This window comes from Streptomyces sp. NPDC031554, assembly GCF_055580685.1.
In genome coordinates, this window is the sequence record NZ_JBVIKX010000003.1 from 155,023 (window position 1) to 212,075 (window position 57,053).

The window sequence follows — 57,053 nt, forward strand, 5'->3', positions numbered from 1 at the left end:
CTGATCCGCTTAGCGGGTTGGGCCCCTGAGTGGTTCCTGGGCATCTTTTGGGAGCCGTTTGGGAGCCAACCCCGGAATCCGGCTCCCAAGGGAGCGCTAGTGACGCTCCTCAGAGGCCCGACACCTCCGAGCGCAGTCGACTCAGGTTCAAGCGGCCGACTCCTGCCCCCGGCCGGCTTCCTCCGGTGGATCGAGAAGCCTGAAGTCGCAGTCGCCCGGACGACGCCCCAAGCGCTGGACCATCAGAGCTCCGAGAAGTGCGGCCCCAGGGCCGTCAACCGGCCCCGCGTCCGTACCGACGTAGAAGATGCCGTTCTCATCGGGTTCCCGACCGCCGCGATCGGCACCGACGGCCAGCGCGAGGGAGAAGCCGAGAAGGTCGACGCGCAGACCCGCGGGCAGATCGCCGCGGAGGAACACCAGCGGATGAGCCAGCCCCTCACCGTCGTACCCGGCGGCGACAACTGCGCCCAGCCCGTCGGGCAGGGGATACATGTCCTCGGGAATGTACTCCACGACGCCCTTGAGGTGGTCCGCGGTGAACTGCTTCAGGTTCTCCCACACCTCGTCGTCGCTCCGCCATCCGTCCTTCGGTGCCCAGTTCCCGGCCTCGTACAGAGGCAGAACGTCAGCCGGCACCTCTGGCGGGTCCCCCTGCCCCCAGTCCGAGGCGTCGTCTGGTTCCTTAACCACCACACCTTGCCCACCTGTCTCCGGCCAAAGAGTCAGGAGAGAGGCAGGTCGGTGAATGTAACGGCCGAGCAGCGACCTGATGGCGACCGCCGCCTCCTGCTCGCTCAGACCGGGCCGCAACAGCACGCAGAGCCGCCCCGAGACGACGGTCAGTGCAGCCTGCATGCCTTGTTGTCCCAGGTCGATCGCGACGGCCCGTGCGTTCATCGTGTCCATCAGAACGGACAGCTCTAGCGCCCAGGCGTCATGTGCGCGCATCCTCCCGGGCGCCCAGTCCTGGTCCCGACCCTCCTCGGGCACGAGCCCCAGCGCTCGGTTCTGCATGGTGCTCCTTTCCTCTACTCGACTTGGAGCACCCAGTTTTCGCCCGTTTCCAGACTGTGCGCACGTAAAATCATGAAATGCCATTACGTGTGCGTCCCATCTGCCAGGCTGGTCAGCGTCAGCTCGTCACAAACCGGGGATGAACTCTTCTCATACGGGTTGTGGTGAGGTGAGCACAGACGGTACGACGATCGCCATGCACCGATGGTCTCCGTTAAATGACCGGCAGCTCGCACTCCTCACCCGCATCGGGGACGGAGCCGACCCCGTCACGTCGGACAGCCCAGAGTTCGCCCTCACCGCCCGCGCGCTGAAGGAGCGGCGTCTGATCACCATGTCCAAGCAGGATGGGAAGTGGCAGGCGGAGATCACTGACGCGGGGCGCTTCTACCTGGAACACGGCCATCACCCGGACCGGCCGGAACCGGCGTCGCGCAAGCAGCGGTCGGCGGGTTCCGAGCAACGGACACGGCCCACCCCTGTTCCGCAGAAGCAAGACACAGCTCCGTCCACGACGAAGCCGGCGCCGCAACGCACCGCCAAGCCCCCACAGGCGTCGCCGGCGGAAATCGGAGCCGCCTTGATCGCGGAGGTACAACAGGCTGGGCGGTTCCTCCGGATCCCCAGCCCCAGCGACCAGGAGCGAGCCCGCTACCGCAGGGCTTTCGACGCAGCCCGGCAGTGTGCGCCCGAGGGGTACCACCTGAAGTACAGCGGCCGGGCGAAGGGGGACTTCTTCCTCGGACTGCTCAGGGTGTCGGGTGAGGACGACACCGAGTGGAACCGGATCCGGCTGGCGCGCAGCCGGGTGATCAGCGATGTCGAGGACGTGGTCGCCACTGTCACTGCGGACCACAGCGCCTTCGAGATCTCGGAGGAGGTCCTGCCCCGAGTCCTCTCGCTCCTCCGGCTCCTCGCCGAGCAGGCACTCGCCCGCCACGGCGAGATCACGGTGTCCAAGAAGCGCAAGCAGCCCAGGCCCCTGCTCACCGTCCACGGCAGGACGTACGAGGTCGGCTTCCGCGAACGGCAGAAGCAGGTCCGGTACGTGCCCAAGCAGCCGGGCCGTCGTACGTACGATTGGCAGCGGGTGACGCCGGCGCACAGGTTCGAGCCGTCCGGCGAGCTGGAACTGCTGATCAGCCAGCACTCGGGCTACGGCTACGGCCACAGCTACGGCTGGAAGAAGGAATGGGCCGACACCGCCAAGAAGCCGTTGGAGGAGCAGGTCGGTTCGGTGTTCCGGGCGCTGAAGGCGCGCGCGGAGGAGCAGGAGCGGGCTCGGCTGGAACGGGAGGCGGGGCAGCGGCGCCTGCGCGAGGAGCGGGAGCGGCAGGAGGCGGAGCGTCGGCGTCTGGAAGCGGAGCGGGAGGAGCGCGAGAGGCGGGAGTGGGAGTCGGCCGTCAGTGCCGCCTCGATCAAGGCGGTTCACGCTGCACGGGCGAAGCACTTCGGCACAGCCCTGGAGCAGTGGAAGGTGGCCGGAGAGATCCGGGTGTTCTGCGTCGCTCTGGACGAAGCCGCCGCAACATCGGACAACGCCGTCGAAGCCGAGAGGCTGCGAGAGTGGTCGGCTTGGGGGAAGGCGGAGGCCGACCGTCTGGATCCCACCATGAACAGCAAGGGCCTGGCCGCTCTCGACTTCCACACGGAGCCGACCGGAGATCAGCTGCGGCCCTTTCTCGGCGGCTGGAACCCGCACCGGCCGGAGAGGGAGCAGCCTGCGGCACGGCCCGAGCCGCCGAAACCGGACCCGGAGCCGTGGCATGGTTCTATCGACGCACGTCAGGATCAAGGCTGGCGATATGGACGCCAAGGTCGCGCTCAATGGTGGAGGCGATGACGCCGTGCCCACGGTCGCGTAGGGCCTTGACCGCCTTCTCCACCAGCTCGCCGAGCCTGATGACCTCGGCGCGCAGAGCGACCAACTCGTCGTAGCGGTCAGCCTTGTCCGCTCCGCACCAGGCCCGGACGGTTCGCAGGGCGGCCGCCTCCGCGTCCAACTTGCGGTCGTCCCGTCGGCTGTAGGGTCCCCAGGTGGGCCGTGTGCGTTCCTGCGCAATGTCCTGCTGCTTGCGGTCTACTTCCGGGAGGATCTCGTCGGCGAGGCGGCCCGCTACCTGACGGGCGACGCGCTCGGTGACCAGCCAGCCGGCCAGGCACATGCCGGCGCGGTTCTCGTGCACCATCGGGTCACTGCGGAGCGCGGTGGCGTCCATGCCGATGAGCGGCGCCGTCTCGTCGAGTCGGCTCAGTTCCAGAACTCCCGCGTCCGCCACCCCTCGGCGGAGGCGCAGCCTGTTCTTCGGCCGAACGAACCCGAGGATCAAGCGCGCGGCCTCGAACTCCGTACCGCCCCGTACCTGGCGTGACGCCTCAGCCAGTCTGAGCTCTGCCTCGTCATCTGCGCGGAACGCGTCGACATCTGACCACGGTGCTACGAGGCAGCCGGGACTGACCCATTCCTGCACGCCGGCGTCATCCCCTTCCAGGAACCGGACATGGACCCAGCCAGACCTGCCACGGCCGCCCACCCGAACGATCTCCACCCGCCTGACAGGGCTGCCCAGCTCCTTCGGCCTCGCGCGGTATGCCCAGTGCTCGCCAATCTCCATGTACCTATTGAGCCAGGTCCGTTGGCCCCGTTACTTGGCAATCACCGCAACTGCTGGCGTGAGACGACCGTGTGGAGTTGACGCGGCCTCGCGCAGGCATCGGGAATACGGCTGTGCCCTCCGGCAGTGGTCGCCGGAGGGCACAGCACTCTGTTGCTAAGACTTGGCGGGCACGCGTGACACTCCGCGTGCCCGCAGGAGATCACTTAGCACGCGCACTGGTGACGTGGCACTCATGGCCAAACGCGCGTCGAGCGCTGCCTCCCACTGCTCGGTCAGCCCCAGCATGAGGCGCTTGCGCATGCCTGGGGTGACGTGGGCGTAGCGTGCCGAGACCGAGCCGTCGATGTGGCCCATGCGTTCGTCCATGAGCACCTTCTCGGTTCCCAGGTCCTCCATCATCGTCCGGTGGGTGTGGCGAAGGCCGTGAGGCGTGAGTCCCTTGGCTATCGGGAGCCAGCAGGCGTCGGCCCGGTCGCTGGCACCCCGCCCCCGTGCCGGGACGCCGGGCCACGGCTCGCCGAGCAAGGGCACCGGTCGTGGCTCCTGGGGTGCCTTCTTCGGGTACCAGCCGGAGACCGCCGGCGTGAACAGCCAGGTTGCGAAACCGTTCCTGCGCCAGTGGGCGGCATGCTCCGGTACGACGCCGCCCCGGACGAACCGGAGGTCCGCGATGGCCTGCTCGACCTTCTCTCGCGTGGCCTCGGTGACGCGATCGGGGTGGTTGAGGACGTTGGACACCGTGCCGGTCGAAACGCCGGCACGACGGGCGACGTCGACGAGCTTCGCGCCCTGGTGGCCCCCGGTACGGGCCGCACCCTGTCCTCGGAAGACGTAGGTCTTGCCGTGGCAGGGGCACGGCACAGGCTTCGTGCGGGCGATGTGGTTGGCAACCAGCGCGGACAGCCAGTCCATCGAGTCGATGGTGCGGTAGCTGTCGTCCTTCGGCGGGCAACGCACCAGCTCCCCCGTGTCGAGCTCGTACAGCTGCCACTCGACGCGGACGGCTCCAGGGCGGACGAACGCGGTCTCCAGGCCGACGATCTCACCCCAGCGCATGCCGGTGTACCCCTTGAGGACCACGGCGACAAACTCGTCGTCACGGCCGGATAGCAGGGCGGCGCGCTCGGCGGTCAGCAGGATGCCGAGCGCGTCGGTGACCACCTTCTCCGGACCCCGGTCTCGGGAGCGGCCGGCGCGCTTACCTCTTCCCCGTCGCCGGGCGGCTGGGTTGGACGTGATCAGGCCCTCGTCGATCGCGTCCTCGAAGATCAGGTGGAGCGTCGAGCGCCAGGTCTTGACGCTGGAGGCGGCATAGAGGGCCTTCTCCGTCTTCTCCCACAGGTCGACGTCCGTGCGCAGAATGCCGGCGAGCGCCTTGTCCTCGAACTCGGGGAGGAGGTGCTCCTCGATGTGGCGCTTGTAGTTCTGCATGGTCGAGGCGGCCAGGTCCTGGGCCTCGTACCAGCGGTTCGCGTACTCGCCGAAGGTCTCCTGGCCGAGGGCCGGGTCGCGCCAATCGCCGCGACGGTACTTGTTCTCGGCCTCGGCCGCTGCCCGTTGGGCCTCGCCCTTGGTGGCGAACCTGATCGCCTTGCCGTTCTCGTCGACGACCGTGTTGTGCTTGCCGGACGCGACCTTGTACCGGCCGCGCCAGTAGTTTCCGCGCTTCTCCGCGAAACCCACGTTCCGCTGTCCCCCTCTTCGTTGTCCTCGGCTACGGCAGATTCGATCGGGTCACGCGACAGTGCTGTACTGCTGCTGTCGACGCGGCGGGCGGGCCCGTAGACGGGTAGTCGGAGCAACGACAGGGCGGCGAGGTTGCGCGGCGCCGGTCTGCATACCGGGCTCGGAGAGCGGCTCGGTCGCCTGTGCGACTGCCTGCGCGGGCTGGGCCGGCCGCTGCTCGTAGAGGCGGATGATCTCGGCGAGATGCTCGGCGGTGAAGCGGTAGGCACGGCCGACCCGGGTGTGCGGTATCAGGCGCCGTCGCGCGCGGTCCTTGACCCACCAGGCCGAGCAGCCGAGGGTGTCGGCGATCTCCTCGGGGCGGTAGAGGCGGGGTGGAGGGGCGTCGGACGACCTGTGGGGGACGGGCGCGGGCGTGGGTCGGTGCAAGGGGGCGGCTCCTGGTCGCGAGGGCGGTGGGGATACGTGGGCGGCTCAGGTGGCGCCCGGGCCCTGGAGGAGGGCGACGGGCGATACCTGCAGGGCTTCGGCGATGGCGACGAGGTCGTCGATATCGCATCGCCGCTTGGCGAGTTCGATGCGGGACAGCATCGTGTTGGACATAGGACGGCCCAAAGCGGTACACCGCGCGGCGAGTTGGCGCTGCCCAAGGCCGCGTTCCGTACGGAGGATTTCGATGGTGCGAGCCGCCAGCATTCCTGCGGGCCCTATTTCCAGAGATCGTGCTGCCATGGCTCCAGTTGTAGCGTGCATTCGCCGGTTTGGTTAACCGGCGATCGTCGGCTATGTTGCGCCGCGCTCAATCGGTGAGCGAGGCGGTCGGGGTGCTGCGCAAGGCCGGATCCCCGAACGGCCCCAACACCAGAGACCCTCTCTGACGTGGGGTGTTGTGTTGTAGCTTCGCCGCTCGCGGGGTGTCAACGGCTTCCGAATGTGATCCTTCTGGCTCGGGATGCGGGGCAGCTATTTGGTCAACCGCCGATCGTGCCCTACCGTTTTCGCACCGCCCTCGCCGATTCGATTTCCAGCGGCATTTCTGCCGTGAGAGATTGCGCCGGATAGGGCTGGACTTGCGCGCCGTGGGTGTGGCTATGTTGACGACACCCCGGAAAGCGCGAGCGGCCATCAACGCTCCCGCGTCAACGGCCGTACATTCCCGCCCTTCACACCCGTCTCCGCCCCCGACCGACGGTGAACCGTGGGCACCCAGCCCACCGGCCACCGAGTGAGGACCGCCCCTCTTGGCACGAATCCGCACCATCAAGCCCGAAGCCTTCGTCTCCGAGTCCCTGGCCGCCGTCTCCCTGACCGCCGAGCGCACCTTCTTCGGCCTGCTCACCCAGGCTGACGACCAGGGCCGCCACCGTGACCACGCCGCGATCATCGCCGGGCAACTGTGGGTCCTGCGCCCGGAACACACACCCTCCGCCGTCGAGCAGGACCTCGCCCAGCTCGCCGACGCCGGGCTGATATGCCGCTACAAGGGCCCGGATGACAAGCGCTACCTGCACATCGTCACTTGGCGGCAGCATCAGAAGATCAACCGCCCCAGCGCGAGCCGCCTGCCAGCCTGCCCGCGTCACGACACGCCAGCCCCCGCGTCCGGCGTCGGCACGCCGGCTGCGGGGGCTGGCGTCACGGAGCCCGCACCGCTGTCTCCCGGAGCCCTCCGTGAGGGCTCCGGGCAAGTACGCAACCCTGCGGTGAATCCCGCTCCGAATGGCGAACCTGCAGGTCAGGACGATTCCACAGAGTCCTCCGTGAGGAAGCAGGGAGGACTCAGCGCGGGAGCGGTGACGCCTCACGGTCCGGATCTAGGACCTAGGATCATGGACCTAGGAGATACCCCTTCGGGGGGCGCGAGCGCCCCCGCACCTCGCACCGTCTCGGCCAACCAGCTCATCGCCGAGTACGTCGCCGCTTGCACACACCGGCCACCCAAGGACGTCCTGGGCCATCTCGGCCAGCAGGTGCGCAAGCTGCTCGACGAGGGCATAGCCCCCGATCACATCCGGGCCGGACTCGGACTGCACCGCGCCAAGGGCCTGCACCCCAGCACGTTGCCGAGCCTCGTGCACGAAGCCATGAACGCGGCCCCCGCCGCGCCGGTTGTCCACAGGGCGTGGACAAACCCCGCCGATGTCGAAGCCGCCTACGGAGGTGACCTCTGACCGCCACCCTCACCCGCGAGCCCCACCGGGTCGGCCCGCTCGCCGACCGGCTCAACGGCATCCTTGCCAGTCGCGGCATCGACCTCGCCAGCGCGGCCGTCGAGGAAGGGCACGCCGAGCCCGTCACCGCGCTGGAACTCGCCGACGCCAGGATCCCCGCCCGATACCGCCGAGCCCTGGCCGACCACCCGAAGGTCACCGCCTGGGCCGACGAGATCGCCCGCGCCGGACGCCCCGGCCCCGGGGGGCCGGGCATCGCCGAAGGCCCGTCGCTGCTGATCGCCGGCCCCACGGGCACAGGCAAGACGTACCAGGCGTACGGCGCCATCCGCACCCTGCTCGCCCGTGGCGTCCGCCTGCGCTGGGAGGCGACCACCACCGCCGACTTCCACGCTCGCCTGCGTCCACGCGCCGGCCATGACGCCGAACGTGAACTGCAGACACTGGCACGCTGCCCGCTGCTGTGCCTGGACGACCTCGGTGCGGCCAAGACCAGCGAGTGGACCGAGGAGCTCACCTACCGGCTCATCAATCACCGGTACGAGCACATGCTCCCCACCCTCATCACCACCAACCTCCCGACGGAGCAGCTACGCGTCGCCCTCGGTGACCGCGTCGCCTCCCGCCTCGCCGAGATGACCGAGCGCGTCATCCTCAAAGGCCCCGACCGACGACGCCGCACCGCGCCCTCCGCCTGACCGGCCTCCCCACCTGCCTCGCCGCGCCGCGCGCGCTCACGCCTGGCCTGCGCCGGCCCGCGCGGCAGGGCCGCTCAACGCTCCGCCGTGATCGTCCGGCCCTCCCCGGTTCCTCTACACCTTGGAGACCCTCCTGCCTTCTCTGACCCTCGTTTCCGCCACCCGGAACAGCGGCACGCCGCTCCGCCCGGACTGGGTCACCTCCCCGGTGACAACCCTGGCGCTCCTCATCTCTCTCGTGCTGCTGGGCCTGCTCGCCGGATGGCTGATTCGCCAGCAGCGCCGCCGGCCGCCCGGCGGCAAACGCTGGCGCGGGACAGTCGCGGTGCCCGTCGCGGCTATGGCCGCGCTCGGCTGCACCGCCTACAGCGCGGACACCAGCTGGCGGTTCGCCGCCGACTACCTCGACATGGGCGGCACCGCCGAGCGCGTCGCGATGTTCGCCGCCGCCGAGCTGGCCCTGTTCGCCACCGCCCTGATGGCCCGGCAGAACCTCAACGGCCCGAAGCAAGCACCCGGCCTGCCCGGCACCCTCACCTGGGTCATCACCACCGTGCAGATCCTGCCCGCCTACGCCGAGTCCGGGCTGGTCGGCGGCACCGTGCGGGCCTTTGTCGGCCCGGTCATGGCCGCGATGCTGTGGCACCTGGCCATGGGCATCGAGCTGCGCCACCGAGCCCCCGACGCCGCCTCACGCGGTATGGCCGCCGTCCTCGTCCGCCAGGCACGCGAACGCCTCCTGGCCCGGCTCGGAATCGCCGACCAGGACGCCGATGCTGCCCGCCTCATCCGTGAGCGCGCGCTGAGTGAAGCCGTCGCCCTGATCCTGCGCGCCGAGTCGATGACCGACCGCAAGCGCGGCAGGCGGCGGCAGCGACGCCTGACGGAACGTCTGCACGAAGCGCTGGAGCGGGCCGACGTCGACGGGGACCCGCTCCAGGACGAGCTGCTGCTGCGCAAGCTCGCCACCCGCAAGCAGGCCCTTGACCTCGCGGCCATCACATTGCCGCCGCGCTGGCAGATTCCGGCCTCGTCCTCCACCCGAGAGTCCGGGTATGGCCACCCGCGCTCCGACCGCCTGGAAGCAATGCCGCGGGCAGAGGACGCTGCCCGTCCTCACCCATCAGAGCCGGGTGACGACGAGGTGCCTACGGCTGCCCGCCCGCAGCCTGCCCGCCCGGGTCCCGGGCTGCCCGCACGGGCAGAAGCCGAAGACAGCCCGGTGCCGACGGGCAACAGCGCGGGCAACGTGTCGGGCAGGCGCGAGCGGAAGGCGGCTGCCCGGAAGAAACGCGACGCGGGCAAAGCCCGTGCCTCCGACGAGGTCATCCTCAAGCACGCTCGCCGCATCTATGAGGAGACCGGCAGCGTCGGACGCGACCGGGTTGAGGACGCCCTGCGCGCCGTCGGCTACACCGTCTCCAGCGACGGCGTCGGACGAGTCGTCCGCGAGTTCAAGGCTCAGCTCAAGGCAGCAACCGGCGATCCGCTCCGCTGATCCCCGCAGCACCAGCACTTCCGACCAGACCCCGACCCGAAGGGCCCCATGCACGCCCCGCACCACGAAGCCCCCGTGCCTCACAAGCAATCTCTGCTGATCACCCCTGCCCCAGGCGGAGCAAGTTGGAGGTCCGGACACTCCCCCGCAGGGGGAGCGCCCGAACCCGACCCCGCCCCGGGGGTGGCGGGTCCCGTCCGGCACCAGGGGGCGCCGGACGGGAAGGCTGCGGCCAAGGGCGGACCGCAGCCAGGCAAGGCCAGCCCGAAGGGCAAGGCCAGAAAGGGGAAGTCGCGTCCGCGTGACAAGAAGCAGCGTCCCGCTCACAGTGTCCGCCTCAACGACCAGGAATTCGCTCTGATCCAGTCCGGCGCCGACCACGTCGGCATGAGCGTGGCCGGGTTCCTCGCCCACTCCGCCCTGGCCGCTGCCCGCGACCAGTCCCGCACCGCAGCGGCCATCGCCACCGAGCGGGACATCCTGACGGCCCTGTTCGGTGTGCGCCGTCAGCTCGGCTGGGCGGGCAGCAACGTCAACCAGATCGCCAAGGCACTCAACTCTGATGCCGACGCGCCGCACTTCGCCGCCGCCCTCGCCGACCTGCAACGCGCCGCACAGGCCGTCCAACGGGCAGCCGACAGGGTCGCCAACGGGCAGGAGGAACAGGCGGCTTGATCCCCCGGATCCACCAGCAGGGCAGCAACACCCTCGGGCTCCTGCACTACCTGTACGGCAAGGGCACCCACGAGGAGCACATCGACCCACACCTGGTCGCTTCCTTCGACGGCATGGCCGCCGACCCCGGCCGCGACCCCTCGGCGACGAAGAAGGACCTCCAGCACCTCCTCGACCAGCCCCTGTCCCTGCTCGACGCGGACCGGCGTCCCGACAAGCACGTCTGGCACTGCTCGGTGCGCGCCGCTCCCGACGACCCGATCCTGTCCGACGAGCAGTGGGGCGACATCGCCCGCCGCATGGTCGCCGCCACCGGCATCGACCCTGGCGACGGCGCCGGCTGCCGCTGGGCAGCCGTCCGGCACGCCGACGACCACATCCACATCATCGCCATACTCATCCGCGAAGACGGCCGCCGCCCCGACCACCACCGCTCCGGAAAACGCGCCCAGGCCGAGTGCCGACTGATCGAAAAGGAACTCGGCCTGCACCAGGTCGCGCCCGGGGACGGCACCGCCGCCAAGCGGGCCACCAGCGCGGAGCGGCACAAGGCCGAACGCACGGGCAGGCAGCGTCCGGCGCGGGAGGAGCTGCGGGAGACCGTACGGCGCGCTGTCGCCGGCGCCGGCAGCGAGGAGGAGTTCTTCAACCGGCTGGCCGCCGCCGGTCTTCTGATCCGTAAGCGCGTCGCGCCCTCAGGTGACCTGCTCGGCTACAAGGTAGCCCTGCCCGACGACCGCAACGGTGAGAAGGAGCCGGTGTTCTACGCGGGCTCGACGCTCGCACCCGATCTGTCCCTGCCCCGCATCCGCGAACGCTGGGCCCTGCCCGTGAAGGCTGTGACCTCGGCGGACGGCTCCGGGCGGGAACAGCCGGTCCGGCCGGACGTGACAGGTCCCGCGTTCGCGCGGCGCCGGGCCACCGCAGCCACCTGGCAGGCCCTCCTGGTCATCGATCACGGTGATGACGGCGCGGCAGCGGCGCAGATCGCTGCTGCGGGTGAGGTGCTGGACGCGCTGGCCAAGACCTCCGCCGCCCATACCCGCGCCGAGCTGCGCGAGGCGGCGTTCGTGTTCGAGCGGGCCAGCCGCTCCCACGTGAAGGCCGTACGCGGGCACGACCGGGCCCTGCGCCAGGCCGCCCGCGACCTCGTCCACAGCGGCCCCGCCCTGGGCCGAGGAGAAGACGGCGCCACCACCGCCATGCTCATCGACATGGCCTTCTTCCTCGCCACAGCTGCGGCGAACTGGCACGCCAAGAAGCACCACAGCCAGCAGGCCGCAGCAGCCCGGCAAGCCGCCGAACACCTGCGCGCCGCCTACCAAGCCGCCGCGGCCGAGTCCATGGCCGTCCTCCGCCAGCGAGGCCAACGCCTGGCCCCGCGTGCTCGGCAGCGGCAAGCCGACCTCCTGCACGAGGTGCTGCCGGATCTGGCCGCACAGGTCCAGGCCGAACCCGGCTGGCCCGCCCTGGCTGCCACCCTCGACGACGCCCGGAAGGCCGGCCATGACCCGACCGCCCTGCTGACCGAAGCCGCCGGACGGCGCGAGCTCGACACCGCCACCTCCATCAGCGACGTCCTGGTATGGCGCCTGCGGCGCAGCGCCCACCTGCCCGCCCTACCCGAGCACCCCCACGACACACCCGCGCGAGGCAGTCGGCGCCAAGGGGCCTTGGCACCCCGCGCGCTGCCGAAGCAGGGCGGCCTGCACGACCCCATCCGACGGCGTTGACCAGCGAAAAGCCAGTGGAACATAGCCGACGATCGGCGGTTGGGCAAACCGCCGAATCTCCGGATCATTGATGCCTCCACCCACCTCATTCCTGTGAGGAGCACCCGTATGCCCACAACCCAAGCCCGGCCCGAGATCGTCGTCCTGCTCTGCAACGCGGACATCAAGCACAAGCGTGAAACCAACACGTGGAACCACCTCGACGGGCGCCCGTTCAGCAAGGAGGAACGGGCCCTCGTCCTCAGCGCCACCCGCGTCGAGTTCGAAGAGATCCAGGAACAGTTCAACCGATACCGGGAGTACCGGCGCACGGTAGACGAAGCTCCGGATGTCCTTGAGCAGTTCCTGGCCCCATTCATGGAGCGGCTCGCCGAGAAGAAGCTCGGCAACGCCGTCGAGCTCATGAACGAGGACGAGCGAGCCGAGCTCGATCACCTCCTCGGCCTCATCGTCGGACCAGTCCGTCCCTTCGCCCCGTACACCTTCTAACCGGGAAGACCAGCGTGGCGGTGCCCCGCTCCCAAGCCAGAGCCAGCCTCTGACACACAGAGCCAAGGGCGTTCAGGCGGTAGCCGGTACAACGCACCGCCGCGAATGAAGCACGGACCGCTCCCTGTAACCGCGGACCGTGACGCCACGCAGACGCCGGCCGAGACACAGCAGCACGAAGCCGGGCCTCCCCTCGGGGAGGCCCGGCTTCCATACGTTGAACGGGCCCTCAGCTGGCTGGAGCGCGCAGGAGTCGCTCGCGTGTGCTCTCCGGCAACACCCGGCGCAGGACCGGGGCGCTGGAGCTGAGGGAGCCGGCGAACGCGGCGACGAGGTCGTGCGGCACGCTGACGCTGAACGACGCGGCCCACAGGTAACCCGCGCCGAACACCGGCTCGGCCCACGCCTGCCACCCCGCCAGGGTCGCCTCGCCAACGTCGGCCACCAGCGCGAGCGGGTCGCCATCCTGAATGAGGGGCGGCACCTCACCCAGGTGGATGTGGGAGGCGAACGTCGGGTCCACCGCTCCGGTGCCGGGCTGGTCGACGTCGCGCAGCCAACCGTGTGCCGTTACCGCGTCGAGGACCAGCTCGGGGCCACCGCACTGCAGAGCGGGCTGATCGCGGGCGTCGAGCCCGGCAAGGAAGCCGGCGAGGACCTCCCCCGGGACATCGGGGGTGAAGTAGGCCGACCACTGGGCGAGCGGACTGCTCGGGTCCGTACGCGCAGACACTTGCCAGGCGATCGGCAGGTTCCCCAGGTGGAACGGCTCGTCCGACAGAACCCACTGCGCCCACCGCAGGGAGTCGGGGCTGAAGTGCAGGACAGTGCTGCGCAGGACCTGACGGTCCTCCGGCGCCTCATCCGGCTCCTGGCGCCCGCGGACGATCGTCAGGTTCGTCCAGCCCAGACCGGCGAGCGTGTCAGCGACGGCGTCGTAGAGGCGTCCGTCGTCACCGGCCAGGTGCCGGGGCCCGACCCAGTACGCGGACGGGACGCAGGCCGGAGCGGGTGGATCGATCGGGAAATCGGGATGCAGGTATACCTCCAAGGGGTTGGGGGCTGGGGCTTGATGCCGCCAGTGCTGCGTGCAACTGGATGGACGTGCCGGACTGGCCTTCCGGCGACCTCGGGTGGCAGATACCGGTCCACCCCGTCTCGCCCGCACCAGGCAGACGACAGGTTCCCCAGGGGCGCCGATTCGTCTGGCTGTCACACCCGCTGGGAGGTCTCCAGCACGCACGCGACTGCGGCAGCGACGACATCCGCCGGCGTCTCGGTGTCGAAGGACATCTGGTAGCCGCGCACCTTGGCCGTACCGGTGACGGCGATCTTCCACCCCTCGCCGTCGGTACCAGGACGCCCGAGCGGAAACCATCCAAGGTAGAAGCGACCATCCTTCGAATTGACGTGCACGTCCGCGCGGTCGTCCACGACCAGGTGGAAGTCGTCGGCGGAGAACTGATCCATCACGAGCGTGGCCTGACCCGGGCCGAGCAGCCACTCACGCAGCCGCAGGGCCTCGACCGTGGTGGAGAATCCGGGGCCCTGGGGTGCCGCAGTCACGGGCAATCACCTCTTTGACCTGGAGCTTTTTGCGAGAAGGTCGTCCAGGTTCACATGCTCTTGCGGCGTTGGCCAGTCATTCATGGATCTTTGCTGTCTGCCCCCGGCGAACTGAGACACAGAGCGCCAGACCTCGCGGTTCAACCGCGGAAAGCGGCGTGCGCGCAGTGGGGGCAGTTCCACACCATGCCGATCTTCGGGCGGGGGCGCTTATACCGAGGGGCACTGACATCGCTCCCGTGACTGCGATCAGTTCAAGCCACCTTCGGGCTCTTCATCACGTGCCTTGACGATTGCGCGTTCTACGGCGCGCCCCATTTGACGAGGTGCTAGCCGAACCAAGAGCGTGCTCGTTCCGTACCTAATCGGCTGAAAAGCGCGCACCCTGGCGGTCACTTGCGGCGCCGTGGGTCACCCTGATCAGCCATGGCGCGCGAACAGAAGGATTTGGCGCTGACCGACGCGGTCGGCGCCCGAACGGCCACAGTGAAGCTGGTTGGTGACCTGACGACGGCCGGGCTGCGTGCCGCGCAGGCATGGACGGTTCGCCGGGAGCAGCCAGAGGCATGGCGAGAGGTCTCGCGCATGCACGGGGTCTTCCTCAGCCTGCTGTCTCCCGGCTGCGGGCCGGCGACGCCGCGCGACCTGATCAAGTTTCTCCACCGCCCCATGAGGGAGTGGGTGCCGCTCGACTGGGACTCGCTACCCGACGAGGTCGGCTCTTTCAAGATCCTTGGGGCGGACGACTTGCTGACCGGTGATGCCGTTGAGTATGGGTCCGACTACAGCGAGGCTCTCTTCGAGGACCACGAGGCCGGCATCGATTGGGTACCTCGGTGGGCCAGGCAGACGTTCGAAAGAGTCGAGCGCGCCATCTACGGGGTGCTGTCGTCAGCTGGGCAGGAGGAGTATGTCGCCACAAGGCAGATGCTGATCGAGGTACCGGCGGGCACGGCGGACCGCGTCAGCGACGAGCTGCACGCGCGCGGCGCGCTGCACACCGAGGCATATGAGCCGCTGCCACCGGACCGGCAGTTCGTGGTGGGGTCCGAGTCCTGGTACGTGCCGTGTCCGACGTGCAAGTGGCCCATGCACGTCCAAGGCGCGTCGCTGGCGTGTCGTTATCCTCCGCACTTCGGCCGGTTTCAGGTGACGGACGAGCGTGACGGCAGCGGCGTGCCGCGAGTTCGCGGTCCCGTGGTGGCGTCCGCGCTCAGCGCCGCCGATGTGGTGTGCGTGCATGAGGCGGTCTGGCGCTACATCACGGTCCCCGGCGTCACCGAGGTTGCCTTGATGAGGTGGCTGGCGGATCAGGCTGGAATCGGCGGGGACGCGGTGACGAAGTGGCCGCACAAAGACAGGTGGGACATTACCGTGCGGGCTGGCGCCACCATCTTCGAGGTCGACCTCAAGGACACCAGATCCCCGTCGAAGATCACCGCCAGGCCACCCCGGGCCCGGCACGTCGTGGTGCCCGACTACCGGGCCTGGCAGGTCGCCCAGCTGCGGCGCTCACTTCCCGCGGGCTACGAGGTGCGTACGGTGCGCACGTTCAAGACCGCGATCCGGAACGCCCTGAAGGAGGCGCGGTGAGCGGTCGCTCCCTGGCCACTATGAATGTGCAGCGTCTGAGCACGCTGGCCGCGCTGGCTCTGGCGGCACGACTGTTCCCGAATCGCTCGGAGGAGCCCTTCCGTCACGCTTCGGCGATCCGTGACGCGCATTTCCTCCTGTCCGGGCATACCCATCTGTGGAACCGCTACGAGGAGCTGTCGTGCGAGGACACGCGGCGAGTCACCAGACTTCTGTGGCACCGACCCGCTCGCTTGGCGATCCTCGCGGCCTTCCGCCGGGCGGTCGAAAACCTCTTCGACTCGCCCGATCTGCCCGAGGGATTCGCGGCTCTTGACGACGAGCACTACTTGGTGACCGTCCAGCAGCGTCTTGCATCGCTGGTGGACCAGGTGTTGGAGGAGCTAGATGGTCGCCGGGCAGCGGCCGACGAGGGACGGAGCCGGGATCTGGCCCTCCAAGGTCACTTCCGCATCGGCACCCAGATCCCTGACCCGAGCCGCCCCGGCAACGGCGTGATCCAGGCCCACTACGTCCTCGACCTGCCCCAGATCCAGGCGTCGCTGCCGGACTTCGGTAAGCCCAAGGAATGCCTCAGGCTGCAGGTGCCGATCGACGCACTGCGCGCGATCGCGGACGCGCAGGACCGCGCCTTCGGGCAAAGCCACCGGCGCAAGAGCCTGGAACGGCTCTTCAAGCACATCCGTCGAGCCGACGGCTCCCTGCTCGCCGACGGCTTCCTCATCCTGGACGCCGGCTTGATCCGCGTGCTGAGCGCCTGCACGGGTTCGGGCAAGAGCGTCCTGGCCAAGCTGCTCGCCGCGTGGGGCGTGAAGAACAACCTGGTGACCGGGATCGTCGTGCCGCGCAACGACAGCGTGCTCTCCTTCACCCGCGCGATCCGCGAAGAGCTGCACGCACTCGGTCTCCAGGACGCGGTCGTGGTGCCGCTGATCTCCCCGAACAGCATGCAAGAGGAGGCCGAGAAGGTAGCTCGCAGCCTCATTGAGGAAGGGCGAGCCCATGAGGCGGATGAGGCGTACGGCGAGTTCGCCTATGGATGCGCCATACAGGCTAAGTCCACCAACACGCAGGACGTCGACCTGTGGCAGCCCGGCCACGAGAGGTGCTCCGACTTCGAGGGGACCGATCCCGAGAGCGGTGAGACCCGGCGCCACCGCTGTCCGTGGTTCGCGCACTGCGGGAAGCATCGTCATCAGCTGAACCTCGACAAGGCCGACGTCATCATCACCAACCACATCAACCTGATGTCCGGCCGCCTGCATATCCCTGTCCTGGCCGAAGGCGACGTGCGCAACTACATGACCGTCGAGGAAGCGCTCCTTCGACTCACCCACGTTCTGCTCATTGATGAGGCGGACGCCTTCCAGGCCACTGGGTTCGCCAAGAGCGCCCACCACGTCACGCTGGCCCGCTACGGCAGCCGGCAACCCAGCGCCCTGCAAGAGCTCCACGACCAGTTCAGCATCCGCGCCGGTGCCCTGATGTACGAGCTGGAGCGCTACATCCACCCCAAGATCACCCAAGCGCGCTTCCTCGCCGAGAGCTATGTCAGCAACGCCGCGCATGGGCGTATCGCCCAGAGGGGGCCCAACGAACGCAACCGCCAGCAGCTGGCCCGCCGTCGCCTGATCATCCCGCGCCGCTGGGACGCCTGGTGCACCGCACGCCTGTGGCGGGCACCTGACGGCGAGTCACCCACACGCGAGCAGATCGATACCTTCCGCAAGCTGTTCAACCCGAAGGAGGAAGCACAGCTCACGGGCGCGAGGGTCCCGGTCGTACCGGGGGTCGGCGAGAGCACTCGCGAACACCTGACCCAGTTGCGCACCGAATTGCTCGACGCGACCGCGCTGCGCGAAGGCACCGATCCCGTTTTCGACAACGTGCACGCGCGGATCGCCGCCGCCGCGCGTCCCCTCCTGGACGAACACCTTGCCGATGACGACCGCGAACTTCTCGTCGATCTTCTCGTACGCAGGGCGTACCTGGAACAGATCCGCGCCCAGATCGAGTACGTGACCAGGTCCGGCACCTCACTGAAAGCCTCCGGTATTACGGCGGCCAACGAGCTGACCGAGATGCTGGAGGACAACAACCAATGGCATGCCGCCCCCTACGGTCCCCTGGGGGCGCCGGTATTCGGCTTCACGGCCATCCACGACATCGAGGACAAGCACCGCACCGAACTGGCCCTGACCTCCTTCGCGGGCGACCCGCACGCGTATACCGCACAACTCGGTGACACCACCGCGCTGGCGCTGTGCGGTCAGCGCCGCATCGTGCTCGGGCTGTCCGCAACCGCCCACATGCCAGGCGGGACCATGCACCACCTGATCACACCCCCTACCTGGTACGTCCCCGACGACATCACCGGCTCCCTCGTACTGCGGTCGCTCACCTTGCGGGACGAGCGGAACAACCCCATCCGGATTTCGGGAACCTCCGACATCCACCGGGACCAGGCCCATCAACAGATGGGCCGCGCCCTGTGGTCCCAGCACATCGTCCAGCACTTGAAGAAGCTCGCCAGCCGCCCTGCAACCGCACACCGCGCCCGCATCCTCGTCGCCTGCACCTCCTATGTCGGCGCCGCTCAACTCGCCGAAGGAATGATCTCCGCCGGCGCGGACCCGGAAATGATCGCGGTCGCCACCCGTGCGAGCGACGAGAACACGGTGCCGGCCCACTACCGGCGCCGCCCCGCCTGGTACGAGATCCCCTCGGACGCGCTCGAGCGCTTTCCCCACCACCCGACCGCCAAGATCCTCATCGCGCCGCTCGCCATCGCCGAGCGTGGATTGAACATGGTCGATCACAGCGGCCGGTCCTTGGTGGGCGAGGTCATTCTCGCCGTCCGCCCGATCCCGCTTATGGACGAACCCGCCCAGCTCCTCGCCCTGATCTCAAGCCGCGCCTACAGCAGCGTCACCCGCTCGGCCGACCCCGCGGAGACGCTCCGGCACCTGGCCATCACCTCCAGCTCCGTTCACGAGGAGCTTTTCCGCAGCCACCACTTCTTCCAGTCCCTGCCGAACAAGGTTCGGTTGTCGATCGTCGCCGAGATGCTCATCGGCATCATCCAGCTCGGTGGCCGAGTACGCCGGGGCGGCGACCGAGGCGTCCTCTACCTGGCTGACTACGCCTTCCACAACCCCTCCAGCGGCAGCGACCTGCCACGCCTGATCCGCGAACTGCGGGAGGGATGGAGCCGGAGCGGCGAGCTGGAGCTTCTCCAGAACATCTACGGCAGCACCCTCCGGGCGATCTTCGACTTCGCCGACGAAAGGACCAGCAACTGATGGCCGCCGCCCCCACGCGCCTCTACACCGCCGACTTCCCGCTCAGCCCGGATCTGATGGGGCAGGTGTGGCTCTACCCTCTCACCCCGGAGTTCGAAGACCTCTGGGAGATCTGCGAACGGCAGTGGGATCCCGAGGAAGGGTTCCGGACTCCACACGGCGCCCTGCGCGTCGCACTCGGCACGGTCACCGGCCGGATGATCGTTTTCACCGTCGCCCGCAGGCGCAACGTCCGGCCCGGCGAGGAACGGAGCCTGATCGTCGCCGACGGCCCTCTGGACCCCAGGCTCACCACGAGGTGCTTCGACGTCTGGCAGAAGCTGCACTTCCGCGCCGTCAGGGAGGGGCAGCTCCTCAGCCGACACATCGACTTCGAGCGCGCAGTATGCCGCCCCCTGCCCGATGTTCTCAAGCGGGACGAAGCCGGATACGTCACCGGACCCTGGTGGTGGAAAGACGCCGCGGGCTGGGCCGTCATCCAACGCCTCGCCGCACATCCCATGATCGACAAAGCCGATCCAGCTCAGCGCGCCACGACCTTCCGCGTCGGGCTGGCACACGACGCCAAGAGGCTGGTGGCCTGGGACTATCCCTACTACCGCACCATCTACCAGGGAAGGTCGAACGAACGGACAGGATGGGCGATGGCCTATGTCTCCGTCACCGGAGAAACCCGGCGCGGCCTGCCCGACCCGGTTCTCCGCTTCGACTGCCACGTCACGCGGGTTGCCGACCACTGGAGCAACGTCAAGACAGTCACCCTCAACCACCCTCAGTTCGACACCCTCCTGCGCGTCCCGGTACGCCACGTGCCCCAGCGCGGCCCTGACGGCGAGAAGCTCCGAGACAAGAACGGCCGCCTCATCTGGAAGACGGAGTTCCGTGGTCACACCGCCGCCATCGTCCAGGCATGCGGCCTCACCCCAGTGACTTTGCCCGACAAGGCTGATGGGGACCTCGAACGCGTCCGCGCCGTCTTCCGCAACAAGGGCAGTCACCTCGTCGGCAAGGGCGTCGGTGCGTACTTCACCCTGCGCATGACCACCCACATCGCTGATGTCCTGGGCGTCCAGCCGATCACATACGACAAGTCCCGCTACACGATTCCAGGTGCCTCCATCACCCACGGCCCCATCCCGGCCAAGAAGCTGCCCCGGGCACTGGAGGCCGCCGGCTGGAAGTCCATGCGCATGGTCGTCGTCCACGCCGCGGACACCACCCCCCGCCGCGTCATGCGCCAACTCCGCCAAGACTACGGAGTGCCAATTCCCGAAGCTCTCGTCGGATCGGACGCCAGGTTTGACGCGGAGATCATGGACGTCGCACCAGGCATCACAGTGGAGTTCCGTAAGATCCCCGAACTGACCATGCACGGCTCCCACGACCGCACGAGCATCGTCCAATCGAGTGGCTTCTTCCACTCTGACGACCCCGACCAACTCGTCGCCGCCATCTGCGAAACCACCTGGGACGGCAAGCCCATCCCCAATGACGGCAAGCCCCTCACCCGCAAGGCACTCGCCGCAGCCGGGGTCGTTAGCCAGTTCCTCACCGCGGCCGACGTCCCGGCGAAAGACGAGGAGACGGACTTCCGGACCAGCGCGGCCTTGCGCCACATCTTCCAGAACGCCGGCGTCATCGATGACCGGCTCGCGCGCGCGACGTGCGCCGCGCCGGACGTCCGCATGGAAGCGCCCCTCACCGAACCCGTCACCGTGGTCGGTATCCACCTGCGCCGCCACAACTACCGGCGTGTACGCGGCCAGGCACCCCGGCGGCCCAAGCTCGTCGCTTGCCTGGTCGCGATGCACTTCACACCCGACGCCGAGACGCCGCCGTGCACCGAGATGTACCACAATGGCCGGTGGCTGCGCTTCGCCGAGGGACGGGCTGCCTACCATGCCAGCGAGATCGGCAACGAGAACTGGGGTCGGGACGGCAACGGGGCCCGCGCGGTCCGCGACCACATCGAGACCGCCTTGGACAGCCTCATCCTCCCAGAGGGTTGCAACCGTGTTGTACTCGTGCTCGACAAGGAGGGCAGCCGGAGCATCTACGCCGGCATGGACGACAACCCGTTCGCCGGTGGTCTGCTCCCCGGTCGCGGCCTCGCCCAGGACGGCGTTGACGTGGCCGTCGCCCGGATCGCCTTCGGCCACCACGCAGCACGGCCTGCCACGGTCTACCGCGACGGCGCCGACGACCTCGCCACTATGAGCCCCAGCTACCGGCGGACCCTGATCTTCGAGAAGAGGCACCCCCACGAAACGGTCTGGATGCTCACGCAGCAGTCGCGCCAGCAGGCCGGCAACTCACCCATACTGCGCGAGGGCAACCGGCGAACCCGGGAGGACTTCCACACTCTCCCCTTCAATCCCATGAACAAGGACCTCCACGCCACCAGCCGCATCGAGATCGCTGTCCCCAGCCCAGGTGGCTGGGAGTGCGGCGACCTCGTGGCTTTCATCGCCCGCCAGTGCGACCAGGCCGTCGCGTGGGACCACCGCACCCTGCGCTCCGCCCCGCTCCACCTCGCCCACCACTCCGACAGGGACCACCCCGACTTCGGCAGCCACGATCCGGGTGACGGCGACGCAGGGGACGGCGAGCTGGAAGAGGAGCTGCTGTAGCTATACACGTCGTGCGCCGTGCTCAAGACCGGTGCCATGTTGCTCGCCGGGGTCGGATCACTTGGTGGCCAGCAACGTCCGAGCCTCATCGGCACAACCCCACGACAGCGTGACGCCGGCACCCCCGTGCCCGTAGTTGTGCACGACCACGGTGCCGTCCTCCCACCGGTCGCTCTCCACACGGATCGTGGCGCGGGTCGGTCGAGCACCGATCCGGTGCTCCAGGACACGGGCCTCGGCGAGGCGGGGCTCGACCTCGGCACAGCGGGCGAGGATGCCGGCAGCCGCCTTGTCGTCGGGGGCCAGATCGCCCTCTCCGTCGATCGCTGTGCCGCCCAGGACGACGGTGTCCCCGTGCGGGTAGAAGCACAGGAGGTCCGGGGAAAGTCCGGTGTCTTCGGAGAAGAACTCGGTCAGCCCGGGGTTGGTGACGACGACGTGCTGGCCGCGAATGGGCCGGAGGTCAGGGTCCGGAACCAGGTCGCGTGCCCCAAGGCCCGCGCAGTTGACGATCGCCGAAGCCGGACTGGCGTCCGAGAGCGAGGTCAGCCGTCGCTGTTCGAGCACACCTCCGGCGTCGCTGAGCCGGCGCAGGAGGTAGTCGAGGTAGGTAGGCATGTCGATCAGTGGCACGGTGAACCGGTAGCCCGCCGTGAACCCGGCCGGAAGTTCGGCCCGCTCGCACAGCCGGAAACCCGGCAATGTGGTGGCCCAGTCTGGCGCGGCTTCGGCCGTTCGGGACGCTTCGATGCCACTGGTCAGCCGGACGCCCGTCGCCGGGTCCTGGGCCAGCTCCCGGAAGATTTCCAAGGACCGTTGTCCCCACTGGTCGACCTTGTCCTTCGGCTCGACCAAGTAAGGCCCCCACATCGCCCCGGCCGCCAGCGAAGTGACCCCCGGCACCTGCTCGGCGATCACGTGCACCGAAGCCCCGGCCTCGGCGAGAACGACGGCCGTGGTGAGCCCAGCCACCCCAGCCCCGACAACGAGAACGCGCTCCCCTGCGGTCATGAACCTGACCCTAACGGCCGGGTTGCGTCGATGGTGCGTGTTGGGCGAGGGCGTCCTCCAAGGCTGGCAGGAAGCCACGCACGTGAGGGTTGCGCTGTCGGCGACGGAGGTCGGCGGCAAGCTGGTGGAGCAGCGCCGCGCTGCGAGGCGAGCGGACGACATCAAGGCGGTCGGCCGCGATCTGGCCGATCTCGCAGGCTGCCTCCAGGTCTCCATGCGCGCTGTGGCCCAGGGCCAGCCAGGCTCCCTCGAACATGGCTCGGCGCTGGCTCGGGTCACCGCGCGGGGCGTCGTACGCCCCGGACCTGAGCATCTCGGTCCCCTGGGCGAGGAAGCGACGGCTCTTCTTTCCGCTCTCCGCCTTCTGCTGTGCACGACCCATCTGAACGAGGCCGTAACCAGCCTGGCAGTCCAGGTGGTTGTCAGTGAGGAAGTACATCCAGCGAGGCTCTTCTTGGCTGCCGTCCCGGCTTGCGATCAGTTCGCGGGCAGCGCCACGAGTGTGAGCGAAGTCGTTGTCACGGCCGGCGGCGGCGTACGCGTAGGCGAGCCGGGACAGGACGGACGCCCGGACGGCCAGCGGTGCGGCGTCACTCGCACGGCGGGCGGCCTCACCGAGGGCGATGGCGTCCGCGGGGTGTCCTCGACTCGCCGCCTGGAAGGAGAGGTCGCCCAAGATGTGGGCACACAGGGGGAGATCGTTGACCTGATGCGCGGCCCGGAGCGCCGTGACGAAGTAGCGCTGCGCCAGTCCGTGGTCGGCCGCGTCGAAGGCCATCCAGCCGGCCAACTGGCCGATCTCCGCCAGCGCGCGGATCAGACGGCTCGCGACAGCCGGAAGGTGGCCGCCTTCGCGAATCAGCAGCCCGACAGCCCGGAACTGTGCTCCGACGTAGGGCAGATGACGTGCCCCTCCGTGCTCGTCATCGAGCAACTGGAGCATGGGGAGATGCTGCTCCACCTGGTTCACGAGCGGACCGGCGCCGAGCGGCGACGCCATTCGAGGCGTCGACTGACCGCGTCCCGCGGTGCCGTCGAGGTACTGGGCGACGATCGCGAGGAGTCCCGCGCCCGAGATCGCGAGGAACCGGCGACGGTCGACGAGCCCTCCCATCACCCAGTCCTCCACGATCGCCTCCATGCCCTGCGCGGTCCAAGGCCGCGCGAGATCCGTGTCCGCGGGGACCAGCGCTGACGAGTCGCCCACACGCCCCTGCCACAGTTCGGCCACCGAGACATTCCTACCCAGCTCCTGGGAGAGCACGTAGGCGGCCATCATCGGCAATGGCGAGCGCGGCAGGGAGCCTGCGTCCCGCCAGTGGTACGGCGCCGACTCGGCCACCGTCCCCGCGCCGAACACTCGGTTGAGCTTGCGAGCGAGCGCCTTCGGGCTCCACCCGAGTTCGTCGAGGCACCCCGCCAGTACGACGTTGGGCTCGCCTGTCTGCGGTGCCACGTGCGACCACCCTTCGCTCCAGTGGTTCGTCCATCACTTCGCGGGCCCCATGGTGATGCCCCTGGACGGACGATTCACCACCTTCGCATGGAAGTTGACCGAGTTGACCCACTGATCGGGTCCTGTCTGACCGTCCCTCTCCTGTATTCTTGGATCCCGGCGGAGGCGCCCGTCTTCCGAGCCGACGGAGAAAGAGGTGGGCCTTGAGACAGCACACGAGTACCTCCCCAGGCCGACCGGGCCGTGTGCTGGACCGTGACGCCGGACGACCAACCTCCGCCCCCAGACGCGGGCTTGTCGCTGGCGACGGCACGACCACCCTGATCACGGATCTGCCGTACGGACCGGAAGCGGCCGAGGTCGCCCGGTGCGCCGTGACGCTGGCACTGCGTGGCACTGACACGGACGTACTTGCTGACGCCCGCCTGATCGGATCGGAGCTCGCGACGAACGCCTTCGTCTCGGGCAGTCCGCCGTTGGTTCTGTGCGTCGACCGCAGGAGTCTGGCCAGCGGCGGCCTGGAGGTCGAGATCACCGTCACCGACGGCGGCTGTTCCCGACCCGCACCCGCTTCTCCTGCCGCTCCCGACGAGCAGGCCGAATCAGGACGGGGACTGGTCATCGTCGATGCCTTGGCCGATGCCTGGTCGCTGACCACTGGCACCCACGGCTCTCGTGCCTGGTGCCGACTCGCCCACAGGCCGCGCTCTTCGTCCGCCGGCGCCTGACGTCCACGCCTGCCCAAACCGTCCTCCAAGGAGGCACCACACAGTGCGCATCGACCATGCGACTTCCCCACCCTCGCTCACGGCTGTGCCGGAGGCCGCTCGCCAGCGGGTCGCCGTCGCTCTCCACGAGGGCTTCTACGGCGCGGAGTCGGGCACCGGCTTCAGCAACCGCGCCTTCCTCACGGCACTGGCCCGGCTCCTACCGACAGGCCGCCTCTCAGTGATCACGCCGCACGTGCCCGAAACCGCGGGTGCACATGATCAGCGGTGGGTCGGCGAGGTACGGCAGATGCTGCGACAGGCCGCGGCCGAGGTCGTCACGATTCCGAAGGTCAACGCGCCGCCGGACTCGGTCCGCGGCTCGGTTCAGCTGTGCGACCTGGCGGGCGAGGCGGCCATACGCATCGCCGCGCGGGCGAGCCGGTGCCTCCTCGTCGGCCTCGACATCCCGTTCCTCGGGCTCGCGCCCTACACGTCGCCGACCACGGACCTGCTGCTCGTGCCCCGCTCCACCACCGCGCTGACGCGGCCCAAGGACGTCTCGCGCGTCCGCTGGGAGCGGGATGCCCTGCGAGCGGCGACACTCCGAGGTGCGCGCGTCGGGGCCATCTCCTCCCACATGCGAGGCCACCTCGTCGTCAACTACGCCGTCCCTCGGTCGAGCATCGTGAGCATCCCGAACGGACTGATCCGTGAGGAGATGGTCAGGCCGGCCACGGCTCTGCCGCTGCCTTTCAAGGCCCGCGCCGGATTCCTTCTCGCCATGGGCCGCGCAGTCCCGACGAAAGGCTTCGAAGACCTCCTGGAGGCGTTGCGCCTGCTGAAGGAACGCGGGGTTCCCGTTCCTCACCTGCTGCTGGCTGCCGTGACCTCGGAGGAACACAAGCACCCCTCCTCGTACCAGCAGGACCTGGCGGCACACATCCGGGCGCACGATCTGGACGCGACTCTGATCACTCGCTTCACCCCCGCGATCCGTGCCTGGTTGCACAGCCCGGCCCTGCGCGTGGTCATCGTTCCCTCTCGCGAGGAGCCCTTCGGCCGGATACCCCTGGAGGCGTTCGCAGCCGGTGCGGGCCCGGTGGTCGCGACCACGGCCGGCGGCCTGGCTCAGACCGTCATCGACGGCGAGACCGGCTTCACGGCCGCACCGCAGGACCCCAGATCCCTGGCATCCGCCCTGCACCGGGCCCTGACCGTCCTGCCCCGAGAACGCGATCGACTCCGGAGCGCCGGGGCGGCCCTGGTGCGCTCCCGCCACGACTACGAGGCCAGCGTCGGTTCCGTCATGGACCGCATCGCCCCTTGGGCGCTGGCGCGGTCAGCCACCGTGGAGGGCGGCGCGCGATGAACCAGCCGGTGGTGCTGATCAGCCTGGAGTCCCCGCACTCCTTCTGGCGGCTATCCTCCGATCACGAGCGTGCGCTGTCCGCCGCCTTCCCCGGCATTGCGTTCCGCAGGGCGACCGAGGAGACCGTGCCGCACCAGCTGGCCGACGCACACGTCTACTTCGGGTGGCGATTCGCGCCCTCGTGGCTGTTCGCCGCGCCGCATCTGAAGTGGATCGCTTCCCCGGCCGCCGGCACCGACCATCTGCCCGTCGCCGAGGCGCACTCCGTCGGGGTGGCCCTGACCCGCTCGTACGGCTTCCACGGCAGGCCCATGGCCGAGCATGCAATGGGCCTGGTCCTGGGTTTCTCCCGCGGGTTGTTCATCAGCCAGCGCGTCCAGCGGAACCGTGCCTGGTGGAAGGACGACCTGGCCGAGGAGTTCTTCGACCTGGCGGGGGCGACGATGACCATCGTCGGCTGCGGCAGCGTCGGACGCCACCTCGCCCAGACCGCTCGGGCCTTCGGCATGAACGTCCTCGGAGTGCGCCGGACACCACCTGCCGCTTCCGAGGGCGGGATCACGTGGGTGCACACGACGGCGGTGCACCAGGCGGTGTCCGTCGCCGACGTCGTGGTCAATCTGCTGCCCGCGACCCCTGGCACGCACCGCTACTTCGACCGCGCCCTCTTCTCGGCGTGCAAGCCCCACTCTCTCTTCCTCAACCTCGGCCGCGCGGCAACCCTGGACCAGTCGGCCCTCCTGGCCTCCCTCGACACCGGCCACCTGCGCGGCGCGGCCCTGGACGTGTTCGATCCGAGACCGCTGCCCGCCCGCCATCCGCTGCGGCTCCACCCCCGGGTCGTACTCACCCCGAAAAGCTCGGTTTTCTGCCGCGCGTACATGGACGAGGCGGTGGCGTTCTTCGCCGACAACCTGCACCGCTACCTCTCGGGCCAACCCCTCAACGGCCTGGCCGAGACGCCCGCCATCCGCTCTCCGCTCGTAGGAGGTTGACCAATGCCCACCGCAGACCACGACGACCTGGCCGCCGCCTTCGCCGCTGCAGGCCGCAACCACCCCTACCTGGCCTTCACCCTGAACTCGCTGTGCAACCTGGACTGCGTGTTCTGCAAGCCCCGGTGCATGCCGGACTACGGGCACAAGGACCGGCCTCTGACCGCCTCCGACTACGCGGCCATCGGCACCGAGGCCGGGGCCTGGGAAATCAGGAAGGCACACTGCTCCGGCGGTGAACCGACCCTCCGAGCCGACATCCTCGACGTCATCGCGGGCCTCGCCGACGGCCTCGGGCCCGACGCCGCGATCGGCATGACCAGCCACGGCAACCTGCGCCGGGGGCTGAGCGTCGAACAGCTTCACCACGCCGGCCTGACCTACCTCAACCTCAGCCTCCACAGCCTCGACCCGGCGCGGTCCGCCGCGATCATGGGCGGCGGCGACCCACGCACCACCCGGAGCACCCTCGACGCCGCCCTCTCCCTCGGCCTGCGAGTGAAGATCAACTGCGTTCTTCAGCGCACCTACCTGGACGACGCCTTCGCCGTGGCCGAACTCGCCCGCGACCTGCCCGTCGCCGTCCGCCTGATCGAACTCCAGAACATCGGCCCCGCCCAGGCGCTCTTCGACACCGAGTTCATCACCGAGGCAGAGGTCCGCGACCGTCTCCACGAGTGGTTCGCGAACGCCGGCGAAGTCCCCCGGGACCAGCTGGGCGTCCGCAGCCCCGGGCAGTACCTCCGTCCCGACGGCTGGGCAGGGTCGATCGGCTTCATCTCCAACTCCAGCTGCGCCACCTGCTCCGACGCCAACCGAATCAAGATCACGCCCACCGGAGTGGCGCGACCCTGCATCCTGCACAACCGCGACATCCCCCTGAAGCCCCACCTCGCCGACGGCACACTCGGCGACGCCTTCGCCCACCTCTTCCAGGCCATGCTCGACCGCAACACCAACGACGCCTGGCAAGGCTTCCACTACGTCGACTACGACCTGCGCTGGGACCGTATGGAGCGCCCCGAAGGCACTCCGGTCCTGCCCCTGCTCCCAGTCCTGTCCACGAGAGCGGCCGGCTCCTCCTGCGCCCGCGCCTCCACCGGGGAGCGGTGATGGTCGTGGTCGACGCGCCGCCTCTCTACCAGGAGCTCGGCGCTCTGTACGAACGCAAGCTGGATGCTCACGACGTCGGGGCCGTGATGCTCACCCACAAGTGGCAGCCGGCCGACCTGCTGGCTCCGCACTCCGACATCGACGTACGCGTCCTCCTTCCCCAGGCCCCCACCGACTGGGAAGAGTGGAACCACCGCCTGGCCGCCGCACACACCGCCGCGGTCGGCCGGGAAGTCTTCCATCGACGTCTTCTGGAGCACCCGCCCGGCTTCGCGTTCACCGTGACCGAGGCGGACGGGCGGCTCGTGTCCGCGCCCGAACTCGCGACCTGGTCACTGATCAGCGGCAGCGCGCGGGACTTCCAACGCTGGAAGTCCCGGGCTCAGATGGCGCCCTGGTGCGAGGTCGATGAGCGGTTCTACCGGGGGATCCTCCAGGCCAGGATGGGCGGCCGATACCAGCTGGCCGCGGACAGCACGGACAACGTGGTCGAGGACATCGCCGCTTACCGGCGCCACTGCGTGGCATGGCACTACCTCGCCCCTTGCTGGTTCGCCGCCGCCGCACTCGCGACCCGGACCCGCTGCCCCGGAAAGACGGCGGCCCTCACCCAGTGGCGGCCGGAGGGACTGGACGGATATGCCGAGCTGTTCCTCCAGCACTCAGAGAACCGCTCCGATATCCGACCACGGGGTCCGCGCCACCTGCTCCGCGCGGCCCATGTAGCTCTGGAGGCGGCCATGCGCCGCGTTCCTGACGGGGCCCGCCCAGGCGGCCAGGGGCATGAGCACGCTCGTACTGGCTGGGTGATGACGGCCGGCATGCTCCGTGTACGCGTCGCCCGCTGGCTGTACTACCTCGATCCGCCGCCCGGCGTGGCGACCGAGTACCTGATCCGGCGGGAGGCGAAGGAACTCCGCTCCGCCGCGCAAACGCTGACCGTGCTCGCGGCAGACGAGGCGACTGCCGCCCAGCGGCTGGCCACCCGGATGGCGGCGCTGATTCCCACTGGGCCCACCACCGCCGACACCCTGCGCGCGACCCTCGCGCGCTGGCACCAGCAGAAGACCACCGTCCAGGACTTCCTCAGCTTCACCCCCGACGACGTCCACCTCTGCCCCAAGGAGTCTCGCCAATGACCCCGCGTGCGCCGGTGCCCCGCACCCTCAAAACGGCCAAGGTCAAGATCACCACGAAGTGCAACCGGCACTGCGACTTCTGCATCTTCGCCGACGGCGCCCAGGGCGAGAACATGTCCCTGGACCTGTTCTCCACCATCCTGACCCGGTTGGAGACCATCCCCTTCCAGCAGCTGCACATCAACGGCGGCGAACCCACCGTGCACCGGGACTTCCCGGCGCTCAGCGACGCCGCGCGCAAGCGGCTGCCGGACAAAGTCATGGTCCTGGGCACGAACGCCATCACCCTGGCCCGCAACAAGTCGATCATGGACGCGACCCTCCGCTCCTACGACCAGATCCTCATCGGCTGCGACGACGAACACGGGAACTACGACGAGGTGCACGCCGTCGTGCCCCGCCTCCGCGAAGTCGGCAAGACCGTGGTCGTCAACAGCGTCCTGGAAGGCATCAGTTCCACCCGGCTCACGCAGCTCGGGACGCTGTGTGAGAAGTACGGCGCCATCCACGTCACCAACCACGTGCACCACGTCGACGTGGGCCAGCCGGCGAACGAGCTGCGCGGCCTCTGCGACCGCTACCTCGACCAGCACCTGATGATCGAGATGGACGGGTCCTGCTACCGCTGCTTCAACGCCATGGCGAAGGACGACAGCGAGTTCAGCATCTGGGACGAGGACTTCGCGGCCAAGGTGTTCGCGCCGCGCGCCCACCACTTCCGGTTCTGCCTGCGCTGCCACGAGTACACCGACTCCGGCGCCGCACTCGTCCCCGCCCTCACCGTCTGACCGGGAGGTACACCACCATGCCCGCAGTCCTCGGACTGAACTTCCACCACGACACGGCCGCCGCGTTAGTCGTAGACGGCCGCCTCTACGCAGCCGAAGAGGAGCGCTGGAGCGGCGTCAAGCACAACCACCCCACCCGCAAAGGCACGCTCACGGCCCCGACCCGCGCGCTCCAGTGGTGCCTGGAGGCCGCCGGCCTCGAACCGGAGGACGTGGACGCCGTCTGGGCCGCCTCCATGCGTCCCAACCCCGCGGCCGGCTGGTGGCTGGCCGAGGAGCGGGAGGAACTCGCCGCCCTCCTGCCCGCGCCGCTCGGCGAACACCTCCGCCTCCTCTCCCACCACACGGCCCACGTGCTCTCTGGCCATCTCCTCTCCGGGCACGAGCACGCCGCGGGCCTCGTCATCGACGCCGGCGGCTCCTCCCTGGGATCCGACTTCGGCCCGGGCCGGGAGCGCATCACGGGGTACGACCTGTGGCCTGATCGGATCGACCGCCTCTACCAGGGCATGCCGACCGTCGTGCCGGGCCCGGTGGGGCCTCGGCGCGTCCACTCCTCCCTCGGGCACTTCTACCGGAACCTCGCCCAGAGGGTGATCCCACCCGGCGACGAGCCCGAGGGCAGCATGATGGCGCTCGCGGCCTTCGGCGATCCCCAGCGCTACGGAGCACACGTCCGCAAACTGGTCCGGCTCGGAGACGAGGGCGAGGTCCGCATCGATCATCCGTGGGGTTCTGCGGACAGCAGCACACCGTTGCTGCTCGATGGCCGGGCTTGGACCACCGACAACGTCGCGGAACAGCCGGAACACAAGCGTGCCGACCTGGCCGCCGCCGTCCAGGAGGTCTTCGCCGAATCGGTCGTCCACATCGCCCGCCACCTGCAACGACTCACTCGGACATCAGCGTTGGTGTTCTCGGGCGGATGCGCCCTGAACTCCCACCTCAACGGCCAGCTGGCCGCCGACAGCGGCTTCGACACCCTCTTCGTCGCGCCCGCCCCGCACGACGCTGGCACAGCCGTGGGCGCCGCGCTCTACGGCTGGCACTACCAGCTCGGGCAGGAACGCCTGCAGGTACCGACCGACGCGGCCTGGGGTCCCGATCCGGGCGCGCTGCCGACGACAACGGTGCCGACCGGCTACCACCCCTTGCCCCACCTCGGGCCCGGACTGGCGCCCACAGTGGCGGCACTTCTCGCCGAGCACCGCATCGTCGGCTGGGTGCAGGGACAGCTCGAATTCGGGCCGCGTGCCCTCGGCCATCGCTCGATCCTCGCCCACCCCGGTCGCGCCGCAACGAGGGACCGGCTCAACGCGATCAAGAAGCGAGCCGCGTACCGCCCGTTCGCGCCCGCCGTCCTCGCGGAGCACGCCACGGAATGGTTCATGTCGGCGGGCGACCCTTTCATGAACCGTGTCGCCACCGTCCGCCGGTGCCGAGCCGACCGCGTCGCGGGGGTCACCCACCACGACGGCACCGCCCGCGTCCAGTCCGTCGCCGCCGACCACCAGGGCCTGCGCGATCTCCTTGAGCAGTTCCACGACCTCACCGGACTGCCGCTGCTGCTGAACACATCCTTCAACCGCAAAGGCGCCCCGATCCTGCGGACCGCTGAGCAAGCCGTGGCGGCGGCGGTGGACCTACGCCTCGACGCCCTCGCCGTCGGGGACACCCTGCTGCTCGCCGACCACGTCCCCGAACCCCGTGCCGCGTCCCTTCGTACGAGGTGAGGCGGATGGACCCCATCGATCTCGACCACGTCCTGACCGTGCTCGGTGCCGCAGCGTGGAGCCCGGACGAGCAGTCCCGCGCCCGCGTGACCGTCGGCCTCGCTCTCACGGTCTACGACGGCCACACCCGCGACCAGGGCACGCCATACCTGGAGCACCCGCTGGCCGTCGTCAGGCTCTTGCGAACGGAGATCGGCGTCCGGCGCCCGGTGACCCTCCTCCTCGCCCTCCTCCATGACGCCTTGGAGGTGGCCCCTGAGTCGGAGGCACTACTCGTCCACCACCTCGGCGGCCCGTTCACCGCCCGCCTGCGTGCCATGACGGCCGACCACCGACTCGAACAGCGCCCCAAGTCCGTCGGCGACGAGACCCGCTGGCGCGCCAAGCAGGCCGTGCTCCCGCCCGAGGACCTCCTCGTCCGGCTCGCCGACCGCCTGCACAACCTGCGCGACCTCGCCGCGTCCCCGAACCTTGACCGGCGCCGACGGTTCCTCCAGACCCTGGGCGATTTCCACCTCCCCCTCGCCGACGCCGCCCGCGGCCTCGGCCCGCATCTGGAGACCATGCACGCGCGCCTGCACGCCGAGTACGTCCACCACGTACAGGAGGTACGTCCGTGAAACGGGTCGTCTACTCGATGGAGCCGGTCGGCCGGACCGGCGGCCGGGTCTACCTGCGGATGCTCCACGAGGTGACGGCCGGCGACGTGGAATGGCGCACCGTCCCGGACCACAAGCGGACCTACCGGGTCCGCCGCTGGCGCAAGCTCCGCCACCTCGCCCGCCTGGCCCCTCCCATACGGGCCCTGCACGGCACCACCGGCATCTTTGTATGGGACGACCTGAGCCTGCTGCTGTTCACGCCCGAGATGCGCGCCCGCACGGTGTTCCTCCTGCACCACTACGAGCCGTTGCAACATGACTCCGCCCCCATCGAGGCCATGCTCTGGGAACGGCTGTTCCGCGTCCTGCCGCAGTGCGCCGCCGTCGTGTGCGTCGCCCCGTACTGGGCCGACCACCTACGCGCCCGCGGCGTCCGCAACGTACGGGTGATCTACAACGCCTTCGACATGACCGAGATCGAGCAGGCACGCGGCTACGACCGGGCCGAGTGCCGCGCCGAGTTCGGCCTGCCGCCCGACGTGATCGGCGTCTACGCGGGCAAGGCCGTGCACTGGAAGGGAACCGAGGAGGTCTCGGCAGCCCTGGCCAGCGTTCCCGGCCTGCGGGTGATCACCAGCGGCAGCAACACCATCGGCCTCGACAGCGCGCACTACGACGTCGAGCGGGAGCGGTACCTGCGTCTGCTGCGCGCCTGTGACGTCGGCGTCTTCCTCCCACGGATGCGGGAGGGCTGGAGCCGCTGCGCCGCCGAGGCTTTACTCCTCGGCCTGCCCTGCCTCATCCGCCCGGTGGCCGGCCTGGGCGACCTCGCCGCATTGGCTGGCCAGCCGACCCCTGACCTCCGCCGCCTCCCGGCACAGGTCCGGGAGCGTGCGGTGGCACGCCACACCGAGGCCAAGGCGGGGTACGAGGCCCTGGCCCGGTTCGACCTGAACTACTTCGGCGACGCCTGGGGCAATCTCCTGGCGCAGATCGCCTGAGCAGCGGCTAAGCCTGCGCGGCCAGCTTCTTGCTGGCGACGTCCAGACGGGCGAGCACGCGGTCCCGGCCGAGCAGCTCCATGGACTCGAACAGCGGGAGTCCGATCGTCCGGCCGGTGACCGCGACCCGGATGGGCGCCTGGGCCTTGCCCAGCTTCAGCCCGTGCTTCTCGCCGACGGCGAGGAGAACGGCCTTCAGGTCGTCCGCCTTCCAGTCCGCGACACCGGCCAGCTCGGCGCGGGCGTCCGACAGGATGTCGCCGGCGCCTGCCTTCATCGCCTTATTCCACGACGCCTCGTCCTCGACCGGCTCGTCGAGGAACAGGAAGTCCACATAGCTGGTGATCTCGGAAAGCAGCGCCAGCCGGGTCTGGGCCAGGGAAGCCGCAGCCTCGAAGACGTCCTTGTCGAACGCCTCCGGCCGCCACGGCGCGTAGGGGGCGACGAGCCACGGCGCGCAGGCGGCGGCGAACTGCTCCGGTGACAGGGCGCGAATGTACTCGCCGTTGAACGCCGTCAACTTCTTCACGTCGAAGAAGGCCGGCGCGGTGTTGACGTCCTCGATCCGGAAGAGCTGCTCCAGCTCCTCGTACGGCCTGATCTCCTGGTCGTCGCCCGGGCCCCAGCCGAGCAGCATGAGGTAGTTCACCATCGCCTCGGGCAGGAAGCCCTCGGCGAGGTAGTCCTCCAGCGCCACCTTGTCGCGGCGCTTGGACAGCTTCTGCCGCTTCTCGTTCACAATCACCGGCAGATGCGCCCACACGGGCGGCTTGGCACCGAGCGCCTCCCACAGCAGCTGCTGCTTCGGCGTGTTCGACAGGTGCTCTTCGCCTCGGATGACCTGCGTGATTCCCTCGTCCAGGTCGTCCACGACGTTGGCGATCAGAAAGACCGGGGACCCGTCGCCACGGGCGATCACGAAGTCCTCGATCGCGCTGTTCGGGAACGCCGGCTCCCCGCGGACCAGGTCGACCACGACGGTCTCACCCTCGTCCGGCGTCCGGAACCGCAGCGCCCGCCCCTCCTCGAAGGCCAGCCCCCGGTCCCGGCAGAACCCGTCGTACCCGAGGTGCTCCGACCCCGTGCGCTCCTTCAGCTGCTCCCGGGTGCAGTCGCAGTAGTACGCCCGGCCGGCCGCGAAGAGCTGCTGAGCCGCTTCCCGGTGCCGGTCGGCGTTGTGCGACTGGAAGTACGGCCCCTCGAAGGCCGGGTCCTCGGCATGGATGCCGATCGCCGCGAGCGCGCTGATGATGCCCTCGGTCCACTCCGGCTTGTTCCGGGCCGCGTCGGTGTCCTCGATCCTCAGGACGAACCTGCCGCCGGACTGTCGCGCCACCGCCCAGTTGTAGAGAGCGGACCGCGCGCCACCGACATGGAACATGCCGGTCGGGGACGGGGCGAAACGAACGCGAACCGGGGCAGTAGACATGCACCCCAGAGTACCGACGCCGGACACTCGCACCGGACCATTCCACCTACCCTCGCACCAACGCTTTCCGGCCGTCCTCGCCCCCTACTCGTACGTCTCCTTCCACCGCTTCCGGTGCCGCCAGTCCCCTTGTCCCAGGCCATTCACCGCGCCAAGCGACAGCAGCGAGGCACCGTTGTTCCACAGCCCGAGGTGATCTCGATGGACAGCGAGGATGTCGTTCTCCGTGGCGAACTTCTCAGCCGGCCCGCTGAAGTACGTGGTGGCCACGAAGATCGCCACGTCGGCCTTGAAGTGCACCCTCGCACCGAGCAGGTCCCGCACCTCCCGGCTGGGGATCTTGCTCTTCGGCGTGTACCGCTTGCACTGGATCACCATGCTCCGCCCATCGGGAAGGACCCCCAAGACGTCAGCCCCGTTGTCATGCGAGCCACCGACCCTCCGCACGTCGGTGCACCCATCGCGTTGGCACAGGTCTACGACGAAGTCCTCGAACTCCGTCCCCGTCATCGCGTCGACCTCGGCGAGCGTCCGCTGCCCTGCCCTCACGGCCTCGTCATGCCGCCACTGCTGATCACCGCCCCGGATGAACCGATCGGTGCGCCACAACCACAACCCACCGCTGGCGACCCCACCCAGAACGAGGCCACCGACGAGATAGGGCCAGACCTCGCTCCAGAAGGCCACCAAGAGGACGACACTCACGCCTCCGGCGATGACGCCGCCGTGGAGCCGCTGCTCTCGACGCCTCCGAGCCGCTGTTCCTCGCCGCTTCCGTGCTGCTGCCATGGCGCCCCTCCCTCGTCCAGTGCAGCAGTCTTGGGAAGGGGGAGGCGTCCAAATAGGGCGCAGTTCGGCCAATGGCTGGTCTCGTTGCATGGACACCCAACCAGTGGAGGCCGATAGAGCGCCGACCGGTACCCGACACAATCGGATCGGTACCCGTACCGGGCCGCCAAGGGGGAACACCGTGCGCCTGCTGCCGACCGCTACAAGCACCGATGTCCAGGAGCAGCAGCCTCGCGTAACAGTGCTACCAATCGGCTTCTTCGAGCAGCACGGCAAATACCTGCCGCTGATCACTGACACTGCGATCACATGCGTCCTAGCCCAGGAGATCGCCGCCGCCTACCCTGTCCGCCTCCTCCCACCCATCACCATCTCGTGCAGCCACGAGCACGCAGCGTTCCCCGGCACCGTCAGCATCAGCGCCAAGACCCTGCACCCCGTGATCGACAACATCCGCGCCTCACTCGCCCGCACCGGCATACACAAGCTGGTGATCATCAACGGCCATGGCGGGAACTACGTCCTGTCGAACGTAGTCCAGGAAGCCAACGTCGGCGGCCCGTCAGTCTCCTCTTCCCCCTCGGCCTCGACTGGGGCCGTGCTCGCGAGCACGGCGGCCTGGTCTCTGATCGGCACGCGGACATGCACGTCAGCGAGGTCGAGACCTCGATCCTGCTCCATGCTGCCCTGGAGCTGATCCGCGACGACTACACCGAGGCGGACAACGGCGGCGGATCACGCCCCCTTCTCCTCGTCCATCAGAGAGGGCTTACACCGTATCCGGAGATATTGGCTTTCCGTCCATCGCTACCCCGGCCAAGGGAAAGGCCGTGCTCGCAAGTCTGACCGATAGCTCCGCTCTCCACTTTGCCGCCCTCGGCGAGCAGCCGTGATTCCGGTAAAAGCGATCACGCGAAGGGTTTTCCACAGGCTCATCGGATCCGGTGCGACCTGGCTACGCTGTGCCCATGGCAACAGAGGTAGCAGCAGCGGAAACGGATCTTGTGACCCGCACGGAAGCGAGGAGGCAGGAGTCATCTTCGGCTCTTGACCCCAAGGAGCGTGCGAAGCGCGGTCAGTACTTCACTCCTGCCCCCGCTGCGGACTTCATTGCCTCGCTCGCGAGGCTGGACGGTGCAGCCCCGATTCGGCTCCTCGACCCCGGTGCCGGGGCGGGGTCTCTGACCGCCTCGGTCGTCTCGCGCATCCTCCGGGAGCAGCCTCAGGCTCAGATCAACGTGACCGTTTGCGAGAACGATCCACAGCTTCACGAGACCCTCTCCGTAACGTTGGAAGACTGCGCGAGCACGGCCCGAGCGGCCGGCGGAAGCGTCGAGACCACCCTGGTGAAGGACGACTTCATCACCTGGGCGACCGAGGATGCAGGGCTGTTCGGTGAGGATCGGGGTCCGTTCGACCTCGTAGTCATGAACCCCCCGTACAAGAAGCTGGCCGCCAACTCACGTGAGCGGAGGGCAGTCGCTGCGGCCTGCACAGAGACCTCGAACCTCTATTCGGCATTCATGGCACTGGGGATCCGTCTCCTCGCTCCAAGCGGCCAGCTCGTCGCCATCACACCCCGAAGCTTTGCGAATGGCCCTTACTTCCGGCCGTTCCGTAAGTATCTTCTGGACCGCATGCACATTGACCGCGTGCACCTATTTGAATCGCGAAACAAGGTATTCGCCGATACAGACGTACTCCAGGAGAACGTGATCTTCTCGGCAACACGTACCGACAAGCCTGACCGAGGCCCTATCGTCGTTTCCTCAAGCCACAGCTACGGCGGCGAAATCCGTAGCCGCTCGGTGGAATACAGCGACATGGTGCATCCAGAAGATGGCGAGCACTTCATCCACATCAGCGCAGACGAAGAAGACGCGCAGCTCGCGGCTACTCACGCCAACCTTCCCGCCACCCTCACACAAATCGGCTGTCAGGTTTCGACTGGGCGCGTGGTGGACTTTCGATCCAAGGAGCACCTACGAGCCGATCCAGAGAAGGGAGCGGTTCCCCTCATCTACCCGCTTCACATGCGTAACGGCGGAATCCATTGGCCCGTACCGGGAGCCAAAAAAAACAATGCGATCATGCTCACCCCAGACACCGAAAAGATGACTTTCCCGTCTGGTTATTACGTCGTAGTGAAGCGGCTCTCCTCTAAGGAGGAGAAGCGCCGTGTGGTCGCTACCGTTTTCGATCCCGAAGTGACACCACACTCACGGATTGGATTCGAGAACCACGTAAACGTGTTCCACAGGGCGGGGGCCGGACTCCCCCGGGACGTCGCACGCGGTCTCTGCTTCTGGCTCAACTCCACCCTGCTAGACCGGCTCATTCGTCGATTCAGCGGCCACACACAGGTGAACGCGACCGACCTACGGAACCTCCGCTACCCAAGCGAAGCTCAGCTGCAGGCCATTGGTGGCGAGTGGATAGAGGATGGGTGGCCCGATCAAGAGAAGCTCGACGATCTCGTCGAACGTCACCTAGAGCTGGATGAGACCGCCTCGTCCGGCGAAGCGTAACGTCCGCGAGCACGGCCACAGAATGGCTGATTAAGGTCGGGCATGGCGGAATCTTGCCGCCCCTCAAGATGGGTCCCCATCACCTGGCAGCGCACCCCCAGAGGCCCTGTAGCCTGAGCCGCACTCACTGCATCGATGTGGCTGGGGAGGGCCAGCGAGTGACCAAGGCACAGCAAGAAAAGAAGCTCAAAGAGGCGAAGGAAATTCTCGCCTCTATAGGGATGCCCGCGAAGCAGCAGAACACCCGGACCGCACTGGTCCTGCTTGCGATGCTGGACCTCCGCCCGGATCAGGAATGGGCGGAGGCAAGCTCCAACACCCTCGGCATCACCGAGTGCATGGATTGGATGGCCGTCCACTATCCCGACATCCCGAAAGGGACGAAGGACCCGAGCAGGTACGCACCGAACAGCCGCGAGTCCGTGCGCAAGGAATCCGTCCACCAGCTCATCGATGCCGGCGTCCTCGTCAAGAATTCTGACGCCCCAGGACGAGCCACGAACGACAAGAACAATCGATACCACCCGAGCCAACTGGCCATAAAGGCGCTGACGACCTACGGGACCTCGGCATGGCAAGACTCGCTCGACGAATTCCACGCCGAATGGAAGAAGCTGATCGAGCTCTGGGCCGCTGAGAGGTCGGTTCACCGAGTGCCCGTCAAACTTCCTGACGGAACGGAGGTCAAGCTGAGCCCTGGCGAGCACAGCGAACTCATCGGGGCTGTCGTCGAACGCTTCGCATCGCAGTTCACCCCCGGAGGCACGGTCGTCTACCTGGGCGACACGGGCTCCAAGTGGATCGTCAACAAGCCCGAGTACCTCGCGGAGCTCGGCGTGGTCGTGGACGCCCACGGCAAGATGCCCGACGTGGTCATCCACTACACGGACAGGGACTGGCTGGTGCTCGTGGAGGCAGTCACCTCCACCGGGCCGGTCAACGGTCTACGGGTCGCGCAGCTCAAGAAGCTCTTCGAGGGAGCGCGCCCGGGGCTGGTCTTCGTCACTGCCTTCCAGACGAAGAAGAAGTTCCGACAGTTCGCAGCCGACATCGCGTGGGAAACAGAAGTCTGGGTCGCGGAAGAGGAGACGCACATGGTGCACTTCAACGGCGAGCGCTTCCTCGGCCCCTACGGCGACACTCACGAATAAACGACGAGGGCCGCCCCGCGAGGCGGAGCGGCCCTCAAGCAGATATCGGCGACGACCTACTCTCCCACGAGGTCCCCCTCGCAGTACCATCGGCGCTGGCAGTCTTAGCTTCCGGGTTCGGAATGTTGCCGGGCGTTTCCCCACCGCTATGGTCACCGAAATACTTCGCGCTAGCCCAGGGGCAAGCACTTTCGAGCGATGAGTATACAGGCGGGCAGATCGTTGGTCGGCCAGCCCGGACGTACCAAGTGAGGCGTGACCTGCACCGTTCCGCCGGGCACCGGCCGACCGCCCCGTCGCCATCGTCCTGCCCACCCATGCCAGGCCATCGTGGTTGCAGTTCTGGTTGCATTCACTTCCGTCCGGCTCCGTCCGGACGGGTTCACCTCAAACGCTCCGCCGCAGGTCAGGACGGGTGCGGCCCGCTCCGGACCCCCGTACGAACCTCTGCGGAGCGCGTACGGGACGGCGCTCCGGCAGTGGTCGTTTCAACCGTTCCGTACCACCCTGCACGCTCAGCTACTTGCTGCCACCTCCAATCGGGCGTCAACGGCGAGTGCGTCGGGCTCCTCGGATGCGGCTGATGAGACCGGCGTCCTTTTGACACACGCACTCGGGGGTGGGAAGCCGGTGGTCGATCATCTGGTCGGGTCGAGGGCCGAAGCGGGTGTCGTACTCGATGCGTCGTGGGGGCCCGCTGACCAGGCCCGTGCTGCGTGCGATCCAGGCGCCGACGACCAGGCAGGCGGCCTGCTGGGCCACGAACGCGGCCGAAGGGCGGAACCCGTCGTCCGTTCTACCGGTCGGCTCAGCCGAGTTGATCAGCCCGCACACCGGCCGTCCGAGGAACTGCCTGACGAGCTTCCGCTGTTGGTGGTCCAGGCATTCCAGGTCCCGTTCGGTCAGCGGTTCCTGCCCGCGGGCGATTCGGGACAGCGGGAGGCCGGTCAGTTCATGGAGTCGCTGCTCCGCGCTTTTCCCGGTGTGGTTGGCCTTGAAGTAGCAGCGCAGGCAGGGGCCGGTGGGCAGTGCCTCGTGCAGGGCGACAGTGGTGCCGACCGGGCCGCCGGTGCTGCCGTCCAGGGTGAGATCGGCGTGGAACCGCTGCAGGTCGTGCCGGGCGTCGACGCTGTCCAGTCCGCCGAGGACGATCCGGGGCCACGGCAGGGTGCCCGCATCGACGGCCTCGATGGAAGCCTGGATCGTCCCGTGGAACGGGGTCACCTCGATGCGCCGTAGGCGTGCGTCGATCAACCGCGCCTTCGGCAGGCCCGCAGCCGCGTCGGCCAGGGTACCGATGCTGTATGAGGTGACGTTCGGTTTCTCGAAGACCTCCCTGTCCACCACCGTCAACTCGCCGGAGACCTGCAGCAGGTCCAGGACCAGGGCGATGCCGGTGCCGATCGCACCGCCCCCGCCCAGCAGCACCTTCTCCAGCGCAGGCAACGGGGGAACGACGGTCCCGGGTTGCTCACCGGGGAGGACGGGGCAGAAGTCCACCACCGGGGTCACCTGGAACTTTCCCTCCGGCAGCCCGGCAACGACCTTGAACGCCTCGCCGGCCAGCATCGCCGCAGTGAGGACCGCGCCCAGCCCGGTGCCGGGCGCGTTGAGCCGGGGGAAAGGATGACCGGTGTGCCGCAGACGGGCCCCGTGCCCGTCCGGTGCACCAGTCACCGCAGTACCCAGCGGTGGTGCGGTTCCCACGTGTAGATGCAGCGGCGCCTTGCCCTGGGCCTCGCCGATGCGAAGCGGCCGGTCCGGATCGATCCCGGCCGCCGTTTCCACCAGCCTGCGGATGAGTTCGTCGTCGAGCCCTCCCAGTCCGCGGCCAGGGTCCAGACTCAGCCGGACCGGCCACCGGCGAAGGTCCGCCGCCAGCACTTCGAGAGTCTCGGCGGCCGCGGGCAGGTTCCCGTCCGCGGTCAGGTGGATCAGGGTGCCCTCCATCCGCTCCCGCAGGGTGCTCTCTTCCACGCCGGCGGCCAGGCCGCCCAGGCGCAGGCCGCGGCTGTAGTCAGTACTCACGGACACCCTCCTCGTCGAACACCACCGTGTACACCGGGAGCAGCGCCGGGTCGACAACCGGAGCGGTGCAGGGCACCCAGTCCTGCTCGAAACGCCACCACCCCCACGACGCAGGGTCGGCGGGCGGCGCTGCGTAGGTCGGGACGACAGCGCTGACGAAACCCGGCACCCGCAACGAGTACGCGCGGTCGGTCCGCGACAGGAAAGCCTTCTCGGGGTGCGAGTGGATCATCGCCCGCACCCGGTAGGACCGTTCCTCGGCGAAGGTGAACAGCCGGTCGTACGCGACCGCACTCACCGTGAACAGACCCGGACCCCGCACGATCCCCGCCGTCCCGGCCACGGCCACGGCCAGCACGTGCATGTCCGACTGCCCGGTCAGCAGCAGCGCGCCGGTTTCCTGGTCGGCCAGGCCGTGGCACTGAATCTCCTGGAGCACCGGGGCGACCGCGCCGGCCGGCAGCACGAGCTTCCTCGTGTCGGTGGTCATCCGGCACGCCTCCCGTCGACGCGATTGATGTCGTCCTGCACGTTCTCCACCACGTACAGGAAGGGATTGCCGGTGCTCCGCCAGGAGTGCGGCCCGCTGCTCCACTCGGGGTGGAGCCTCTGGCCTTCGGCGGTGAACGGCTTGCACACATCGTTGGAGCCGTAGCGGTAGCCATTCGCTTCCGGCCAGGCACTGGGCGCTCCGACTCCGGAGACGCCGATCGACTCGACGAAGACGAGAGAGGGCGGCCGGTCCGGGTAGACCGTCCACTCGATCCGGGCGATGAACGCTGCGCGCTCATCGTTGTTCGGTTGCACCTCGGCCCAGAACAGGCCGTCGGGGTCCTGGTCGCGGTGGTGGAGGCGGCCGGCGGTCGAGGAGAGGAACTCCTCGACCGCCGGGACGTCGCCCGCCAGCCGCAGACGGCTCTCGAGATCCACGACTGACTCCCGGGCTCTAGCCGTTGGTGGTCTCGGTGCGCAGCTTGAGGTGCAGGGCCTTGGCGTGCCCGGCCAGCTCGCCCACAGTTGCCTCGGGCGGGACCTCGTGCCCGTCGTGGAACAGGTAGTAGCGGGTGGTGCCGTCGCTGGCGAAGCCGAAGGCGGTGAGGGTGTCGGACAGGATGCTCGCGGCGGTCACCTGCGGGTCGTAGTCGTGCCGGTACGGGTGCTCGGCGAGCGCGGAGGTCACCGTGATCTTGATCTCGTGGGGCTGGGGCATACCGATCTCCTGCGTTGTTCGGGGTTGATGGCGGAGCGCTACTGATTCAGCAAAGCGTCACTGGTTCAGTAGTGAGCCCAGTGTGATCATCCCGGGTTGATGCAGTCAAGCTTCATCGCCGAATTGCTGCGCGCTACGCTGCCCGTATGAGCGCCGACCGGAGCCAGCTCCCCTTCCCAGATCCCGAAACGACAGGACCAGACGCTGTCGAACAGTTCGACATCGCCGAACTCGGACGCCTCCTGAAGGAACACCGCGGCCCCCTTTCCCTCCGGCAGGCCGCCGCCGAAGCGGGCGTCAGCTTCAGCACCCTCACCCGGGTCGAAGCCGGCGCCCAGCCCGACCTCGCCACCTTCACCCGCCTCTGCGCCTGGCTCGGCGTCTCCCCGAGCCGCTTCTTCACCCCGACCGCCACCCGCCAGACCTCGCCCCTCGACCAGGCCATCACCCACCTCCACGCAGACCCTCGGCTCACCGACGACGCGGCGAACAAGATCAGCTCCGTTCTGCGCGACCTCTACGACGCCCTCGCCAAGGAGGCGGTCCCCGCCGTACCCGCCCTTGCCTGCCACCTCCGAGCTGCCTCGGTGCTGCGTCCTGGCGTCCCCCAGCGGCTCGCCGACCTGCTCACCGACATGAACACCGAACTCGAACGACTCGTCGAAGCAGGCGAACTGTGACCCTCCCCCGAGGCTTCAAGGCCAACGCCGAACGAGAAGCCCTCCGACTGCGCCGCGAACTCGATCTCAGCGACACCGATGCCCTGAACGTCGACGACCTCGCCGACCACCTCAAGGTCAAGATCGTCAGCGCCGAGAAGCTCGTCAGCCACACCCGGCTCGAAGAACTCGAACGGGTCCAGGCGTACGCCTTCTCTGCCGCGACCTTCCAGGTCTCCGGCAGGAACATCGTCGTCACCAACCCGCTCCGCACCCCGGGTCGCAGAGCCAGCGACGTAGCCCACGAGCTCTCCCACCTCGTCCTGAAGCATGACCTCACCGAGATCCGCGAAGTCAATGGCATGCCCTTCAGGACCTGCCGCCCCGACGAGGAAGAACAAGCCACTGCCTTTGGCGGAACACTCATGCTTCCCCGCCCCCTCCTGCTCAGCGCAGTCCGCCGCCAGTGGGGGCCGACGCAGATCGCCGAGCACTACGGAGTGACCGAGGAAATGGCCCGGTACCGGTACAACACCACGGGTGTGGCCAAACAGGTCCGAAACCGCTGACGGTGCCGGAGGTAGGCGCTGTCGGTCTGTCGCTTACCGCCGGAGCATGGAGCGGGAGCAAGCAAGTACTTCGGCTGGCGGACTCTGTGGCGCATGCTGGATGGCCACCAGCGATGCACGACGCGCGCGTACGAGCGGTGTGACGGTACGTCGATACTCAGCCGGGACGCCGCGCCACGGACAACGTGTAGGCCCGCGGGGGATAGGACACTCCCCCTTCCCTGGGAGCCATCTGGGAGCCAACCCGCTCCCCGAGCCCCTTCCAGGCCGCGCCACACCAACCGAGCCCGCCCACTTGACCTGCCAAAACGTCATCGAGGCTGGCAACCTCACCAACCGAACCTCATTCGGGACGAAGAGGTCGTGGGTTCAAATCCCGCCACCCCGACAGAGAAACACCAGGTGAGGCACCTAGGAACGTTCCTAGGTGCCTCACCTGTTTCGTCTGCGTGTCTATCTGCGTGACTACCGGTTCCCGCGTGTCCACGGCCGCTGCGGATCAGCGCCGAAGATCCCGTCCATGACGACGGCGCCGGTCTGGATCACGGGCCGGATCTGCTTCCGATAGACCTCCTCGGTGACGGCCGTACCCGAGTGGCCGACGAGCCGGGAGATCACTTCCAGCGGGACGCCCCGGTCGGAGAGCAGGGACACGAAGCTGTGCCGGAGCTCCCGGGGCGTCCACTCGTCGGCGTTGATCCCGTCGACGTCCTTGAGCGCCTGCCGGAAGGCGCGGCGGACGTTGGCCGCGTCGAGCGGCCTGCCCACGGCGGAGGAGGAGACGAGCCCGTGTTCCTCGGATCGACGGAGAACGACAGACGCGCGAACGATGGCGGCACCTGGTTGAGACCCGTCGCAGTCGCCTCGGCACGACTCGTTAGGCCGCAACAGGCAACGTCGGCACGAAGCCAGTGACCCCACGGTGTCCGGGCGCCATCCGGGAGTCGACCCGCTCCCCATGCCCCCTCGAAACCACCGCACCCCAACGCCACTACGATCGCCGGTCATGGACTGGCTGGAGCGTGCCGCGAAGCTGAGGCAGTGGAGCAGAGGCGGGACCCGCGCTCCGCACAAGCCGCTGCTGTTCCTGTACGCGCTCGGGCGTTTCCAGCGGGACGCCGACGGTGAACTGCGGTACAGCGCGGTGGAGGACGACCTCAGACGGCTGCTGGCCGAGTACGGTCCGCCCAACAGAACGACGCCCGCCTACCCGTTCCACCATCTGGTGAGCGATGGCGTGTGGGAGGTGCGCACCGATCGCGGACCGGGCAGCCCCGGCAGTGGCGTGCGGGAGCTGCGGGAGATCGGAGCCGCAGGGCGGCTGACGCCGGAACTACGGGCGGCGCTGCGGCGCGAGCCGTCGTTGCTCGGCCGGATGGCACGGGTCCTGCTCGACCTGAACTTCCCTCCCTCGCTCCACGGCGATCTCTGCGAAGCCGTCGGCCTGGAGCTGGAGCCGACGGAGAGCGAACAGTTCTCGGCCGTGCGCGGGCGGCGGGATCCCCGGATGCGGGAGCAGGTCCTGACGGCCTACGAGTACCAGTGCGCCTTCTGCGGCTACGACGGCAGGATCGGCACGGTGCCCGTCGGGCTGGAGGCCGCGCACGTGCGCTGGTGGGCGTTCGACGGTCCTGACGACGTCGACAACGGCCTGTGCCTGTGCTCGCTGCACCACAAGCTCTTCGACAAGGGCGTCCTCGGCATCGGTGACAGTCACCGCATCCTGGTCTCGCAGCGCTTCGTCGGCCACAGCCCCGCCGCCCGCGAGCACGTCATAGCGCTCGCCGGCCGCCCGCTCATCGGACCTCAACCGGGTGCCAGTCCCGTCGCGGCGGTCCACCGCTCCTGGCACACCAGCCAGGTCTTCCACGGCAGCCCACGCCCCGCCCCGGCCGCCTGATCGCCGAGCGCCTATCACGTGACCCCGCTGGTAAGGAGTGGGATACCGGGAGTATGGTCTCTTGTATGGCGACGAAGAAGGTAACCGTGACGATTCCCGAGGATCTCCTGGACGAGATCCGCGCGGACGCGGCAGAGCGGGGCCTGTCGGCGTATGTCGCCGAAGCGCTGCGCTTCAAGCGTGACCGGGACCGGCTCCTGGAACTGGCCGACTGGCTGCAGGAAGAGCACGGCCCCATCACCGAGGACGAGCATGCGGCAGCGCTCGTCGAGCTGGACGAACTCGACGCCGAACACGAACGGCGTCGAACCGCCGGAAAGCACAACGCCGGAGAGGCTGCGTGAAGAAGCGAGCCGCCGAGCACGGACAGCGACCCCTCCGCGTCTTCGTACTGGACTGTGAAGCCCTGTCCCTTGCGGTACGCGGCGACCGGAAGATGATCGCCTGGCTCGACCTCGCGGCACGCGGAGAGGCCGAAGTGGTGACGTCCCCGATGACACTGGTCGAGGCGTACGACGGCAGAACGACCGAGCAGCGCTGGGACTGGGTATTGTCCCGGCTCCAGGTCGTCGACATCGGGAAGGACGAGGCCCGCCAGGCGCGTCGCCTCCTGGCCGACGCCAAGTTGCACGGCCACACGTACGCGATCGACGCCGTGCTCGCCGTCATCGCACGACAGCAGAAGGGACAGGTCACCGTCTTCACATCGGATGTCGACGACCTGGAGAAGCTGGTCCCGGACACGATCGTCGTCAAGAAGGTCTGACCCGACCCGCGCCCCTCCAGCGCCCGCACCCACGCTGGTGAGCACCCGCGATGCCATCGCGTACTTCGTCCGGACCACATCGGCAGTCTCCGACGCCAGGCAGCGGACGGCGAATAGAGCGGCCGACTCGACTTCCTGGCACCGGTGGGCCGGTGGATTTCCTTCGGGTCGCAGGGCTGACTCTCCAGCACCATCCAGGCAGTAGCACCCTTGGGAGCCATCTGGGAGCCGCCCTGCTCCCGATACCCCCTCCACGCCACCCGAGACCAACCGGGACCACCCGCCTGAACTGCGCAAACGCAATCCAGGCAGGAAAGATCATTAACCGATCCTCATTCGGGACGAAGAGGTCGTGGGTTCACATCCCGCCACCCCCACACAGGTCAGAGGCCCATTCACGTGATCGTGAATGGGCCTCTGTCGTGCGTGCGACAGTGGAGTACAGCAACCGCTATGACTCTTGTCGGCCGTCTCTGCCCGGCGGGTCTTCCGTCCGCTTCTCGCTGCGTGCGCTCGCCCTTCTTCTGCTTGCTGCCGCCGCCCAGTGCCTTCCGAGCTTGCGGAGCGCCGGGAAGCCGCACGCCTCTTCGAGCGACCAGGGTTCGGGCCGGTCGCTCCGGGGCCTGTGGATCTTGAGGAGCCGGGCGCCGTCCTTCGGGACGTCCTCCTCGACCATGGCGTCGGCCGGCACGCTGCGGAGGATCGTCCGGGCGTCGTCGACCGAGCGCTTCGAGAGGGTTCGTCGGCAGCGCTCCCCCTTCGCGCACCGTCACCGCCGCTCCTCGGGTCGTGGGGCGTCCTTGCCCCGACTGCGGCACGGCACTGACAGGCGTCGGCGAGCTTGTTGAGCCGAGGCCCCGTGTCCTGCAGGGTCAGCCGGTCCAGCCGCTCGGCGCCGAGAGACAGCACGGCGTACCTGACGGTCCGTCGACATGGGAACGGCTCGGAGGGGCATGCGAACAGCCAAGCCGAACACAACGAGCGCGAGGCCCTTTCGGTCCGTGCAACCGACAACAGGGAGTGTGCAATGTCGAGTTATGGCAGCTCTTCTGCCGCGTCCTCCAGCTCGCGCACCAACGGTCTGGCGATCGCGAGCCTTTCCTGCGGCATCGTCGGCCTGTTCATCCTGAACATCGTTCTGGGGCCCCTGGCCATCGTCTTCGGCGCCGTCGCCCGACGTCAGGCGGGGGTCGGGAACGGGGCCGGCATGGCCAAGGCAGGCATCGTCCTCGGCATCGTCGACGTGGTGCTGTGGCTCGTGCTCCTGGTCGTCGCCGCCAGCAACGGCGGGTTCAGCTGGTACGTGGGCGGCTGACGTTTCGGACGCGCGGCGGGGGCCCGAGTCGAGGCAGGGCACCCCGCCGGACCGTCCAGCACCACTGGGGACCACGTCAGTGACCGGTGGAGAGCGGTCGCGTCATCGCGCACCTTGCCCCGGGGCCGGTGTCGGGCGACAGGGTGACCTGCCCCGGTGAGGCGCTCACGCCGGGAGATCAGTTCCAGAACCACGATGGAGTCGTGGCCGTGCGGGCGGGCGCGGGGACGCCGGCTCGGAAGGCGGTCCGGTATGTGGCCGGCCGAGAAGTGGAACTCCTTGGTGATCGTCAGCATGACGGCTCCGGTCCGTCGCCCGCCGTTCGAGCGCCCCGTCGTTCGTCCGCCTCGCTCACCGCTCCGCCCCTCCCTCTCCTTGTCGATCACGGTAGGAAACAGAACAGCTTGCGGGGGCGGGAATTCCGGCCGCCGCCGCGACCGGGGCCAGGGTGGCGAGCGGAGCGCGGCAGAGGCCGCCGGTCTGCCGCGGGGCCGGTCGTCGGGAGGCTCGTAGGGGGATCATGGACGGTGGGGGGATGGCATCGTGTGTGGTGTCAGACGCTGCTTCCTCGCATGGTGGGAGGGAGGCGACGAACCGGGAAAGGACCGGCGACATGATCATCTTTGGGACCAAGGGGTATCTGTACCAGCTCGCGATACTGACGCTGGTGTGCGGGCGCTGCGGCAATCCGTCCGCCCACACGCTGCGCAAGCGCGTCACGAAGTTCACGCTGTTCTTCGTGCCGCTGTTCCCGATCTCGACGAAGTACGCCACGCAGTGCACGTTCTGCGGGGCGGAGCAGAAGCTGGTGAAGGAGCAGGCCGATCACCTGCAGGCGCAGGCCGTCGGCGGCCAGGGCGGTCAGGCCTACGGGCAGCCGCAGCAGCAGCCGTACCAGTCCTGACACCACGGGGCCCGGCACCGCCGGCACCACGGGTGTCTCAGGTGTTCCACGTCTCGTCGTAGGGGTCCTTCGGCGCGGGCGTCGGCCTGGCCTCGGTGACCTCGATGAAGGGGATCGGGCCGTCGTTGACGGGGTCCTCGATGCGGTGCGGGGTGTAGGTGCCGGTGATCTCCATCCAGGTGTCCGGCTGGAGCACCGGGGGGATCCGGCCGGTCAGGCCCACTTTGACCGGCTGGGCGTCCGCCGCGCAGCAGTTGAGCGCCATGCGGACCAGGTACGGGGTGCCGTCGCGGTCCAGTGCCAGGAAGCCGGTGAGCCGGATGCGGCGGCCGGTGAGCGTGCGGCCGTCGTCGTAGGCCGCGCGGCCCGCGTAGTCGACCACGCTGAGGCGGAGGGGGTCCGCGGTGGGCAGCTCCGGGTAGGCCAGCGGCTCCTGGAGCGCCGTACCGGCGCGGGTGGCACTGTACGAGCCGAGGGCCGGCGGGGTCACCAGGATCAGGGCGAGCAGGGGGAGGACGAGCAGCCAGGAGACGCGGGGCTCAGGGTGGGGGTGACGGGCGCGGGGGGTGCCGGCGTCGTCCTTCGGTCGCGTCGCGCGCCACTCGTACCGGGCCGTCGCCAGTGCCGTCGCGATCAGGGCCGCGCCCGCCGCCAGGAGCAGGGGGCGCAGGCCCGCCTTCACGTAGCGCAGGTAGAGGTCGGTGGTGCCCGCGTGCAGCAGGCTCGCGCCGAGGAGGAACAGGACGGCCGACTGGGCCTGGCGGTTCACAGCAGCACCGCCCCGGTCAGGACCGCCCCGGCGATCGCCAGGACGAAGGTGACGGGCGCGAAGCGGAGGGCGAAGCCGCGGCCGAACGTCCCCGCCTGCATCGCGAACAGTTTCAGGTCGATCATCGGGCCGACGACCAGGAAGGCCAGCCGGGCCGTGAGCGAGAACTGCGTCAGTGAGGCCGCCACGAACGCGTCCGCCTCCGAGCAGATCGACAGGACCACCGCCAGCACCGCGAGCGCCGGCACCGCCACCATCGGGTCGCCGGCCGCCGCACGCAGCCAGTGCTCCGGGGCCACCGCCTTCAGCGTCGCCGCCGCCATCGCGCCCACCACCAGGAACCCGCCCGCGTGCATCACGTCGTGGCGCGTCGCGTCCCAGAACGCCTCGCCCCTGCTCCGGCCCTCGTGGCGGGCGTGCGCCGGCGGTCGCATCCAGTCCGTGCGGCCCAGGCGGTGCCACAGCCAGCCCATGGCGCAGGCCACCAGCAGGCTCGCCACGAAACGGGCCAGGACCATCTCCGGGTCGCGGGGGAACGCCACCGCCGTCGCCGTCAGCACGATCGGGTTGATCGCCGGGGCGGAGAGGAGGAAGGCGAGCGCGGCGGCAGGCGTCACCCCGCGGCGCACCAGCGCACCCGCGACCGGTACGGACGCGCACTCGCAGCCCGGCAGGACCGCGCCCGCCAGGCCCGCCACCGGGACCGCCAGCGCGGGCCGGCCGGGCAGGGCCCGGGCGAAGAAGGACGGCGGGACGTAGACCGCGATCGCCGCCGACAGCAGGACGCCCAGGACGAGGAACGGCAGCGCCTGGATCATCACCGCCACGAACACCGTCGTCCAGGTCTGCATCACCGGGGCGGAGAGGGCGCGGCGCAGGGGGGCCTGCAGCAGCACCATGAGGAGCAGGAGGAGGGTGAGGGCCAGGGGGGAGGTCAGGCGGCGGGGGCCGGGGGGCGCGCTCTCGTTCCCCTTCTCGCCGGGGGTGCTCTTCGCCTTCGGGGTGCCCGGCTGTTTCGGGGCCTGTTCGGTTGTGGCCACGGGTGGGGCACCTCCGGGTCGCGTCGTTCTCCCTCCCCTCCCTTACGGGCCCGCGGCTCCGCTCGTTCAGGGTTCGGGGACGGGTCTGGAACCGCCCGTCGCGGTGAGGCAGTCTTTCCCCTCGTGGCTGGTCTACCGAATCAGGGTCCGGCGCCGGGCGGGTCCGGCGCGCACATGGTGGTGTGCGGCGACGACGGGCTCGCGCACCGGCTGGCCGCGGAGTTGCGCGGTGTGTACGAGGAGCAGGTCACGCTCGTCGTCCCGCCCTCCGAGCGGGCGGTACGGCCGCCCGTCGTGGGGCGCGCCCGCGCGGTGTCCGCGGCACTGCTCGACCGGGTGGTGAGCGCTGCCGTCAGCCGGGCCGCCGGGAACAGCGGGGGGTCGGGAGCGGGAACGGGGACCGCTGCGGGGACGGGAGCCGGGCCCGGACCGGTCGCGGGTGCGGCGGCCGGCGGCGAAGCCGGTTCCACGGGACGGGTGTTGGAGGCCGTCGAGCCGACCGAGGCCGTGCTCGCCGAGGCGGGAGTGGACCGGGCGGCCGCGCTCGCGCTCGTCTACGACGACGACGAGACGAACATCCGCGCGGCCCTCACCGCCCGTCGGCTCAACCCCCGGCTGCGACTCGTCCTGCGGCTGTACAACCGGCGGTTGGGGCAGCACATCGAGGAACTCCTCGACCAGGCGGCCGCCTTGGCGACCGTGGGCGGGGGCGGGGGCGGCGGGTCCGCGGTGGGGGACGCCTCCACCACCGTCCTGTCCGACGCCGACACCGCCGCGCCCGCGCTGGCCGCGACCGCCGTCGCCGGCACCAGCAAGGTCGTCCAGACGGACGGACTGTTGCTGCGGGCCGTCGAACGGCCCGCCCCGGGGTCCGGGCGGACCACCGGTCCCGGGCTGGCCACGCTCGCCCTGCTGTCCGCGACGAGCAACGACCCCGCCTTCGCGGACGGTTCCGAGGCCAGCGGGGAGCAGGGGCCGTTGCTGCTGCCGGACGCGGCCACGGTCGCCGCGGCGAGCGGGCGGGGCAGTGTCGTGCTGGAGCAGGTGTCGTACTCGGCCGGACCCGCGTTGCCCTCCGGGCGGGGGGTCGGGGTCGGGGTCGTGGCGCCGTTCGCCTCCCTGTTCTCACGGCGGCTGCGGTGGTCGCTGGCGGGGCTCGTGGGGTGTGTCGTCGCGCTGGCGGTGACGTTGTGGCTGGTGACGGGGGTCCACCCGCTGGGGGCGGTGTATCTGACGCTGCTGGACCTGTTCTCCATCAACGATCCGGCGGTGGGTTCGTCGACCGAGCGGCAGGTTCTCCAACTGCTGTCCGGGCTGGTGGGGCTGCTGCTGCTGCCGGTGTTGCTGGCGGCCGTGCTGGAGGGGCTGGGGACGTTCCGGGCGGCCGGGTCGTTGCGGCGGCCACCGCGGGGTCTGGGTGGGCATGTGGTGCTGCTGGGGCTGGGGAAGATCGGGGCGCGGGTGCTGACGCGGCTGCGGGAGCTGGACATCCCCGTGGTGTGCGTCGAGGCCTCCCCGGAGGCGCGGGGGGTCGCGGTGGCGCGGCGCCTGCGGGTGCCGGTGGTGCTGGGGGACGTCACGCAGGAGGGGGTGCTGGAGGCGGCGAAGATCCGTCGGGCGCACGCCTTGCTGGCGGTCACCAGCTCCGACACGACGAACCTCGAGGCCGCCCTGTACGCGCGGTCCTTGCGGCACGATCTGCGGGTGGTGCTGCGGCTGTACGACGACGACTTCGCGACCGCGGTCTACCGGACGCTGCGGGCGGCGCATCCGCAGGCGCTGACGCGGAGTCGGAGCGTGACGCATCTGGCCGCGCCGTCCTTCGCGGGGGCGATGATGGGGCGGCAGATCCTGGGGGCGATCCCGGTGGAGCGGCGGGTGTTGTTGTTCGCTTCGCTGGAGGTCGGGGGGTACGGGCAGTTGGTGGGCAAGACGGTGGGGGAGGCGTTCCGGGCCGGGTACTGGCGGGTGCTGGCGTTGGAGGGGGCCGGGCGGGAGTCGTCCGGGGCGGGGGACGAGGGGCGGGGGGCCGGGACGGGAGCCGGGGCTGGAGCCAGGGCTGGGGCGGGGGCGGGGCTGGTGTGGGATCTGCCCGACTCGTATGTGCTGCGGGGTGAGGACCGGGTGGTGCTGGCCGCTACGCGGTGGGGGCTGGCGGAGTTGCTGGGGCGGCGGCGGAGGGGAACGGCGGGGGTGTAGCCGCCTTCCTCTCCCGCCCCCACCGCCCCTGTCGGTCCCGTCCCCAGGGGGCTTCGCCCCTTCGCCCCCGTCAGGGGCTCCGCTCCTGGACCCCGGCGGGGACTCCGTCCCCCGCACCTCCGACCGGGGGTGCGGGAGCACGGACGCCGATGAGGGCCGCCTCCCGTGGGGAGCCGTTCCGGAGAGGCGGGCCCGGAAGGCAACGGCAGGCCCTTCGGAGCGGTGGCCGGGGGCGGGGCGGCCCCGCGCCCGCCGCGGCGGGCGGGCCCAGGATGGCCGGTCCTGGGTGGCCGGCACGGGCCGCCCCGGCGGGCCGCCCCGAAAGGATCGGCACGGGTTCCGGAGGCCGGCCGGTGAGGAGCTCGGCCTCCACCGCCCGCCCCTGGTACCGCGCCCCTTTGCCGGCTGCCGGCTGCCGGTGTCGGGGTCCCTCAGCGGTTCAGGTGCTTTTCCGCGAACCTCAGCTCCAGGCGGACCTGCTTGATGCGTTCGTCCACCACCAGGGAGCCGTGGCCCGCGTCGTAGCGGTAGACCTCGTGGAGGGCGCCTCTGTCCTCCAGGCGGGCCACGTAGTTGTCGATCTGGCGGATGGGGCAGCGAGGATCGTTGACGCCGGCCGAGATGTGGACGGGGGCCTTGACCCGGTCGACGTAGGTGAGGGGGGAGGAGGCCGTGAAGCGGTCGGGGACCTCCTCGGGGGTGCCGCCCAGGAGGGTGCGGTCCATCGCCTTGAGGGCTTCCATCTCGTCGTGGTAGGCCGTGACGTAGTCGGCCACCGGGACCGCCGCGATGCCCAGCGCCCACGCCTCGGGCTGGGTGCCCAGGCCCAGGAGGGTCAGGTAGCCGCCCCAGGAGCCGCCGGTGAGGACCAGGCGGTCGGGATCGGCCAGGCCCGAGGTCACCGCCCAGTCGCGGACCGCCGCGATGTCCTCCAGCTCGATCAGGCCGACCCGGTGCTTCAGGGCGTCCGTCCAGGCGCGGCCGTAGCCGGTGGAGCCCCGGTAGTTGACGCGGACGACCGCGTAGCCGTGGTCGACCCAGGCGGCGGGGCCGGCCGCGAAGGAGTCGCTGTCGTGCCAGGTGGGGCCGCCGTGGATGTCGAACACGGTGGGCAGGGGGCCGCTCGCGCCGGCCGGCTTCTGGACCAGGGCGTGGATGCGGCCGCCGGGGCCCTCCACCCAGACGTCCTCCACCGGCACCGAACCCGGGGACTTCATGCCGGGCGGGTCCAGGACCGGCTCGCCCGTCGTCGAGCGGACGGTGGGCGGCTCGGCGGCCGACGACCACAGGTACTCCACGCTGCCGTCGGGGCGGGCCGTCGCGCTCGAGACCGTGCCCGGCGGGGTCGGCACCCGCACGAGTTCCCGGCTCGTCAGGTCGTAGCGGAACAGCTCGCTGCGGGCCTCGAAGCTGTGCGAGACCAGGAGTCCGGAACCGTCCGGGTACCACTCCGCGCCCACGTCGCCGGGCAGGTCGAGGGCCAGGTCGGTCTGCTCGCCGGTCGCCACGTCCCAGACGAGCGGCTCCCAGCGGCCCCGGCGCTGGTGGCCGATCAGCAGGCGGGTGTCGGCGTCGACGGGCGCGAAGCCCAGCACTTCGAGACCCAGCTCCCGGGTGCCGCCCTCGGTGTCGTCCAGTTCGGCGACCGGGGAGCCGTCGGGGCGCAGGACGCGCAGCGCGGAGTGCATGGCGTCGCCGTGTTCGGTGTGCTCGATCGCGATCAGGGTGCCGTCGTGGGACAGGTCCCCGACACCCGCCGACTCGCGGTGGCGGTACAGCTCGGCCGGCGGTTCGCCGAACCGCGCCACGTGGATCGTCGTGCCGTCCTCGTCCGTGGAGCGGCCCACCACCGCCGTACGGCCGTCCCTGGCCAGGGCCAGGCCCGCCGGGTAGGACGGGTCCAGGCCCGGTGTCGCGAGTTCGTCCTCGCCGCCCTCGAAGGGCTGGCGGCGCCAGACGCCGAACTCGTCGCCGTCCTTGTCGTCGAACCACCAGATCCAGGCGCCGTCCGGGGAGAGCACGCCGTCCGTCGTGCCGTTGGCCCGGTTCGTCACCTGGCGCTGCTCGCCGGTGGTCCGGTCCCAGGCGTACAGCTCGTAGGTCCCTGTCGCGTTCGACACGAACAGGGAGCGGTCCGGCGCGTCCTCCGCCCAGTCGGGCAGCGACACCCGGGGCGCCCGGAAGCGCTTCTCCCAGTCCGGCATCTCCTCGTACCGCTGCGGCGCGGCGGACCCGTTGCTCTCAGTCATGGCCCCATAGTGCCCGCCTCCGCCGACAAAGGAGCACCACGGCCCCCAGCCTGTGGACAACCGGACCGCCGCGAACGCTCCTGTGGACGGATCCGGACCGGTCACCGCCCCGCCTGTGGACAACCCCGACCGGTCGCGACCCCCTCCTGTGGACGGACCGGGAGAGCCGCGGCCGCTCCTGTGGACGGACCCGGACCGCCGAGGCCGCGTGTCCGCCCCGCCGGACCCCGCGCCGCGCCCCACCCGCGGCCCACCCCGCGGACCGCTCCCCCGCCCCCGCCCCGTACCGTTGTCGGTGTGTACCGGTTTCTGCTGACGCCCCGTTGGTGGGGGATCAACGTCTTCGTGCTGCTGGCCATCCCCTTCTGCGTGTTCATGGGGTCCTGGCAGTTGAGCCGGTTCGAGGCGCGCGTGGACGACCACCGCAGCGCCGAGGCGCAGGCCGACTCCGCCCGCACCCTGGTACCGCGCCCGCTGGCCGAGATGCTGCCCGTGGACAAGGCCACGTCCGGCAAGCGGGTCACCGTGAGCGGGCGGTACGGCGACCAGCTGCTGGTCCCCGACCGTGAGCTGGACGGCCGGCCGGGCTTCTACGTGCTGACGCTGCTGCGCACCGACGGCGGCAGGACCCTGCCCGTCGTGCGCGGCTGGCTGCCCGGTACGGCCGACGCCGCCAGGGCTCCGGCCCCGCCGGCCGGCGAGGTCGAGGTCACCGGCGCGCTCCAGGCGTCCGAGACGCCCGGCGACAACGGGGTGAGCGCGCGGGGCGGCCTGCCGCCCGGCCAGACCGGCGCGATCAGCACGGCCTCGCTGGTCAACCTCGTCTCCGACGACCTCTACGACGCCTGGGTCACCCTCGACACCGCCGGCCCGGGGATGACGGCGGTGCCCGCGCGCGCGCCGAGCGGCACGGGGCTGGACCTGAAGGCGTTCCAGAACCTCGGTTACACCGGCGAGTGGTTCGTCTTCGCCGGGTTCGTGGTGTTCATGTGGTTCCGGTTGCTGCGGCGCGAGATCGAGTTCGCGCGGGACGCGGAACTGGGGATCACCGGGCCCGACGCCTCCGCGTCACCCGGTTCCCCCACGCCCGCCGGGCCCCCGGCCTCCCCCGGGTCCCCCGGGTCCGCCGGCTCCCCCGCGGCGGCTCAGGACGCCGACGTCGACGCCAGCACGCCCGTCCGGTAGACCGTTCCCGCGCACGCGTCCGGCACCGTCGCGCTCACCGTCGGCGCGCCGCCCTGCGCCGTGTACGTCACCAGGACGCTGCCGTCGGCCGTGCCGTCCTCGGTGAACAGCTGGGCAGCCGTGCCGGACGTGCCGGACGTCGTACCGCCCGTCGTGCCGTCCGTGGTGCCGCTCTGCCCGCTCGGGGAGGGGTTCGGGGAGGACGAGGGGCCGCCGGTGGTGGTGCCGCCGTCGGTGCCGCCGTCGGTGGGGCAGGTCTCGGAGGGCACCCAGGCGAACCGCACGTCGTACGCCGAGCCCGGTGCGAGGACCAGCTGGGAGACGTAGAGGGAGGGGTCGGGCAGGCCGGCCGCCGCGTCACCGGAGGTGTGCGCGGCCAGGGCGATCTTCGCGGGGTCGGCGGCGCCCTGTGCGGTGGGCGTCACGGACACGCTCCCGCCGACGGTGCAGCCGCGGCCGGAGACGTTGACGACGCGGAAGGTGCCGTAGACGACGCCGGCCGAGTCGGGGACCTCGACGGCGGCGCTGGAGTCACCCAGCTGGGACGGGGTGCAGGCGGGGGCGTCGGCCGGGGAGCTGGCGGCGGGTCCGGTGCCGTCGGGCGAGCCGGTCGCGCTGCCGGAGGCCTCGGCGCCGTCGGGGTCCTCGGTGCTGTCCTGACCGGGTCGGCCGGTGGTGCCGGCGGGCGCGCCGACCTTGCCGGAGGTGTCGCCGTCGGGACTCTCGCCCTCACCGGCGCCGCCCTGGGTCTGCGAGGCCTGGCCGGCGAT

Annotated in this window: 50 protein-coding genes, 1 rRNA gene and 1 pseudogene (1 of these 52 running past the window's edge); 31 read left to right on the forward strand and 21 right to left on the reverse strand. The window is 69.5% G+C overall.

What is annotated here, in order from left to right; translation table 11 throughout:
* Window positions 1-147: 147 nt before the first annotated feature.
* Entirely contained in the window at window positions 148-1,017 is an 870-nt protein-coding gene (locus ACZ5FU_RS09350; protein WP_391201278.1) for a hypothetical protein, read from the reverse strand.
* A 196-nt stretch (window positions 1,018-1,213) separates the two neighbouring features.
* Here ACZ5FU_RS09350 and ACZ5FU_RS09355 point away from each other — a divergent pair, with 196 nt between their 5' ends.
* On the forward strand, window positions 1,214-2,860 hold the full coding sequence (locus ACZ5FU_RS09355) for a PE-PGRS family protein (RefSeq protein WP_469045139.1): 1,647 nt from the start codon (window positions 1,214-1,216) through the stop codon (window positions 2,858-2,860).
* Here ACZ5FU_RS09355 and ACZ5FU_RS09360 read toward each other — a convergent pair.
* From ACZ5FU_RS09360 to ACZ5FU_RS09375, 4 genes are all read right to left on the reverse strand, one after another.
* On the reverse strand, window positions 2,790-3,632 hold the full coding sequence (locus ACZ5FU_RS09360) for a PE-PGRS family protein (protein WP_469045140.1): 843 nt from the start codon (window positions 3,630-3,632) through the stop codon (window positions 2,790-2,792). The genes ACZ5FU_RS09355 and ACZ5FU_RS09360 overlap by 71 nt on opposite strands.
* A gap of 156 nt (window positions 3,633-3,788) precedes the next feature.
* Window positions 3,789-5,318, reverse strand: coding sequence for a LacI family DNA-binding transcriptional regulator (locus ACZ5FU_RS09365; RefSeq protein WP_469045141.1), 1,530 nt, complete (start codon window positions 5,316-5,318; stop codon window positions 3,789-3,791).
* A gap of 51 nt (window positions 5,319-5,369) precedes the next feature.
* Window positions 5,370-5,750: a helix-turn-helix domain-containing protein gene (locus tag ACZ5FU_RS09370; RefSeq protein WP_469045142.1), complete on the reverse strand. Its 381-nt coding sequence runs from the start codon at window positions 5,748-5,750 to the stop codon at window positions 5,370-5,372.
* Window positions 5,751-5,795: 45 nt separating this feature from the next.
* Window positions 5,796-6,053 carry a helix-turn-helix domain-containing protein gene (locus tag ACZ5FU_RS09375; protein ID WP_053212833.1) on the reverse strand — a complete coding sequence of 86 codons (258 nt, stop codon included), beginning with the start codon at window positions 6,051-6,053 and terminating at the stop codon, window positions 5,796-5,798.
* 509 nt (window positions 6,054-6,562) lie between these two features.
* Between ACZ5FU_RS09375 and ACZ5FU_RS09380 the strand changes: the two genes are divergently transcribed.
* The 6 genes from ACZ5FU_RS09380 to ACZ5FU_RS09405 all read left to right on the forward strand — a co-directional run bounded on the left by ACZ5FU_RS09380 (window position 6,563) and on the right by ACZ5FU_RS09405 (window position 12,585).
* The gene (locus tag ACZ5FU_RS09380) at window positions 6,563-7,492 is read left to right on the forward strand and encodes a hypothetical protein (protein WP_469045143.1); all 930 of its coding nucleotides are present in this window, start codon (window positions 6,563-6,565) and stop codon (window positions 7,490-7,492) included.
* A complete protein-coding gene (locus ACZ5FU_RS09385) occupies window positions 7,489-8,190 on the forward strand; it encodes an ATP-binding protein (protein ID WP_469045268.1) in 702 nt (233 codons plus the stop codon). Before ACZ5FU_RS09380 ends, ACZ5FU_RS09385 begins: the two co-directional genes overlap by 4 nt.
* A 208-nt stretch (window positions 8,191-8,398) precedes the next feature.
* Window positions 8,399-9,688, forward strand: a complete 1,290-nt coding sequence (locus ACZ5FU_RS09390; protein WP_469045269.1) for a hypothetical protein — start codon at window positions 8,399-8,401, stop codon at window positions 9,686-9,688.
* 48 nt (window positions 9,689-9,736) lie between these two features.
* Window positions 9,737-10,363, forward strand: coding sequence for a plasmid mobilization protein (locus tag ACZ5FU_RS09395; RefSeq protein ID WP_469045144.1), 627 nt, complete (start codon window positions 9,737-9,739; stop codon window positions 10,361-10,363).
* On the forward strand, window positions 10,360-12,096 hold the full coding sequence (locus ACZ5FU_RS09400; RefSeq protein WP_469045145.1) for a relaxase/mobilization nuclease domain-containing protein: 1,737 nt from the start codon (window positions 10,360-10,362) through the stop codon (window positions 12,094-12,096). The genes ACZ5FU_RS09395 and ACZ5FU_RS09400 overlap by 4 nt, the downstream gene beginning before the upstream one ends.
* Window positions 12,097-12,204: 108 nt before the next feature.
* Window positions 12,205-12,585 carry a hypothetical protein gene (locus tag ACZ5FU_RS09405; protein WP_391201263.1) on the forward strand — a complete coding sequence of 127 codons (381 nt, stop codon included), beginning with the start codon at window positions 12,205-12,207 and terminating at the stop codon, window positions 12,583-12,585.
* A gap of 229 nt (window positions 12,586-12,814) precedes the next feature.
* Here ACZ5FU_RS09405 and ACZ5FU_RS09410 read toward each other — a convergent pair whose 3' ends face one another.
* Both ACZ5FU_RS09410 and ACZ5FU_RS09415 read right to left on the reverse strand, forming a co-directional pair.
* A complete protein-coding gene (locus tag ACZ5FU_RS09410; protein ID WP_391201262.1) occupies window positions 12,815-13,636 on the reverse strand; it encodes an SPDY domain-containing protein in 822 nt (273 codons plus the stop codon).
* A gap of 161 nt (window positions 13,637-13,797) precedes the next feature.
* Window positions 13,798-14,151 carry an SPDY domain-containing protein gene (locus ACZ5FU_RS09415; RefSeq protein WP_391201260.1) on the reverse strand — a complete coding sequence of 118 codons (354 nt, stop codon included), beginning with the start codon at window positions 14,149-14,151 and terminating at the stop codon, window positions 13,798-13,800.
* Window positions 14,152-14,577: 426 nt separating this feature from the next.
* On the opposite strand from ACZ5FU_RS09415, the gene ACZ5FU_RS09420 reads away from it, so the two are divergent.
* From ACZ5FU_RS09420 to ACZ5FU_RS09430, 3 genes are read left to right on the forward strand one after another with little or no spacing between them, the layout of a single operon-like run.
* Complete coding sequence (locus ACZ5FU_RS09420; protein ID WP_469045146.1) at window positions 14,578-15,744, forward strand: restriction endonuclease-related protein; 1,167 nt, start codon at window positions 14,578-14,580, stop codon at window positions 15,742-15,744.
* Window positions 15,741-19,046 (forward strand): hypothetical protein, encoded by a 3,306-nt coding sequence (locus ACZ5FU_RS09425; protein WP_469045147.1) that lies wholly within the window; start codon window positions 15,741-15,743, stop codon window positions 19,044-19,046. Before ACZ5FU_RS09420 ends, ACZ5FU_RS09425 begins: the two co-directional genes overlap by 4 nt.
* A complete protein-coding gene (locus ACZ5FU_RS09430; RefSeq protein WP_469045148.1) occupies window positions 19,046-21,676 on the forward strand; it encodes an RNaseH domain-containing protein in 2,631 nt (876 codons plus the stop codon). Before ACZ5FU_RS09425 ends, ACZ5FU_RS09430 begins: the two co-directional genes overlap by 1 nt.
* Before the next feature lie 57 nt (window positions 21,677-21,733).
* Here the strand turns inward: ACZ5FU_RS09430 and ACZ5FU_RS09435 are convergent, their stop codons facing one another.
* Window positions 21,734-22,687 carry an FAD-dependent oxidoreductase gene (locus ACZ5FU_RS09435; protein ID WP_469045149.1) on the reverse strand — a complete coding sequence of 318 codons (954 nt, stop codon included), beginning with the start codon at window positions 22,685-22,687 and terminating at the stop codon, window positions 21,734-21,736.
* A 10-nt stretch (window positions 22,688-22,697) separates the two neighbouring features.
* Entirely contained in the window at window positions 22,698-24,143 is a 1,446-nt protein-coding gene (locus tag ACZ5FU_RS09440; protein WP_469045150.1) for a carph-isopro domain-containing protein, read from the reverse strand.
* A 245-nt stretch (window positions 24,144-24,388) separates the two neighbouring features.
* On the opposite strand from ACZ5FU_RS09440, the gene ACZ5FU_RS09445 reads away from it, so the two are divergent.
* Genes ACZ5FU_RS09445 through ACZ5FU_RS09485 form a run of 9 tightly spaced genes read left to right on the forward strand, consistent with a single transcriptional unit; the run spans window position 24,389 to window position 33,593 of the window.
* Window positions 24,389-24,871, forward strand: coding sequence for an ATP-binding protein (locus tag ACZ5FU_RS09445; protein WP_469045151.1), 483 nt, complete (start codon window positions 24,389-24,391; stop codon window positions 24,869-24,871).
* 43 nt (window positions 24,872-24,914) lie between these two features.
* Window positions 24,915-26,222, forward strand: coding sequence for a glycosyltransferase family 4 protein (locus ACZ5FU_RS09450; protein WP_469045152.1), 1,308 nt, complete (start codon window positions 24,915-24,917; stop codon window positions 26,220-26,222).
* The gene (locus ACZ5FU_RS09455; RefSeq protein WP_469045153.1) at window positions 26,219-27,217 is read left to right on the forward strand and encodes a D-2-hydroxyacid dehydrogenase; all 999 of its coding nucleotides are present in this window, start codon (window positions 26,219-26,221) and stop codon (window positions 27,215-27,217) included. Before ACZ5FU_RS09450 ends, ACZ5FU_RS09455 begins: the two co-directional genes overlap by 4 nt.
* 3 nt (window positions 27,218-27,220) lie before the next feature.
* Window positions 27,221-28,330 carry a radical SAM protein gene (locus ACZ5FU_RS09460; RefSeq protein WP_469045154.1) on the forward strand — a complete coding sequence of 370 codons (1,110 nt, stop codon included), beginning with the start codon at window positions 27,221-27,223 and terminating at the stop codon, window positions 28,328-28,330.
* Window positions 28,330-29,469 carry a hypothetical protein gene (locus ACZ5FU_RS09465; RefSeq protein ID WP_469045155.1) on the forward strand — a complete coding sequence of 380 codons (1,140 nt, stop codon included), beginning with the start codon at window positions 28,330-28,332 and terminating at the stop codon, window positions 29,467-29,469. The genes ACZ5FU_RS09460 and ACZ5FU_RS09465 overlap by 1 nt, the downstream gene beginning before the upstream one ends.
* Entirely contained in the window at window positions 29,466-30,257 is a 792-nt protein-coding gene (locus ACZ5FU_RS09470; protein ID WP_469045156.1) for a radical SAM protein, read from the forward strand. Before ACZ5FU_RS09465 ends, ACZ5FU_RS09470 begins: the two co-directional genes overlap by 4 nt.
* Before the next feature lie 17 nt (window positions 30,258-30,274).
* Window positions 30,275-31,990, forward strand: a complete 1,716-nt coding sequence (locus tag ACZ5FU_RS09475; RefSeq protein WP_469045157.1) for a carbamoyltransferase family protein — start codon at window positions 30,275-30,277, stop codon at window positions 31,988-31,990.
* Between the two features lie 5 nt (window positions 31,991-31,995).
* The gene (locus ACZ5FU_RS09480; RefSeq protein WP_469045158.1) at window positions 31,996-32,610 is read left to right on the forward strand and encodes an HD domain-containing protein; all 615 of its coding nucleotides are present in this window, start codon (window positions 31,996-31,998) and stop codon (window positions 32,608-32,610) included.
* Window positions 32,607-33,593, forward strand: coding sequence for a glycosyltransferase (locus ACZ5FU_RS09485; RefSeq protein WP_469045159.1), 987 nt, complete (start codon window positions 32,607-32,609; stop codon window positions 33,591-33,593). The genes ACZ5FU_RS09480 and ACZ5FU_RS09485 overlap by 4 nt, the downstream gene beginning before the upstream one ends.
* 7 nt (window positions 33,594-33,600) lie before the next feature.
* Here the strand turns inward: ACZ5FU_RS09485 and gltX are convergent, their stop codons facing one another.
* Entirely contained in the window at window positions 33,601-34,974 is a 1,374-nt protein-coding gene (gene gltX, locus ACZ5FU_RS09490) for a glutamate--tRNA ligase (RefSeq protein ID WP_469045160.1), read from the reverse strand.
* A 132-nt stretch (window positions 34,975-35,106) separates the two neighbouring features.
* Window positions 35,107-35,811: a restriction endonuclease gene (locus tag ACZ5FU_RS09495; protein WP_469045161.1), complete on the reverse strand. Its 705-nt coding sequence runs from the start codon at window positions 35,809-35,811 to the stop codon at window positions 35,107-35,109.
* A 181-nt stretch (window positions 35,812-35,992) separates the two neighbouring features.
* Here ACZ5FU_RS09495 and ACZ5FU_RS09500 point away from each other — a divergent pair, with 181 nt between their 5' ends.
* From ACZ5FU_RS09500 to ACZ5FU_RS09510, 3 genes are all read left to right on the forward strand, one after another.
* A complete protein-coding gene (locus tag ACZ5FU_RS09500) occupies window positions 35,993-36,508 on the forward strand; it encodes a creatininase family protein (RefSeq protein ID WP_469045162.1) in 516 nt (171 codons plus the stop codon).
* Window positions 36,509-36,779: 271 nt separating this feature from the next.
* On the forward strand, window positions 36,780-38,339 hold the full coding sequence (locus tag ACZ5FU_RS09505) for an Eco57I restriction-modification methylase domain-containing protein (RefSeq protein ID WP_367560020.1): 1,560 nt from the start codon (window positions 36,780-36,782) through the stop codon (window positions 38,337-38,339).
* Window positions 38,340-38,497: 158 nt separating this feature from the next.
* Window positions 38,498-39,490 carry a BsuBI/PstI family type II restriction endonuclease gene (locus ACZ5FU_RS09510; RefSeq protein ID WP_366665223.1) on the forward strand — a complete coding sequence of 331 codons (993 nt, stop codon included), beginning with the start codon at window positions 38,498-38,500 and terminating at the stop codon, window positions 39,488-39,490.
* A gap of 43 nt (window positions 39,491-39,533) precedes the next feature.
* Here the strand turns inward: ACZ5FU_RS09510 and rrf are convergent.
* The 5 genes from rrf to ACZ5FU_RS09535 form a co-directional block, all read right to left on the reverse strand.
* A 5S ribosomal RNA gene (rrf, locus tag ACZ5FU_RS09515) occupies window positions 39,534-39,650 on the reverse strand.
* A gap of 386 nt (window positions 39,651-40,036) precedes the next feature.
* The gene (locus ACZ5FU_RS09520) at window positions 40,037-41,518 is read right to left on the reverse strand and encodes a ThiF family adenylyltransferase (protein ID WP_469045163.1); all 1,482 of its coding nucleotides are present in this window, start codon (window positions 41,516-41,518) and stop codon (window positions 40,037-40,039) included.
* Entirely contained in the window at window positions 41,508-42,008 is a 501-nt protein-coding gene (locus ACZ5FU_RS09525; protein WP_469045164.1) for a hypothetical protein, read from the reverse strand. The genes ACZ5FU_RS09520 and ACZ5FU_RS09525 overlap by 11 nt, the downstream gene beginning before the upstream one ends.
* Window positions 42,005-42,448: a hypothetical protein gene (locus tag ACZ5FU_RS09530; RefSeq protein WP_469045165.1), complete on the reverse strand. Its 444-nt coding sequence runs from the start codon at window positions 42,446-42,448 to the stop codon at window positions 42,005-42,007. The genes ACZ5FU_RS09525 and ACZ5FU_RS09530 overlap by 4 nt, the downstream gene beginning before the upstream one ends.
* A gap of 16 nt (window positions 42,449-42,464) precedes the next feature.
* Window positions 42,465-42,728 (reverse strand): hypothetical protein, encoded by a 264-nt coding sequence (locus tag ACZ5FU_RS09535; RefSeq protein WP_469045166.1) that lies wholly within the window; start codon window positions 42,726-42,728, stop codon window positions 42,465-42,467.
* A gap of 146 nt (window positions 42,729-42,874) precedes the next feature.
* Between ACZ5FU_RS09535 and ACZ5FU_RS09540 the strand changes: the two genes are divergently transcribed.
* Window positions 42,875-43,408 carry a helix-turn-helix domain-containing protein gene (locus ACZ5FU_RS09540; RefSeq protein ID WP_381548964.1) on the forward strand — a complete coding sequence of 178 codons (534 nt, stop codon included), beginning with the start codon at window positions 42,875-42,877 and terminating at the stop codon, window positions 43,406-43,408.
* Window positions 43,405-43,956 carry an ImmA/IrrE family metallo-endopeptidase gene (locus ACZ5FU_RS09545; protein WP_469045167.1) on the forward strand — a complete coding sequence of 184 codons (552 nt, stop codon included), beginning with the start codon at window positions 43,405-43,407 and terminating at the stop codon, window positions 43,954-43,956. The genes ACZ5FU_RS09540 and ACZ5FU_RS09545 overlap by 4 nt, the downstream gene beginning before the upstream one ends.
* A 465-nt stretch (window positions 43,957-44,421) precedes the next feature.
* Here ACZ5FU_RS09545 and ACZ5FU_RS09550 read toward each other — a convergent pair.
* Window positions 44,422-44,754: pseudogene (locus ACZ5FU_RS09550) on the reverse strand (tyrosine-type recombinase/integrase); the annotation flags it as partial.
* A gap of 208 nt (window positions 44,755-44,962) precedes the next feature.
* Between ACZ5FU_RS09550 and ACZ5FU_RS09555 the strand changes: the two are divergent.
* The 5 genes from ACZ5FU_RS09555 to ACZ5FU_RS09575 all read left to right on the forward strand — a co-directional run bounded on the left by ACZ5FU_RS09555 (window position 44,963) and on the right by ACZ5FU_RS09575 (window position 48,841).
* Window positions 44,963-45,856 (forward strand): phosphorothioated DNA-binding restriction endonuclease, encoded by an 894-nt coding sequence (locus ACZ5FU_RS09555; protein ID WP_468642495.1) that lies wholly within the window; start codon window positions 44,963-44,965, stop codon window positions 45,854-45,856.
* 65 nt (window positions 45,857-45,921) lie between these two features.
* Window positions 45,922-46,200, forward strand: coding sequence for a ribbon-helix-helix domain-containing protein (locus ACZ5FU_RS09560; RefSeq protein WP_468642493.1), 279 nt, complete (start codon window positions 45,922-45,924; stop codon window positions 46,198-46,200).
* Window positions 46,197-46,622 carry a PIN domain-containing protein gene (locus ACZ5FU_RS09565; RefSeq protein ID WP_468839966.1) on the forward strand — a complete coding sequence of 142 codons (426 nt, stop codon included), beginning with the start codon at window positions 46,197-46,199 and terminating at the stop codon, window positions 46,620-46,622. The genes ACZ5FU_RS09560 and ACZ5FU_RS09565 overlap by 4 nt, the downstream gene beginning before the upstream one ends.
* Before the next feature lie 1,027 nt (window positions 46,623-47,649).
* Window positions 47,650-47,937 (forward strand): DUF4190 domain-containing protein, encoded by a 288-nt coding sequence (locus ACZ5FU_RS09570; protein WP_451529476.1) that lies wholly within the window; start codon window positions 47,650-47,652, stop codon window positions 47,935-47,937.
* 613 nt (window positions 47,938-48,550) lie between these two features.
* Window positions 48,551-48,841 (forward strand): zinc-ribbon domain-containing protein, encoded by a 291-nt coding sequence (locus ACZ5FU_RS09575; protein ID WP_451529477.1) that lies wholly within the window; start codon window positions 48,551-48,553, stop codon window positions 48,839-48,841.
* 37 nt (window positions 48,842-48,878) lie between these two features.
* On the opposite strand, the gene ACZ5FU_RS09580 is transcribed toward ACZ5FU_RS09575, so the two are convergent.
* Window positions 48,879-49,610 (reverse strand): TIGR03943 family putative permease subunit, encoded by a 732-nt coding sequence (locus ACZ5FU_RS09580; RefSeq protein ID WP_451529478.1) that lies wholly within the window; start codon window positions 49,608-49,610, stop codon window positions 48,879-48,881.
* Window positions 49,607-50,650 (reverse strand): permease, encoded by a 1,044-nt coding sequence (locus tag ACZ5FU_RS09585; protein WP_469045168.1) that lies wholly within the window; start codon window positions 50,648-50,650, stop codon window positions 49,607-49,609. The genes ACZ5FU_RS09580 and ACZ5FU_RS09585 overlap by 4 nt, the downstream gene beginning before the upstream one ends.
* Window positions 50,651-50,824: 174 nt before the next feature.
* Between ACZ5FU_RS09585 and ACZ5FU_RS09590 the strand changes: the two genes are divergently transcribed.
* Complete coding sequence (locus tag ACZ5FU_RS09590; RefSeq protein WP_469045270.1) at window positions 50,825-52,849, forward strand: NAD-binding protein; 2,025 nt, start codon at window positions 50,825-50,827, stop codon at window positions 52,847-52,849.
* Between the two features lie 431 nt (window positions 52,850-53,280).
* Here the strand turns inward: ACZ5FU_RS09590 and ACZ5FU_RS09595 are convergent, their stop codons facing one another.
* The gene (locus ACZ5FU_RS09595; RefSeq protein WP_451529479.1) at window positions 53,281-55,098 is read right to left on the reverse strand and encodes a S9 family peptidase; all 1,818 of its coding nucleotides are present in this window, start codon (window positions 55,096-55,098) and stop codon (window positions 53,281-53,283) included.
* 297 nt (window positions 55,099-55,395) lie between these two features.
* On the opposite strand from ACZ5FU_RS09595, the gene ACZ5FU_RS09600 reads away from it, so the two are divergent.
* Window positions 55,396-56,283: an SURF1 family protein gene (locus tag ACZ5FU_RS09600; RefSeq protein WP_469045169.1), complete on the forward strand. Its 888-nt coding sequence runs from the start codon at window positions 55,396-55,398 to the stop codon at window positions 56,281-56,283.
* On the opposite strand, the gene ACZ5FU_RS09605 is transcribed toward ACZ5FU_RS09600, so the two are convergent.
* Window positions 56,244-57,053, reverse strand: partial view of a hypothetical protein gene (locus ACZ5FU_RS09605; protein ID WP_469045170.1) — the 3' portion only. Its footprint extends 261 nt past the window's final position; the window shows 810 of its 1,071 coding nt (coding positions 262-1,071); its start codon lies beyond the right edge, outside the window; the stop codon is at window positions 56,244-56,246. The genes ACZ5FU_RS09600 and ACZ5FU_RS09605 overlap by 40 nt on opposite strands.

Coding starts and splice junctions, on each gene's coding strand:
- ACZ5FU_RS09540 (WP_381548964.1), top strand. CDS start 42,875: ATGAGCGCCGACCGGAGCCAGCTCCCCTTCCCAGATCCCGAAACGACA.
- ACZ5FU_RS09375 (WP_053212833.1), bottom strand. CDS start 6,053: ATGGCAGCACGATCTCTGGAAATAGGGCCCGCAGGAATGCTGGCGGCT.
- ACZ5FU_RS09420 (WP_469045146.1), top strand. CDS start 14,578: ATGGCGCGCGAACAGAAGGATTTGGCGCTGACCGACGCGGTCGGCGCC.
- ACZ5FU_RS09555 (WP_468642495.1), top strand. CDS start 44,963: ATGGACTGGCTGGAGCGTGCCGCGAAGCTGAGGCAGTGGAGCAGAGGC.
- ACZ5FU_RS09570 (WP_451529476.1), top strand. CDS start 47,650: ATGTCGAGTTATGGCAGCTCTTCTGCCGCGTCCTCCAGCTCGCGCACC.
- ACZ5FU_RS09480 (WP_469045158.1), top strand. CDS start 31,996: ATGGACCCCATCGATCTCGACCACGTCCTGACCGTGCTCGGTGCCGCA.
- ACZ5FU_RS09455 (WP_469045153.1), top strand. CDS start 26,219: ATGAACCAGCCGGTGGTGCTGATCAGCCTGGAGTCCCCGCACTCCTTC.
- ACZ5FU_RS09535 (WP_469045166.1), bottom strand. CDS start 42,728: ATGCCCCAGCCCCACGAGATCAAGATCACGGTGACCTCCGCGCTCGCC.
- ACZ5FU_RS09495 (WP_469045161.1), bottom strand. CDS start 35,811: ATGGCAGCAGCACGGAAGCGGCGAGGAACAGCGGCTCGGAGGCGTCGA.
- gltX (WP_469045160.1), bottom strand. CDS start 34,974: ATGTTCCATGTCGGTGGCGCGCGGTCCGCTCTCTACAACTGGGCGGTG.
- ACZ5FU_RS09435 (WP_469045149.1), bottom strand. CDS start 22,687: ATGACCGCAGGGGAGCGCGTTCTCGTTGTCGGGGCTGGGGTGGCTGGG.
- ACZ5FU_RS09595 (WP_451529479.1), bottom strand. CDS start 55,098: ATGACTGAGAGCAACGGGTCCGCCGCGCCGCAGCGGTACGAGGAGATG.
- ACZ5FU_RS09505 (WP_367560020.1), top strand. CDS start 36,780: ATGGCAACAGAGGTAGCAGCAGCGGAAACGGATCTTGTGACCCGCACG.
- ACZ5FU_RS09350 (WP_391201278.1), bottom strand. CDS start 1,017: ATGCAGAACCGAGCGCTGGGGCTCGTGCCCGAGGAGGGTCGGGACCAG.
- ACZ5FU_RS09395 (WP_469045144.1), top strand. CDS start 9,737: ATGCACGCCCCGCACCACGAAGCCCCCGTGCCTCACAAGCAATCTCTG.
- ACZ5FU_RS09475 (WP_469045157.1), top strand. CDS start 30,275: ATGCCCGCAGTCCTCGGACTGAACTTCCACCACGACACGGCCGCCGCG.
- ACZ5FU_RS09465 (WP_469045155.1), top strand. CDS start 28,330: ATGGTCGTGGTCGACGCGCCGCCTCTCTACCAGGAGCTCGGCGCTCTG.
- ACZ5FU_RS09430 (WP_469045148.1), top strand. CDS start 19,046: ATGGCCGCCGCCCCCACGCGCCTCTACACCGCCGACTTCCCGCTCAGC.
- ACZ5FU_RS09460 (WP_469045154.1), top strand. CDS start 27,221: ATGCCCACCGCAGACCACGACGACCTGGCCGCCGCCTTCGCCGCTGCA.
- ACZ5FU_RS09360 (WP_469045140.1), bottom strand. CDS start 3,632: ATGGAGATTGGCGAGCACTGGGCATACCGCGCGAGGCCGAAGGAGCTG.
- ACZ5FU_RS09575 (WP_451529477.1), top strand. CDS start 48,551: ATGATCATCTTTGGGACCAAGGGGTATCTGTACCAGCTCGCGATACTG.
- ACZ5FU_RS09405 (WP_391201263.1), top strand. CDS start 12,205: ATGCCCACAACCCAAGCCCGGCCCGAGATCGTCGTCCTGCTCTGCAAC.
- ACZ5FU_RS09525 (WP_469045164.1), bottom strand. CDS start 42,008: ATGACCACCGACACGAGGAAGCTCGTGCTGCCGGCCGGCGCGGTCGCC.
- ACZ5FU_RS09470 (WP_469045156.1), top strand. CDS start 29,466: ATGACCCCGCGTGCGCCGGTGCCCCGCACCCTCAAAACGGCCAAGGTC.
- ACZ5FU_RS09590 (WP_469045270.1), top strand. CDS start 50,825: ATGGTGGTGTGCGGCGACGACGGGCTCGCGCACCGGCTGGCCGCGGAG.
- ACZ5FU_RS09355 (WP_469045139.1), top strand. CDS start 1,214: ATGCACCGATGGTCTCCGTTAAATGACCGGCAGCTCGCACTCCTCACC.
- ACZ5FU_RS09560 (WP_468642493.1), top strand. CDS start 45,922: ATGGCGACGAAGAAGGTAACCGTGACGATTCCCGAGGATCTCCTGGAC.